Genomic DNA, 42,932 nt, shown 5'->3' on the forward strand with positions numbered 1-42,932 from the left:
AATCGGATGCGCTTTTGGTGAACACCGGGCGCGGCGGGCTGATCGATGAGGCGGCCCTGATCGACACGCTGACCCACAAGCGCATCGCCGGGGCCGCATTGGATGTCTTTACCCAAGAACCGGTGGAGCCGGACAACCCGCTGCTGCGTCTCGATAATGTCCTGCCGCTGCCGCATATCGGTGGCCATAGTGAGGACAACCTCAAACGCATGGTCGGCCATTGGGCGGGCAACATCCGCGCCTTCCACGAAGGGCGCGGCATCGACGAGGCCTGCCTCGTGACCTGAAGGCAACCCCCGGCCTGACCCCTCAGGCCGGGGCGCGGCTTAACCCTCAAGCGGTACGGGCAACAGGATCTTATTGGTCTGGCTCACCAAATACCCCGCCTCGGCGCTTTTCTTGAGATAGGCCTGCCACTCAGGATCCGCCGCCATCTGCGCCCGACGGGCCGCACGGTCGGCAGCGTCCTCATAGGCCCAGATATGCACGAAGGAATTGACGTCCCCCGTCTCGACCTGCGCATAGATCACCGGCTCGCCCAAGATGCGGCGCTGCGCCGGGAAGCCGAATTCGGCATAGAGCGCGAGGTGTTTCTTGATCGTGCCGGGGCGGCAGCAATAGGTGCGGTGGTCGTAGATCATGGGGTGGTCTTTCTGCTTGCTTGGGTCATGCGATACCGGCGTGGTCGGTGATCCGGGCCCGCGCCTGCAAAAGGTGATAGGCCATCGACACGCCTGCGACTTCGCTGTCGCCCGCGCGGATCGCTTCGAGGATTTGCCGATGTTCGCTGATCACCACGTCGATCCGGGCTTGGGAGCCTTGACGGGTCAGTTTTTGCGCCACGTCGATCCCCTGTTCGATCGAACCGCGGGCGCAATCGAGCATCTGCACGAAGACCTCATTGCCCGAGGCCGCCGCGATGGCGCGGTGGAATTGGTAATCGGCGTCAAAGGAAGGATCGCGCGCCTGCATCGATGCCTCCAGCGTCTGTAAGGCTGCCTCGATCCGGGCGATATCCTTGGGGCTGGCGCGCTGTGCGGCCATGCGGGCGGTGGCCTTTTCGATCGTGATCCGCGCCTCCATGGCGCGCATCAGCCCGGCGACGGAACCCGCCGTGGCATATTCGATCAGCTTTTCCGAAGGCCGCCGCCGCACGAAGGTGCCCACGCCGCGCCGCGCTTCGACCAGACCGTCCTCTTGCAGCTTGCGCAGCGCCTCACGCACCACGGGGCGCGACACGCCAAAGGCGGTGGCGATCTGATTCTCCGACGGCAGCTTTTCCCCCTGCACCAGCTTGTTCGACACGATCTGCTCAAGAACCTGCCCGTAGAGCTGGTCAGCCAAAGTCTGGCGCTTCTTGATCTTCAGTTTCGGTGCTGTCACCGGCTACCCTCCCGCCGCGGCGCGGCGCATCATATTGGCCAGCCGCAGCGCCGATGTTGCAGCCCCATAGCCGTTGTCGATGTTCACCACGGTCACCCCCGGCGCGCAGCTGGCAAGTATCGAATCGAGCGCGACCCTCCCGCCGCGGGCGACACCATAGCCCACAGAGGTCGGCACACCAATGACCACCCCCGGCACCAGCCCGGCCACGACCGAGGGCAGCGCCGCGTCCATCCCGGCAAAGACGATCACCACATCCATCTCGCGCAGCAACTCTTCCCGCGCGAGCAGACGCCACAGCCCGGCGACGCCCACGTCCGAAACCTCGGTCGCCGCCATCCCGCCATAGGCCAGCGTGCGCCGCGCCTCGGCCATGGGAGCGTAATCAGAGGTGCCCGCACTGACGAGGGCGATGCGCGGGGTGCTGGCCAAGGGCCCGATCTCTCCCAAAATGGCGGTGCGCGAGGCCATGCAGTAATCGACCCGTTGCGCCGCGTCGGCGGGCAGCGCGGCGAACTGCTCTGCCGTCAGCCGGGTCAGCAACAGCCGCCGTTCCTCTGCTGCCGCGTCTCCGATGATGGCGGCGATCTGCGCCACGGATTTATGCTCACAAAGCACGGCCTCTTCGATGCCGATACGCCCCCGCGGCCCCGGTCAAAGGTCACGTCTGGATGCCCGTCGGGGCCGGTCTTAGTGATGGACAAATGCACTTCCTCTTAAATAGGCCCGCAGATCGACCGCGCGCCCGTCATCCGTGGCCTGCCGAACCTGCGTCAATATCGCTGCACGTTTCTGGGCGGAGAGGCCCTCATAGACAAGCGGATCAAGCTCGACCACCCAACCCCCGCGCAGGCGTCGGCAGCGCAGGGTGATATTGCCCATGACCTCACGCAGCAGGGTCTCTACCCGGTCGATCACCGCCAGATCCGCCGGCTCCACCCGCAGACCGGTCTCGATCCGGCTGGCCAAACAGGGGGCGGCTGGCAGTTCCGCCAGATCCCCCAGCCCGAGCGCGCGGGCCAAGGCGCGCACATCCGACTTGGACATCTGCGCCTCGACGAAAGGGTGCAACACGCCGTGCTCCGCCGCGGCTTGTAGGCCGGGACGGTAGTCCGACAGGTCATCGATATTGGTGCCCGCCGCCACCAGCGGCCCCATCCGCGCCAAGGTGCCATAGAGGTTCGATTTGCAGAAATAACAGCGATTGACCGGGTTCGCGCGATAGGCGGGATCGGCGAACTCCCCCGCGTCGACCAGCTTCAGCGGCAGGTCCCAAGTGGCGGCGAAATCCTTCACCCGCGCGGTTGCCGCCGCCGGAACGGCGGGTGAGACCGCATGGCAAAGCGTCACGCCCGCCGCGCCGCGCACCTTGGCCGCGGCGGCCGAGAGCGTCAGGCTGTCGATCCCCCGCTGAGCGCGATGGTCAGTGAAGGGGGGCGCGCAAGGGCGGCGTGGAGGGCGGCAGGAACGGTCACTCCGCCAATCCGTCCTCAGTCTTGAGCTGTGCCAAAAGCCGCCCGCTTGACATCTGGAGGTGGTCGCGCATCCGCTGGCGGGCGCGTTCCGCGTCACCCTCGGCGATAGAGGCGGCGATGTCGTAATGCTCTTGAATCGCGTCACGGCTTTCTCCACCGCGTTTCAGCGCTTGCAGCCGCCCGGCCAGCATCGTCTCGCGCAGGCTGGCGACAAGGTAGTTGAACAGGCTGAGGTAATAGCTGTTGCCCGTCGCCTCGCAAACCGCGCGGTGAAAATCGAGGTCGGCAGTGACCCCTGCCGCCACTGCCGGGCCGCCGATCTTGTTGCTTTGGTCATAGGCGGCGGCGGCACGCTCAATCTCTGCGCGGGCCTCGGGGGTGGCGCGGGCGGCGGCGATGGCAGCGGCTTCGATCTCAAGCCCCATGCGCAGCTCTAGGATCTGTTCAAGCTTGCGCTGGCTTTCCATATCACGTTCGGGAATCGCAAAGCCCTGACGGGGCCGGTCGCTGGCGACAAAGGCCCCCGGCCCTGACGGCTCGACAACATGCCTTCGGCCTTAAGGCGCGACACCGCCTCGCGGATCACCGTGCGGCTCACGTCGAAATCGCTGGCCAATGTGGTTTCGGAGGGCAGCACATCGCCCACGTTCCACACGCCGTTCACCACGTTGTGGCGCAGCACCTCCGTCACCTGATCGCTCAGCGTGGCACCATCGACGAGGGGCGCGGTCGCCTGAAGATTTGCAGCCATAATAACAACTTCCTTTCGCCGATTGGACCACCTGTATGACAAGCTGTCAATAATCAGAAGGTAGGGTCATTCCCAGCATTACAACCAGAATACAACATTACAAGTAAGATGAAATCCCCGTAAATTTGTATTTTTAATTGACAGGCTAGAGATTCCCCCGCAGTCTGCGGATCACGGCAAGAGGATGTCAGGGGGAGCCCGGAACCCATCCAGTAGCTGCCGACACACAGTCAAAACTCGGGAGGAGTTTCTATGTCACCGTTCTTCAAATCGATCCGCCGCACCACAGCGGCCACCATCCTTTTCGCCGTCGCAGGCGCCGCCGCCCATGCGCAGAGCTTTGTCATGGCGACCGGCCAGCAGGGCGGCTCGTGGTATCCCGTGGGCGGCGCGATCAAGGCGATCGTGGAGCGTGAGAACCCAGATATGGACATCACCGTCACGCCGGGTGCGGGCGTGTCGAATGTGGTCGGCGTGGACGCGGGCCGCTTTGGCATCGCCTTCGCCAACTCGATCTCGACCGTGGACAGCCTGTCGGGCAAAGAGCCGTTCCGCAAGGCCACGACCAATGTCTGCAACCTTGGCATTCTTTATCCGCAGTATTTCCAGATCGTCGCGCTTGAGGATTCGGGCATCAAGACCATCGCCGACATGAAGGGCAAACGCCTGACCACGCAGCAGCTTGGCAACACGGGCGAATTCCTGACACGCGAGCTTTTGTCGACCGCCGACATGACCTTTGATGACCTCGACAGCGTCGCCAACACCTCCTATTCCGACTCCGCCTCGCAGATGAAAGACGGTCAGGCCGATTTCTTCACGCTCGGGTCGTCGCTGCCGACAGGTTCGGTCATGGATCTGGCCTCCTCCCGCAAGATCCGCCTGATCGACGTGGATGAAGAGACCTTCCAGTACTTCAAAGACAAGAACGCCGCCTTCCAGCGCCGCGAAGTCAAGGCAGGCGCTTACCCCGGTTTCGATGAGACCGTGCATGCGATCAGCTACGACACCCATATGGTCGCGCCCTGCGACTATGACGGTGAGATCGTCAAATCCGTGCTCGCCGCGATTGCCGACAACAACGACAGCTTCGCCGCGATCAGCAAATCCATGGCGAACCTGACGGTCGAGGAAATGGCCACCGACATCGGCGTGCCCTTCCACCCCGCCGCGAAAGAGTTCTACGCAGAGCGTGGCGTCTCGGGGATGTAATTTCCCCCTGACGAGAAACGGGTCGGCCGGGGCCAAGCGCTCCGCCCGACCCACATCCCCATAGGCCCTACCGCCCGTGCATCGCATGCGCCGCCGCACAAGGGCCGCTTTCCACTCTAGACGCGAGAACCCCCATGCAACTGTCGATCTTTCTGGACAAGATGCCCCTGATTACCCGCATAGCAAGGCTGATCCTGATCGGCATGGCTGCTTGGCATCTCTATGTCGCCTTCGTCGGCCCGCCCAACCCCTATATCATGCGCGGCGTGCACGTCGCTCTGGCGCTTTTGCTGATCTTCCTGACCGTCAACCGCAAGGGGCTGCGCAACGATGTGCCGCGCTGGTATGACGTGGTGCTCGGGCTGGTTGCCTTGGGCGCGGCGCTCTATCCGTCCTTCAACCTCAACTACATCACGCAGCGCTTTCTCTACGTCGATCCGCTGATGCCGATGGACATTGTGGTGGGGATCACGCTGGTTGTCCTGTTGCTTGAGGCCACGCGCCGGATGCTGGGGCCGATGCTGCCGATCACGGCGCTGCTGTTTCTCGGCTACGGCCTCGCCTTCACCTCGACCCTGCCCTCGGTGATCCTTGAGCAGTTGTTCATGACGCCCGAAGGCATCTTCGGCATCCCGATCGCGGTTTCCGCGACCTATATGGTGCTTTTCATCCTATTCGGCTCTTTGGTCGAGCGGATGGGCGTGGGCCAACTCTTCATGGATTTCGCGGTGGCGCTTACCGGGCGTCAGGTCGGCGGTCCGGCCAAGGTGGCCTGTGTGACCTCGGGCCTCTTCGGGTCGGTGTCCGGCTCTGCCGTGGCCAATGTGATGACGACCGGGACCTTCTCCATCCCGCTGATGAAACGCATGGGGTTCAAACCCGCCTTCTCCGGCGCAGTCGAGGCCGTGGCCTCGACCGGGGGCAGATCATGCCGCCCGTCATGGGGGCTGCGGCCTTTGTCATGGCCGAATACCTCGGCGTGGGATACCTCACGGTCGCGAAATACGCGCTGGCGCCCGCGATCCTGTTCTATGTGGCCCTTTTTGCCGCGGTCCATTTCGAGGCCAAGCGCAAGGGCATCGGTTCGGTCCCGAAAGAGGATCAAGTGCCGCTGAAAACCGTTCTTGTCGAGCGGGGCCACCTGTTCTTGCCACTGGCGATCATCGTGGGCGTGCTGATGCTGGGCTATTCGGCCCCCTATGCGGCGCTTTGCGGTATCGTCTCGGTCGTGCCCGTGGCGGCGCTGCGCAAGACGACACGGCATTACGTCACCGTCGACAACATCCTCGAAGCGCTCGAAGGCGGCGCGCGTAACGTGCTGGCGATTGCCGCGGCCTGTGCCTGTGCGGGCATCGTCGTCGGCGTGATCGACATCACCGGCCTTGGCCTGACCTTCTCGAACTTCGTGATCGAAGCGGCCCAAGACACGCTGGTCATCGCGCTCTTCCTGTCGATGATCGCGGGCATCATCCTTGGCATGGGGATGCCGACCACACCGGCCTATATCGTGCAGGTCGCCCTGCTGGTGCCGGCATTGGTGAAACTGGGCGTCCAAGTCGAAGCGGCGCATCTCTTCGTGTTCTACTTCGCGATCCTGTCGGCCATCACGCCCCCCGTCGCCATGGCGGTCTATGCCGCCAACACCCTGTCCCACGCCAAGATCGTCGAGGCGAGCTGGGCTGCGGTGAAACTCGGGGCCACCGGCTTTATCGTGCCCTTCATGTTCGTCTATGAACCGGCGATCTTGATGCAGGGTTCGGCCACCCAGATCACCTTGGTCCTGTTGCAGGCCACCATTGGCGTCATCCTGCTGGCCGCGGCCCTGCAACGCTACTACTTTGGCCAACTGTCGAATGTGCTGTCGGTGGTGCTTTTCGCGGCGTCGCTCTTGCTGATCTATCCCGATCTGCGGCTCACTGCCTCGGGGCTGGTCATCGCGGGCGTTATCCTGGCCTTCCAAAAGGCCAGGAACCCCAACCCGAAAAGCCAAGCGGCCACACATACTTAAATCTCAGAACGAAACGGAGCCTTCTCCATGCTGCAAAAAACATCCCTCAAGGCGCGGACCGGCGGACAGGTCCTTGTGGATCAGCTTTTGATCCACGGCGCCGACACCGCCTATTGCGTGCCCGGCGAAAGCTACCTTGAGGTGCTGGACGCGCTGCATGACGTGCAGGACCGTTTCAACCTGATCAACGCCCGGCACGAAGCCGGAGCCGCGAATATGGCCGAGACCTATGGCAAGCTCACCGGCAAGCCTGGCATCTGCATGGTCACCCGCGGCCCCGGGGCCTGCCACGCGGCCATCGGCGTGCATATCGCGCAGCAAGACAGCACGCCGATGATCCTGCTCGTGGGCCAGATCGCCCGCGACACCACCGACCGCGAAGCCTTTCAGGAAGTCGACTACCGCGCCATGTTCGGCCCCATCGCCAAATGGGCCGCCCAGATCGACGACCCGGCGCGGGTGCCGGAATATATGGCCCGCGCCTTCCGCGTGGCGACCTCGGGCCGCCCCGGCCCGGTGGTGATCTCCCTGCCCGAAGACATGCTGACCGAGGTGGTTTCCGTCGCCGATGCGCGGCCCTATACGGCCACCCATGCCGGCCTGTCGCCCGATAGCCTCGATATGCTCAAGACCGAGATCGCGCAAGCCGAACGGCCCCTGCTGCTGCTCGGCGGCTCCGGCTGGTCGGATGGAAGTGCGGCGGCCATCACCCGCTTTGCCGAGGCCAACAAGATCCCCGTCACCACCTCTTTCCGGCGACAGGACATCGTGAACAACCTCTCGCCGGTCTATGCAGGCGATTTCGGCACCTCCACCGCGCCCAGTCTTTACGCGCATCAACGCGAGGCGGATTTGCTCATCGTGATCGGCGCGCGTTTGGGCGAGATGACGACCAAGACCTACACCACCATGCAATCACCCAACCCCGAGACCCGTCTGGTGCATCTCTATCCGGAGGCGGATGAGATCGGCCGCGTCTATTCACCGGATTTGGGCATCGCCGCGGCGCCCGTCGCTGTGGCCGCGGCCTTGGACGGCGTCGATCTTGGCCGGGCAGAGGCATGGGGCGATTGGTGCGACAAGCTGCATGCCGATTACCTCACCGATACCGAAGCGCCCAATGGCGGGGACTGGGACCTCGACATGGGGGTGGCCCTTGCGCAACTGCGCGATGAGCTGCCCGACGACGTGGTGGTCACGCTCGACGCGGGCAACCACACCGGCTGGGCGCAGCGGTTCCTGCGCTTTGGCCGTCCGGGCCGGATCGTCGGCTCCACCTGTGGCGCGATGGGCTATTCCGTGCCCGCCGCCGTCGCAGCCTCGATCGCAGACCCTGAACGGCTGACGCTCTCCTTCGTCGGCGATGGCGGCTTTATGATGAGCGGCAACGAACTCGCCACCGCCGCGCAATATGGCGGGCGGCCCATCGTGCTGCTGTTCAACAACGGCATCTACGGCACCATCCGCATGCACCAAGAACGCGACCACCCGGAGCGTATCTCGGGCACCACCTTGCAGAACCAAGACTTCGTAAAGATGGCCGAAGGTCTGGGCGCCCATGCCGAGCGGGTGACCAAAACCGAGGATTTCGCCGCCGCCTTCACCCGCGCCCGCGAGAGTGGCCGTCCCGCCCTGATCGAACTGGTGACCGACCCTGAGCAGATCTCGACCCGCACCACGATCAGCAAGCTGCGCGCGGCGGCCCAGAAAAAAGTCGACGCTGACCAGCGCTGAAGGATGACCCAGATGACGACCCTGACCGCGCCGCCCCGCGCAGATGATACGGACGCGCAAGACCACGCCGCCTTGCTCGATGCGCTGCGCGATGCCATCGGCCCTGCCCATGTGGTGACCGACGCCAAGGATTTCGACGCGCGGCTGATCGAAGACCGCGGGCTGCGGCGCGGCACGGCGCTGGCGCTGATCCGCCCCGGCTCAACCGAAGAGGTCGCCGCCTGCATGCGTCTGTGCCATGCCGCCGAGGTGCCGGTCACGCCGCAGGGCGGCAACACCGGCCTTGCGGGGGCGGCGTGCCCGATGGCGGCATTATCCTCACAACAGACCGGCTGAACCGTATCCGCGCGGTCGATCCGACCAATGCCACGATGACGGTCGAGGCGGGCTGCATCCTTGCCAATATCCAAGCGGCGGCGGATGAGGTCGACGCGCTCTTTCCGCTCTCGCTCGCTTCCGAAGGGTCATGCCAGATCGGCGGCAACCTTTCGACCAACGCAGGCGGCACGGCGGTGCTGCGCTATGGCAATACCCGTGACCTCGTGCTGGGGATAGAAGCGGTGCTGCCCGATGGCCGGGTGCTGAATGACCTGAACGGCCTGCGAAAAAACAACACCGGCTTTGACCTCAAACACCTCTTTATCGGCGCCGAAGGCACGCTTGGCATCATCACGGCGGCGGTGATCAAACTCTTTCCCAAACCCACCGCCCGCGCCACCGCGCTAGTGGCCTGCACCGGCCCCGATCCGGCGCTCGCGCTCTATGCGCGGATGCGCGGCCAGACCGCCGACACGCTTTCGACATTCGAGTATATCGACCGGCTGGGCCTGCAAATGGTGATCGACCACGCGCCCGGCTGTAGCGATCCGATGGCCGAGGTGCATCCCGCCTATTGCCTGATCGAACTCACCGGCAATGGCGCGCAGACAGACCTCGACACCCGGCTGGAAACCGCGCTGGAAGCCGCTTTCGAGGCGGAGGAAATCATCGACGCCGTGATCGGCGCCTCGGAGGCGCAGAAAGACGCGCTTTGGGCGCTGCGAGAGAACCTGTCAGAGGCGCAGAAACCCGAAGGCGCGTCGATCAAACATGACGTTTCGGTCCCGGTGTCCCGCGTGGCGGATTTCATCCGCGAGGCGACCCAAGCCTGTATGGATCACATGCCCGGGCTGCGCCCCTGCCCCTTTGGCCATTTCGGCGACGGCAACCTGCATTTCAATCTGTCACGTCCGGTGGATATGGCGGATGCGGCGTTCCTTGCCGAATACGGGGCGTTCAACCGAATCGTGCATGATATCGTGCACGAAATGGGCGGCTCGTTCTCGGCGGAACATGGCATCGGCACCTTCAAACGCGCCGAGCTGCGCCGGTATAAAGACCCGGTCGCGCTGGAGTTGATGGAGCAGATCAAGGCCACCCTCGACCCGGGCCATTTGATGAACCCGGGCAAGGTGCTTTGACCGCTTAACCGCGCCCCGCGAAGGGCATTTTGGTGGCCATCACGGTGACGAACATGGCGTTGGAGTCAAGCGACAGCTTCGCCATGTAAGACAGCGTTTCGGCCACATCGTTCACATCCATGCGCGGCTCGGACATGCGGCTGCCATTGGGTTGCAGAATGCCCTCCTTCATCCGCTCGGTCATCTCGCTCGCCGCATTGCCGATGTCGATCTGCCCGCAGGCAATGTCATGCGCCCGCCCGTCGAGCGACAGCGCGCGGGTCAACCCGGTGATCGCGTGTTTCGTCGCCGTATAGGGCACCGACAGAGGGCGCGGCACATGAGCGCTGATCGAGCCGTTGTTGATGATTCGCCCGCCCTTGGGGCTCTGCCGTTTCATCAGGGCGAAAGCCGCACGGGCGCAGAGGAATGACCCGGTCAGATTGGTCGCGACGATGTCGTTCCACTCCGCCACGCTGAGCGCGTCTACCTCAACTGCCGAGCCATTGCGCCCGGCATTGTTGAACAGCAGATCCAGCCGCCCAAAGGTCGTCTCCACCCGCTCGAAAAGCGCATCGACCTCCGCCTCGACGCCCACATCGGCGGCCACGGCGATATGCCCCTGCCCGTCGAGCCTCGCGCAGGCTGCGTCGATCTTATCCTGCTGCCGCCCCGTCAGCACGAGAGTGAAACCGTCCTTCGCCAAACGCTGCGCACAGGCAAGGCCCACCCCGCTTCCGGCCCCTGTTATCAGAGCAATCTTTTGATCCATCTTACCATTCCATCCCTGTCATCGCCCTGCGGGCCGTTGTGTGGAATCTAATATATATGATCGCGCAAGAATAGGTTTTTTCGCTATTTTTCCGATTTGGCGCCTCGTTCAACTTGGCTGTCTCACATTCGCGCGAGCGCACTAGACGACCGGTCTATTATTCCTTAGATGCCCCGGTATGACAGAGGCAAAGAAATCAGATCAGACGCGGCAACGCATCTTGGACATAGGGCGCAGCCTCGTGCTGCGGCACGGGTTCTCTGGCGTTGGCCTGTCGCGCATTCTGAGCGAAAGCGGCGTGCCCAAGGGCTCGTTTTACTATTACTTCGCGTCGAAAGAGGCTTTTGGCACCGCGATGCTGGCAGATTACGTCGAGGCCTATCTCGACCGTGTCGATGCGCTGATCGCGGCCCCGGGAACGGCGGGCGGCAAGCTCGACAATTTCTGGGATGCATGGCTCAGCCAATCCAGCGCCCCGGGGATCGCCAGCGCCTGTTTGGTGGTGAAACTCGGATCCGAAGTCGCCGACCTGTCGGAAACGATGCGCGAAACCCTCGATCAGGGTGTCGATGCTTTGGTCGCCCGAATTGCCCAATTGCTGCGCCAAGGCGCAGAGGATGGGACCGTTCGGGTGCTCGAAGACCCCGAGACCACAGCCCGCATGCTCTATGCCAAATGGCTCGGCGCTGCGGTGCTGGCCAAACTGGCACGCAGCGATGCGCCGCTGCGCATGGCGCGCGCTGAAACCTCTGCCCAACTCTCCCCCACCGGGGACCAATTCCCAACCTGAAAGGAAACAGCATGTTCGCTGCCATCCACGACACATTCGGCGAGCCCGCCGAGGTTCTGACCACCCGCGAAACCGACAAGCCCGCGCCCGCCGCAGGCGAAGCGCTGCTGCGCATGGTGCTCTCGCCCATCCACAACCACGACCTTTGGACCGTGCGCGGCAACTATGGCTACAAGCCCGAACTGCCCGGCGCCATCGGCGGCTCCGAAGCGCTTGGCATCGTCGAGGCCGTGGGCGAAGGCGTTGATGAGGCGCTGATCGGCAAACGCGTCACCGCCGCTGGCTTCCACGGCGCATGGGCCGAGTATTTCACCGCCCCTGCCGCGGGCCTGCTGCCCCTGCCTGAGGCGATCTCGGACGAAGCGGGCGCGCAGTTGATTGCCATGCCCTTCAGCGCCCTGTCCCTGTTGGAAACCCTCAAAGTCGGCGAAGGCGATTGGCTGATCCAAACCGCCGCCAATGGCGCGGTCGGCAAGATCATGGTCGGTCTGGCCAAGGCGCGCGGTGTCAAATTGCTGAACCTCGTCCGCCGCGAAGGCGCCGCCGAAGAGATGCGCGACACCGGCGCGGAACATGTCCTCTCCACCGAAGATGCGGATTGGCAGAGCAAAGCGCGTGAGTTGATCGGCAAAGACGGCGCGGTCTCGGCCATCGATTCCGTCGGCGGTGAGTTGGGCGGTCAACTGGTCGAACTACTGGGCAAGGACGGTGAGTTGATCGTCTTCGGCACGGCGACAGGCCAGCCGCTCTCCATGTCCTCGGGCGAATTGATCATGAAGCACATCACCGTCAAAGGCTTCTGGGGCTCGCGCGTCAGCGGCGAGATGGCGGCAGAGACGCGGGGCCGCCTGATTGGCGAATTGGTGCAACTGGCTGCAAAGGGCCAACTGCCCCTCGACACCGGCGGCATCTACCCGCTGGCCGAGGTGACCGAGGCGATGAAAGCCGCGCTGACCACGGGCCGTGGCGGCAAGGTCATGCTGCGCCCGTGATCGGGATTTGACGACAGCGGCGGCCCTCCCTCCCCGGGGTCGCCGCCCCATGCGCGGAATGCCCAAGTTTCGGACAGCACCGCGATTTGCTGCCCATTTTTCAGGCAAGCCCGCCGTGCAGGCGGCTCTGAACCGCCTCGGCGATGACTCTCCCCCGTCTCTATGGTGATTAAAAAATCATCAGACTTTACAGGGCGGAGCGTTCCTCATCCTCATCGACAGCAGCATAAACAGCCCCCAAGCGACCCCGGTGCAGCCGCGCGCCATCGGTGCTGCGATGGTCTCGGCCAAGGCTGCGCGGGGCGGTTCGACAATCGGCGAATTGCGCCAGTCGGGCGCGATGAAGCTGCTCTTCCCCCGCCCCGACCCCGCGCTGTTGCAAGCAATCGTCATCAATTCCGCAGGCGGCATCACCGGCGGCGATAGTTTTGCCCTGACGGCCCGTGCCGAGGCGCAAGCGGCGCTCAGCCTCACCACGCAGGCCGCCGAACGCGCCTATCGCGCGCAACCGGGGCAAGTAGCGGCGCTGCGCAATACCCTCACCGTCGACTCCGGCGCGACGCTGCATTGGCTGCCGCAAGAGACCATTCTCTACGACGGATGCGCCCTGCGGCGGCATCTGACCGTCGATCTGGCGCAAGACGCCTCTCTCCTGCTGGTGGAGCCACTTGTCTTTGGCCGCGCCGCTATGGGTGAAGCGCTGCGTCATGCCTATTTCCGCGACCGGATCGAGGTCAACCGCGCGGGCCAGCCGCTTTTTCACGACGCGATGACGCTCAGCGGCGATGTCACCGCGCATCTGGCGGCCCCGCACATCGCGGCCGGGGCCGGTGCCCTTGCCACGCTGATCTATGTGGCCCCCGATGCCGAAGCGCGGCTGCCCCGGCTCCGCGCCCAATTGCCCGACATCGCCGGGGCCAGCCTGATCGGCCCTGACCTGCTGGTTGCTCGGATCCTCGCCGCAGATAGTTTCGATCTTCGCCAATCGCTCGTCCCGATTTTGGGCACGTTGAGCGGTGACACCCTTCCCCGATCATGGATGACCTGACGTGCAACTGACCCCGCGAGAAAAAGACAAACTGCTGATCTCCATGGCTGCCGAGGTCGCCCGCAAGCGCCTTGCGCGCGGGGTCAAGCTGAACCACCCGGAGGCCATCGCCCTCATCACCGACACCGTGGTCGAAGGCGCGCGGGATGGCCGCAGCGTGGCCGATATGATGCAGGCCGGTGCCCATGTCATCACCCGCGACGACTGTATGGAGGGGGTGGCCGAGATGATCCCCGAGGTGCAGGTCGAAGCCACTTTTCCCGACGGGACCAAATTGGTCACCGTGCACAACCCCATCAGATAGGATATCCCATGCCGCGTTTTGCCCCCCTTCTTGCCCTGCCGCTTATGTCGCTCGCCATGGCGGCCTTCGCCCATAGCGCGCCGCTCCCCCACAGCCACGGCGGAGAGGGCGACGGATCGCTCGCCGTCTACCTGATCGCCGCCGCGGCCTTTGCGCTGTCGGGGGGATCCTCGTCCTGCGGCGTCTGAAGACATCCAAAGCATGATCCCCGGTGAGATCATTCCGGCGGAGGGCCTGTTGACCCTCAATGCCGACAGCACGGCGATCACGCTGATGGTCGCCAATACCGGCGACCGCCCGGTGCAGGTCGGCAGCCACTACCATTTCGCCGAGAGCAACCCGGCGCTTGAGTTCGACCGCGCCGCCGCGCGGGGCCTGCGCCTCGACATCGCGGCGGGGACTGCGGTGCGTTTCGAGCCCGGCCAACGGCGCGAGGTCGCGCTCATCCCGATCGGCGGGGCGCGGCGTGTCTTTGGCTTTAACAGCGCGGTGATGGGAGACCTCTGATGCCTGCACAGATCAAACGCGGTGACTATGCCGCCATGTTCGGCCCCACAGTGGGCGACCGGGTGCGGCTGGCCGATACGGACCTTATCATCGAAGTCGAACGTGACCTGACCACTGGGGAGGGCCGGGCCTATGGCGAAGAGGTCAAGTTCGGCGGCGGCAAGGTGATCCGCGATGGCATGGGCCAGTCGCAGGTCACCCGCGCGGGCGGCGCCGTGGACACGGTCATCACCAATGCGCTGATCGTTGACCATACCGGCATCTACAAGGCCGATGTCGGGCTGAAAGACGGGCGCATCGCCAAGATCGGCAAAGCGGGCAACCCAGACACGCAGCCAGGGGTCGATATCATCATCGGGCCGGGCACCGAGGTGATCGCGGGCGAGGGGCGCATCCTCACTGCCGGGGGCTTTGACAGCCATATCCACTTCATCTGCCCGCAACAGATCGAAGACGCACTGCATTCGGGGCTGACCACCATGCTCGGCGGCGGCACTGGCCCCGCGCATGGCACATTGGCCACCACCTGCACGCCGGGCGGCTGGCATATCGGGCGCATGATGCAGGCCGCCGATGCCTTTCCGATGAACCTCGCCTTTGCAGGGAAAGGCAATGCCTCGCAACCCGCCGCACTGGAAGAGCAGATCAACGCAGGCGCCTGCGCGCTGAAACTGCATGAGGATTGGGGCACCACCCCGGCGGCCATCGACTGCTGCCTTGGCGTTGCCGATGCGATGGACGTGCAGGTGATGATCCACACCGACACGCTGAACGAAAGCGGCTTTGTCGAACATACCGTGAAGGCCATGAAGGGCCGCACGATCCACGCCTTCCACACCGAAGGCGCGGGCGGGGGCCATGCCCCGGACATCATCAAGATTTGCGGCGAAGAGCATGTGCTGCCCTCCTCGACCAACCCCACGCGGCCCTTCACGGTCAACACGTTGGAAGAGCATCTGGATATGCTCATGGTGTGTCACCACCTCGACAAATCGATCCCCGAGGATGTGGCCTTTGCCGAAAGCCGCATCCGGCGGGAGACCATCGCCGCCGAAGACATTCTGCATGACATGGGGGCTTTCTCGATCATCGCCTCCGACAGTCAGGCCATGGGCCGGGTCGGAGAGGTCTTGATCCGCACATGGCAGACCGCTGACAAGATGAAAAAGCAGCGCGGACGGTTGCCCGAAGAGACGGGCGACAACGACAATTATCGCGTCCGCCGCTACATCGCGAAATACACCATTAACCCCGCTATCGCTCATGGCATCTCGACCCATATCGGCAGCATTGGAGAGGGCAAGCGTGCCGATCTGGTGCTGTGGAACCCCGCCTTTTTCGGGGTGAAGCCCGAGATGGTCTTGCTTGGCGGCAGCATCGTCTGCGCGCAGATGGGCGACCCCAACGCCTCGATCCCCACGCCGCAGCCGGTCTATTCGCGGCCCATGTTCGGCGCCTATGGCCGGGCGGTGGAAAACTCCGCCGTGGTCTTTGTCAGCGAAGCGGCAGAGGCCGCGGGAGTGGGCGGTAGCCTCGGCCTTGCCAAACAGACGCTTGCAGTGCGCAACACCCGCGAGATCGGCAAGCGCGATCTGAAGTTGAACGACGCGCTGCCCGAGGTCGAGGTCAACCCCGAGACCTATGAGGTGCGCGCGGATGGTGAATTGCTGACCTGTGAACCTGCCTCCGTGCTGCCCATGGCGCAGCGCTATTTCCTGTTTTGAAGAGACCGAGATGACCCCAATTCTTTGCCAAGAGATGCGTCGCGCCGGAGCGTGGTCCGAGGCCAGTGACCGGGTCGAGCTGACCTATGACGGGCGCTTTCTGCGCCGCAAGGTGCTGACCACGGCGGACGGGCTGGCGTTTCTGGTGGATCTTGCACAGACCACCTCGCTCGACCATGGCGATGCCTTCGTGCTGGCCGACGGGCGTTTGGTCGAAGTTGTGGCCGCCGACGAAGCCCTGCTGGAGGTGACCGGCCCCGACCTGCCGCGCATCGCGTGGCATATCGGCAACCGCCACACCCCCTGTCAAATCGACGCCGACCGGCTGGTGATTCAGCGCGACCATGTGATCGCCAAGATGCTCGGCCAGATCGGTGCCACCACGCGAGAGATCACCGGCCCCTTCCGCCCCGAGGGCGGTGCCTATGGCCATGGGCGCACCCATGGGCATGATCACGGCCATGTTCACCACGCTGTTCACAATCACGACCACCCGCATGACCATGCGCATGGCTGACACCCTACAGGCCGACGCGCTTCTTACCTTGGTGCAGATGCTGTCGCCCTCCTACCCGGTGGGGGCCTTCGCCTATAGCCATGGGTTGGAATGGGCGGTGCAGAACGGGGATGTAACGGGGCAAGACAGCTTGGCCGATTGGCTGCGCGGCGTGCTGCGGCACGGCGCGGGACAGGCGGATGCGCTTTTCCTTGCGGCGGCTTATCACGCGGATGACCCATCGGAGATCGACGCGCAGGCCCGCGCCTTTGCCGCCTCTGCCGAGCGGTTGAAAGAGACCGTGCTACAGGGCGAAGCCTTTGCCCGCGCCAGCGCCGCGATCTGGCAGCAGGAGATGCCGCCGCTTTGCTATCCCGTGGCCGTCGGACGCGCCGCGCGGTTGCAAGGGCTGCCGCTGCGTCAAACGCTTGAGGTGTTCTTGCACGCCTTTACCGCCAACCTCGCCACCGCGGGCATGCGCCTGATCCCCTTGGGGCAGACCGAGGGGCAGATCGTCATCCGCGACCTTGCGCCGATTTGCCTTGAGGTTGCCGCGGCGGCAGAGGAGGGCACGCTCGACGATCTCTCCTCCACCGCCTTTCTCAGCGACATCGCCGCGATGAAACACGAAACCCAATATTCAAGGATTTTCCGCACATGAAACGCAACAATGGCCCTTTGCGCGTCGGCATCGGCGGCCCGGTGGGCGCGGGCAAGACCACTCTGACCGCCGCGCTCAGCCGCGCGCTGCGTGATCGGCTGTCCATCGGCGTGATCACCAATGACATCTACACCCAAGAGGACGCCGAGGCGCTGATGCGCATGCAGGTGCTGCCCCAAGACCGGATCATCGGGGTCGAGACCGGCGGCTGCCCGCATACGGCAATTCGCGAGGATGCCTCGATCAACCTTGCCGCCGTGGCGGAGATGGTGGCGCGGCATCCGGATGTGGAAGTGGTCTTGATCGAAAGCGGCGGCGACAACCTGTCGGCTACCTTCAGCCCCGAATTGGCGGATGTAACGCTCTATGTGATCGACGTGGCGGCGGGCGAGGAGATCCCCCGCAAGGGCGGCCCGGCGATCACCAAATCCGACATTCTGGTCATCAACAAGACCGACCTCGCCCCTCATGTCGGCGCCTCGCTCGAGGTCATGCAGCGCGATAGCGCGCGGATGCGCCCGGACCTGCCGACGGTCTTCTGTGCGTTAAGGTCCGGCGAGGGGATCGACGCGCTGCTGGCGCATCTGGCGCAGGTCGGGGGACTCGACCTCGCCCCCATGAACCCGGTGAGCGCGGCTTAACCGCGATAGACCTCGGCCATCCGGTCGCGGAAGGCGGGCAGAAGGCTACCATCATAGCCCCGATGCGGGACGCCATGCCAAAGCGCGTTGAGGATCGCCTCCTCAACCGCTTCGACCGCCGCGATAAAGAAGGCATCCATCCGGTCTTCGTTCATCCGCTCGACGTTCTGCGTGTCGGCCCCGCCGCGCGTGATGCGGTTGGCGGTTGAGAAGGCCAGCGCGATGTCGCCGCTTTGATGGCCGATGTGGCTGCCCAACCGGCCAAGGGCCGCGGCGCTGCGCCGGGCCATGCGGGTCAACTGCCGCGACCCCATCGGCGCGTCGGTCGCCAGAATGATGATGATCGAGCCCTTGTCGGGGTCATCCCCCGGCCCCGGCGGCGGCAACTGTTGGCCAAAGACCCGCAAAGCACTTTGCTGGCCGAAGTTCGACAAGACCAGCGCGCCAAGGTCGAACCCTGCGCCGCCCGGTAGGGCGACCCGCCGCGAAGCGGAGCCGAGACCACCAGCATAGCCGAAGGTCTTCATCCCGCTACCGGCCCCGACGGTGCCCTGCGCAAACGCTGGCCCGCAAGCGGCAATCGCCGCCTGCGCGTGATCCTCGGTCACCGCCAGCGCCTGAATGTCGTTCACCGTGCCGTCGTTGCATTCCAAAACCAGCGGGTTGACCGTGCAAAGGCCCCGCCCGATCTCGGGGTTTTCTGCAATCGCCCGCCGGATCAGCGCCGTGCTACAGGGGCCGACGCCAAAGGTGTTGGTCAGCAGGATCGGCGTCTCGATCTGGCCCAGTTCGGCCAGTTGCATCAGGCCCGCGCTTTTGCCGAAACCGTTCAACACGGCGACGCCCGCAGGCACCGGATTGCGGAAAAGATCACCTTCATGCGGCAGAACCGCCGTCACCCCGGTGCAAAGCCCCTCCCCGCGTAGGTCTTGGCTGCCCACGCGCACCCCCGCGACATCGCAGATGGTACTTCGTGGCCCCGCGGGCAGGGTCCACCAGTTCTTGCTGTCGATCGTATTGCGCATTTTGCCTTCGAGAGTTTGGATTACGTTGGTGCGTCAATCCGCGCCAAAAAGATCGCGGGTGAAGACCTTGTCGGGGACATCCGCCAGATCGGGGTGACTGCGGTTGGCCACGATCACATCCGCGCGCGCCTTGAACGCCTCCAGATCGCGGGTGACCTCGGAGCCGAAAAAGCGTTCCTCTTGCAGCACCGGCTCGTAAACGATCACCTCGATGCCCTTGGCCTTGAGCCGCTTCATGATCCCTTGGACCGAGCTTTGGCGGAAGTTGTCCGATCCGGCCTTCATCACCAACCGGTAGATGCCCACCCGCTGAGGGCCAAGCGCCAGAATCTGCTCCGAGACGAAATCCTTGCGGGTGCGGTTCGCCTCGACCACGGCGTTTATCAGGTTTTGCGGCACGTCAGAGTAATTGGCCAGCAACTGTTTGGAATCCTTGGGCAAACAGTAACCGCCATACCCAAAAGACGGGTTGTTGTAATGCCCACCGATGCGCGGGTCGAGGCAGACACCGTCGATGATCTGCCGCGTGTCCAACCCATTGGTCAACGCGTAGCTGTCCAACTCATTGAAATAGGCCACCCGCATGGCGAGGAAGGTATTGGCGAAGAGCTTGATCGCTTCCGCCTCGGACGGGCCTGTAAAGAGCATGGGAATGTCGTCGTCGATTGCCCCCTCGGCCAGCAGTTGCGCGAAGCGCCGGGCACGCGGGCTGTCTTCGCCGACGACGATGCGCGAGGGGTGGAGGTTGTCGTAGAGCGCGCGGCCCTCGCGCAGGAATTCCGGGCTGAAGATGACTTGGTCGCTGTTCAACTCGGCGGAGAGGCCCGCGGTATAGCCCACCGGGACGGTGGATTTGATGACGATGGTGGCCGTTCTCGTGACCGCCAAAACATCACGCACCACCGCCTCAACACTGGAGGTGTCGAAGACATTGCTGCGTGGGTCATAGTTGGTCGGCGTGGCGATGAGCACATAATCAGCGTCGCGATATGCCGCCTCCGCGTCGGTCGTGGCCCGGAGGGTGAGGGGCTTTTCCGCGAGATATTGCTCGATCTCCGGATCGACGATTGGCGCACGGCGGGCATTCACCTGCGCCACCCGTTCTGCGTTCAAATCGACCGCTGTTACCTCGTTGTGCTGCGCCAGCAGCACCGCATTCGAAAGCCCGACGTAGCCGATACCGACAACGGCGATCTTGGTCTTGGACATAAGCGTGGGCCTTTCTTGCGCGGCGTGGCGTGGCGTGATGTTAAACTGCGGCTCTCGTTTTGAAAAGGCACCGCCTGACAGGGAGTTAGGGCGGTTTGGCGAAAGTGAAGGCCGCAGCGCGAACCTTCCGCCCGTGCCGTGCGATGGTGCAGGACCGCCGATTGTTGCGCGCGGCCCGAACGGTGGGTTGTCAGGCTGGCAAGACTTCCTTCTCACAGTCTCAGGCGACCCATAACGCGGAGAGCCCCGATGCCCGACACCTCTGAGCGCCTATCCCTGCCCTATTTGATGCCCGCACAGGCGCAAAAACATGTGACCCATAACGAAGCGCTGCAACGGCTCGATCTTCTGGTGCAGCTTGCGGTCGAAGGCTTTGAGGCCAACACGCCGCCCGCCCTGCCGCAGGCGGGGGAGGTTCATGCGCTCGGTGACGCGCCGACAGAGGTTTGGGCAGGTCATCCCGGTGAACTCGCCGCGTGGGTCGGAGAGACCTGGCAGTTCACCGCCCCGCAAGACGGCTGGGTTGCCTTGGATAAATCGACAGGGATTCTGCACCGTTGGGGGGCTGGGGCGTGGACCGAGGTCTCGCCCCCGATCTGGCGAACCTCTCCGGGCTGGGGGTTAATACGGATCATGACAGTGGCAATCGCCTGTCGGTCTCCTCCCCGGCGAGCCTGTTTACCCACGAAGGGGCGGGGCATCAGCTGAAGCTCAACAAGGCCAGCGCCGCCGATACCGCGAGCCTGCTGTTCCAAACCGATTGGTCTGGCCGGGCCGAAATGGGCACGGCGGGGCAGGATGATTTCGCCATCAAGGTCAGCGCCGATGGCAGCAGTTGGACCACCGCACTGGCCTTTGACGCAGCGAGCGGCATCGCCTCAGGCGCGGCGCTGACGCAGGGCGTGGATGATGCGACGGTGGGTCGTTTGCTGCGGGTGGGGGATTTCGGCATCGGCGCTGACGCGGGGCCGTTGGTGACGGACCTCAACGCGCATGATCTTTCGGGCAGTTTTTCAAGCTATGGCGGCGCCCATGCGCAGGCGCCTGCCGGGGCCAACCCGTTCCCGGCGCTGAATGGGGTCTTCGGCCTGCTCTGCGGCAATAGCACCTTGGGCGGGCAGAGCGCCTATCTGTGGCAGATCGCACTGGGCATCGACACGCCGGGTCTGGCCATTCGTGTGCGGGCGACGGGGGCATGGGGCGCGTGGCAGCCTTTGTGGTCTGGCGCGAATACGACCGTGGATGCCAATGGATTCATCAAGGAAGCCAGCCCGATCGTGCGCCTGTTCCGCGATGGCCGTGAAGAGCCTGCGGTGCCTTTGGGTGCAGGGTTCGAACGGATCGGGCCGGGCCATTACCGATTGTCGAATGTGCCGCCGCTCGCCAGCCGCGGCTGGCAGATCGAAGCGCCGCAGGATGCGAATGGCAACCGGCTGGTTCATGTCGCGTGCCGCTATGATGCGGGGACGCTCGATATCCGCACCTGCGAGGTGATCTGGCAGGACGGCTGGGCGGGCGGTGCGCCGCGGGACATTCCTGAAGGCCGTTGGGTCGACCTGCGGTTCGACATGCGCTGAGGGGGAAACGGACCCGGTCCGCAGGATCGAGCCGGGTGGCCGTTAGATGATCCTGCGCAATTGCTCGACCTCATAATTGCCTCCGCAAAGCAGAACGACAGAGGTCTGGCCCGCGTCGCCCTGCGGCCCTGCCAGATAGGCCGCCAGCGCCAAAGCGGCGGCCCCTTCGACCAGCATATTCTCTTCCCAAGCCAATACTTTCAGCGCCTCGGCGATCTGATCCTCGTCGCAATGGATGATCTCGTCGATCACCGCGCTTGCGATCGGTAGGGTCATCGAGTCCGCATCGACCCCGCCCGCCACGCCATCGGCCAGCGTGTCGAGATGTTCCGTTTCGACGATCTTGCCCGCTTTGATCGACGCGGCCAGCGCACAGCTATTCGCAGCGCTTACACCGATGACGCGGGTCCGCGGGGAGAATTCCTTGATCACCGATCCCATGCCCGAGATCAGCCCGCCACCGCCCATCGAGATGAAGACATTGTCGATGCCTTCGATCTGGTCGAGCAGTTCCAGCGCGGCGGTGCCCTGCCCCGCGATCACCTCGGCATCATTGTAAGGTGAGATATAGGTGTAGCCCTCAGCCTCGGCCAAGCTCTGCGCGTGCAGCTCTGAAAGCGAGGCATCGGCCCCATGGATCACGACCCTCGTGCCGTAGCTTTCGATGATCTTGCGTTTCTTGGCGACGACGGTTTCGGGCAGTACGACGATCAACTCATGCCCCGTGGTCTGGGCCGCAAGCGAGCAGGCGATGCCGTGGTTGCCGGAAGATGCGGTGATGACAGGCCGGTCGAGCGGCACGGTGGTCAGTTTCGCGCTGGCGCCGCGCAGCTTGAATGACCCGGTATGCTGGAAGTTCTCGGCTTTGTAGAACAGCCGCGAGCCCTCTGCCATTGGCAAGCGGGAGGCGATCACCGGGGTGCGGTAAACCGCGCCCGCGATTTTGCGATGAACCACGCAGGAACGTGCGGCGCTTTGAGCGATCAGGTCTGAGGCTGACGGCATGACGGGCTCCATCTAGCTTGACTGTGCCGCGCCGTGACGCACGAGGAAGGCCGAGACACGCGCCAATCCGTCGCGCAGGTCCGCCGTCGAATTGGCGAAACCGATGCGCAGCCAGCCCTCCATGTCCATGGCGCTGCCGGGGGTGAAGAGGACGCCCTCTTCCTCCAGCAGTTGCGTGCAGAAATCGCGGGAGGGCAGCGGCAGGTCGTATTTCAGCAGCGCCGTGGTGCCCGCTTGCGGCTTCACCCATGAGATCAGCGGCTCGGCCTCGACCCAATCCGACAGGATCGCGAGGTTCTCGCGGGTGATCCGATGCGCGCGATCGAGGATTTGGGCGCGGTTTTCGAGGGCGACGGCCGCGAAATACTCGTCAATCCGCCCGACGGAAATCGTGTTGTAATCGCGGTGGATCATGATGTCTTCCAGCAGGGTTTTCGGCCCCGCGACCCAGCCCACGCGCAGCCCGGCCAGCGAATAGGCCTTGGACATGCCCGCCGTGCTGATGCCACGCTCGTAAAGATCACAGATCGAGGCGGTATAGCCGTTCCCCGCCTGATCGGTGCCGCGATAGACCTCGTCGCAGAGCACCCATGCGCCGCTGCCGCGCGCGATCTCGGCAATCTCAGCCAGCATCGTGCGATCCATCAGCGCGCCGGTCGGGTTGTTGGGGTTGTTGGTGGCGATCATCCGCGTGTCGGGCCGCATCATCGCGCGCAGCTCATCAAGGTCGGGCAGAAAGCCGTTCTCGGGGCGCAGGTGCAGCAGTTCGATCTCGGCACCGATGCTCTCGGGGATCGAGTAATGCTGCTGGTAGGTCGGCACGATGGCGATGACATGGTCGCCGCGGCTGACCAGCGTCTGGTGCACCAGCGCATTGGCCCGATGGTGCCGTGGGTGGTCAGCACGTTCTCGCGGGCTTGGTTTTCGTAGAGCCCCGCCACCGCGTCGCGCAGACGGTCCGAGCCCTCGATCGCGCCATAGCCCATGCGCATCTCGCGCAATTCGCCCAGCACGGAATTGTCGACGTCCGCCATGTCGATCAACTCACCTAGGGTGATCGAGTCCACACAGGTCTCGGCGAGGTTGTAACGGCAGTGGTTCTCAAATTCGTTCATCCACATTTCGACGCCGAAGGTCTTGATATGCATGGGGTTTCCTTTCGTGTCAGCTCTCGGTCAGCGCGGCGAAGAGCCGGCGGAGGAATGGCGGCGTGGCGGTCGGGGCGAGCCAGCGCATCACGGCTACGATCTCGTGCTCGGGCGCGATCCAGATCGTATGGCCGCCCGCGCCCTGCGCGCTGAAGGCGCTCTCGGGCAGTTTCGGATCGGCCTCCGCGCCGCGGTTCAGCCACCACAGGAAGCCGTATTTGTCGAGCGTCGGCGTTGGCGTCAGGGACCGCTGCATCCAGTCCTCGGGCAGAATTTGTTCGCCGTTCCACGCGCCGTTCTGGCAGATGAACTGGCCAAATTTTGCGTGATCCTCGGCAGAGATGAAGAGGCCCCACCCCAATGCCCGCCGCCGGTGACCGATTGCATTCGGGTGCCATCCAGCTCGACCCATGAGGTCGAATAGCCCTCCCACCGCCAGTCAGCGGAGGCCCCGATCGGGTCCATGATCCGCGCGCGCAGCACCTCCGGCAAGGGCCGGCGGAAGCGCATCATCAGCGCATAGGCCAGCGCGTTGACCCGCACGTCGTTGTACTCATAGTGGCTGCCCGGCGCGCCGACCTGCCGCAACTGTCCCTTGCGGCTGTTGTCCGCACCCGGGCCGATCTGGCGGTAGTGGTCGACCTGATCGTCCTTGCCGAAAATCTCGCCGCGCCATTCGCTGTTCATCTGCAACAGATGCCGCCAGGTGATGCGCCCGTTGTGATCGCCCGAAAAATGCGGCCCCGGCACGCTGTCGCCCACCGGCGCGTCGAGGTCCGCGATCAGCCCGTCTTTCACCGCCAGCCCCGCCAGCACCGACAGATAGCTCTTGGCGATGGAGAATGTCATGTCGGCGCGCGTCGTATCGCCCCACTCAGCCACGCGCTGGCCGCGGTGCAGGATCACCCCGGCAGGGCCGCCGCGCGGTTTAACGGGCCCCACGATCTCGGTCCAGGGGCCGCTCTCGTTCCACTCGCGGTTGCCGACATAGGCGCCATCGGCATGGTACATCGAGCGGGGCCAGTCGGTCTCATGCGCTTGCGCATGGTCGACGACGGCTTGCAGGGCGGGGGTGGCGGCGAATGTCATGGGGCTCCTCGGGGCTTCGGGCGAACATTTCCCAAGGGGGGCGGAATTGTAAACCGGTTAAATGTCTCCACGCCTCAATCGCCGATGTCGGGATAGACCTGAGAGCGTTTGACCACGCCGTAGACAAAACTGGTGTCGATCGAGCCGATGCCGCCGATGGGATGCAGCCGCGCGCGCACGAAACGCTCATAGTCCTCGAGATCGCCCACCACGACGCGCAGCAGGTAGTCCGACAGGCCGCTCATCACGAAACATTCCAGCACTTCCGGGATCGCGCGGATTTGGCTTTCGAAACGCTGCACCGTGCCCTCGTCGTGCCCGTCCAGCGTCACGCGCACCATGACCGTGACCGGCAGCCCGTAGGCCTTGGCATCGACCTCCACGCTGTAGCCCCGGATCGCGCCGCTCTTCTCTAGCGCGCGCAGGCGCCGCAGGCAGGGCGAGGGCGAGAGGCCGACCTCCTCCGCCAGATCGAGGTTGGTCATCCGGCCGTTGCGCTGCAAGGTGCGGATGATGCGGCGGTCGGTGGCGTCCAATCGGGGCGTTTGGGGCATGATATGCCAAATCTCCTGCAATTTGCGCATATATTAGCAACCAAATGCCCCTTGCGCCATCGGATCATGCCGCAAAATCAGACAGGGGCCAGCCATGACCGAGAACCAGAAATCCTTTGCCACCCGCGCCATTCACCACGGCTATGACGCGCAGGACGAACAGGGCGCGCTGAACCCGCCGATTTACATGAGTTCGACCTTTACCTTCGAGACCGCGGAGGCGGGCGGCGACATGTTCGCGGGCGAGCGCGAAGGGCATTTCTACACCCGTATCAGCAACCCCACGTTGGACCATCTGGAAAAACGTATCGCCAACCTCGAAGGCGCCGAGGCTGGCCTCGCCACCGCCTCGGGCATGGGGGCAATCACCTCGACGCTCTGGTCCTTCCTTCAGGCGGGCGACGAGATCATCATCGACAAGACGCTTTATGGCTGCACCTTCGCTTTCATGACCCATGGCCTGCCGCGCTTTGGCGTCAAGGTGACGCTGGTCGACATGACCGAGCCTGCAAACCTCGCCGAGGTGATCAGCGACCAGACCAAGGTGGTCTATTTCGAGACGCCTGCGAACCCGAACAACCGGCTGGTGGACATCGCCGCCATCTCCGACATCGCGCATCGCGTGGGCGCCAAGGTGGTGGTCGACAACACCTATGCCACGCCGGTCATCACCCGGCCCATCGAACATGGCGCCGACATCGTGCTGCATTCGGCGACGAAGTTCCTTTCTGGTCACGGCGACGTGGTGGCGGGCCTCGTGGTGGGCAATGCCGAGGACATGATGCAGGTGCGGCTCGTGGGTCTGAAAGACATGACCGGTGCCGTGATGTCGCCGCTCACCGCCATGCTGCTTTTGCGCGGGATCAAGACGCTGGAACTGCGCATGGAGCGCCACTGCGCCACCGCCGCCAAGGTCGCCGAGGCGCTGGAGCAGCACCCGGCGGTGCTGCATGTCGCCTACCCGGGGCTGGCAAGCTTCCCTCAGGCCGAGCTTGCGCGGCGGCAGATGGGCAACTTCGGCGGCATGATCCCCTTCGAGGTCAAGGGCGGCAAGGCGGGCGGCATCGCTTTCATGAACCGGCTGAACCTCATTCAGCGCGCGGTGAGCCTTGGCGACGCGGAAAGCCTGATCCAGCACCCCGCCAGCATGACCCATTCCACCTATTCGCCCGAGGAACGCGCCGAACACGGTATCGCCGAGGGGCTGGTGCGGCTTTCGGTCGGGTTGGAATCGGCGGAAGACATCATTGATGACCTTTACGCCGCGCTCGGGGCGCATAACATGCGCGCAGCCTGATCCGGCACGAACCGGACCAGTCGCGGGCGGTGTCGAGGAGGGCACCGCCCAAGGGATCCTCAGAATGAAAGACCTGCCATGACCGCTCTCGCCCCTGCCCAGCTGAAGACCATCGAACAACGTCTGCTGTGGCTGTCGCACTGGATGATCCACAACGCGAACCACATTCGGCCCAAGGTGGACGGCATCAAGGTGGGCGGGCATCAGGCGTCTTCGGCCTCGATGGTGTCGATCATGACGGCGCTTTATTTCAGCGCCCTGCGGCCAGAGGACCGCGTGGCGGTGAAGCCCCATGCCTCGCCGATCTTCCACGCGATGCAATACCTGATGGGCAACCAGACCCGCGAGAAGATGGAGAATTTCCGCGGGTTTCAGGGCGTGCAGAGCTACCCCAGCCGCACCAAGGACGTGGACGACGTGGATTTTTCCACCGGGTCGGTCGGGCTTGGGGTGGCGGTGACCTCCTTCGCTTCGCTGGTGCAGGATTACATCACCGCGAAAGACTGGGGCGCGGATGTCGATCTGGGCCGCATGGTCGCCTTGGTGGGCGACGCCGAGTTGGACGAGGGCAACATCTACGAGGCCCTGCAGGAGGGCTGGAAGAACGACCTGCGCAACACCTGGTGGATCATCGACTACAACCGCCAGTCGCTCGACGGGGTGGTGCGCGAGGGGCTGTTCAAACGCATTGAGCAGATTTTCGACGCCTTCGGCTGGGACGTGGTCAAGGTGAAATACGGCGCCCTGCAGCGCGCCGCGTTCGAGGAGCCGGGCGGTGACAAGCTGCGCGACTGGATCGACAATTGCCCCAACCAGCTCTATTCGGCGCTGACCTATCAGGGCGGCGCGGTCTGGCGCGAGCGGTTGATGGAGGCGCTTGGCGATCAGGGTGATGTCACGGCATTGATCGACGCCCGCAGCGATGACGAACTGGCCGAGCTGATGGAGAACCTTGGCGGCAATTGCGTTGAGACCATGGCCGAGACCTTCGCCGCCATCGACCACGACCGCCCGGTCTGTTTTCTCGCCTATACCATCAAGGGCTGGGGCACGCCGATCGCAGGGCACAAGGACAACCACGGCGGTCTGATGACCAAGACCCAGATGGCCGACTGGCAGAAACACATGGGCGTGGCCGAGGGGGAGGAATGGGAGCCTTTCGCCACCGTCGAGGACCCGCAAGCGCTGCAAGCGGCGCTGGATCGCGTGCCCTTCTTCGCCAAGGGCCGCCGCCGCTACAATGATGCCACGCTGCCGGTGCCGCGGATCGAACTGTCGAGCGACCGCGAAATCTCCACGCAGATGGCCTTTGGCAAAATTCTCGACGATCTGTCGAAGGGCGACAGCGATCTCGCCTCCCGCATCGTTACCATGTCGCCGGACGTGACCGGGACCACGAACCTCGGGCCATGGGTGAACCGGCGCAAGCTCTTCGCGCGCAGCGAACAGGCCGACACTTTCATCAACGAGAAGATCCCCTCCACCGCGAAATGGGAATTCACGCCCGAGGGCCAGCACATCGAACTGGGCATCGCCGAGATGAATCTCTTCCTGCTTCTGGGCGCGGCGGGCCTGTCGCATTCGCTCTTTGGCAAGCGGGTCATTCCCATCGGCACGGTCTATGATCCCTTCGTCGCCCGCGGCTTGGATGCGCTGAACTACGCTTGTTATCAGGACGCGCGCTTCATGATCGTGGGCACCCCCTCGGGCGTGACGCTCGCGCCCGAGGGCGGGGCGCATCAATCCATCGGCACGCCGCTCATCGGCATGAGCCAGGATGGCTTGGCGAGCTTTGAGCCTGCCTTCGCCGACGAGTTGGCGGTCATCATGCAGTGGGCCTTCGACTACCTGCAACGCGATGGCGAAGGCGACCCGGACGAGCGCACATGGCTGCGCGACGAGACCGGCGGCTCGGTCTATCTGCGGCTCACCACCAATCCCATCGAACAGCCCGGCAAGCGCGTCGACGAGGACTTCCGCCAAGGCGCCATCGACGGGGCCTATTGGCTGCGCAAGCCGGGGCCGAACTGCGACGTGGTGATCGCCTATCAAGGTGCCGTGGCGCCCGAGGCGATCAAGGCCGCGGGCAGCATCGCCGAGGGCCGCCGCGACGTGGGTGTGCTTGCGGTGACCTCCGCCGACCGGCTGAACGCCGGCTGGACCGCGGCACAGCGCGCCCGGGCGCGCGGCAACCACGCGGCGCAGAGCCATATCGAAACGCTGCTCGGCCAATTGCCGCGCGATTGCAAGCTGGTGACGGTGATTGACGGCCATCCGGCGACACTGTCGTGGCTGGGCGCGGTCGTGGGGCATCAGACGGTGCCGCTTGGGGTCGAGCATTTCGGCCAGACCGGCACCATCGCCGACCTCTACCGGCATTTCGGGATCGACGCGCGCTCGATCGTGGAAAAGGTGCAGGGGCTCACCCCGGGCCGCCAGATGCTGCACCGGGTGGCGGGTTGATGGAAATGACCTATTCCCTTGCCATCCACGGCGGTGCCGGAACCATCCTCAAGGAAAACATGACGCCCGAGAAGGAGGCCGCCTATCACGATGGCCTCGCCCGTGCGCTGGAAGCCGGCGAAGCGGTGCTGCGCGACGGTGGCAGCGCGATGGATGCGGTGGTGGCCGCTGTCTGCGCGCTGGAGGATGAACCGCTGTTCAACGCAGGCCGCGGCGCGGTCTATACTTCCGAGGGCGTGCAGGAGATGGACGCCGCCGTGATGGATGGCGCCGACCGGCGCGCGGGCTCAGTGGCCGGGGTCTTCGGACCGAAGAACCCGGTGAAACTGGCGCGTGCGGTGATGGAGCGGACCGAGCATGTCACCCTCATCGGCCCCAATGCGCTGGAGATCGCGCGGCAGGCGGGCCTCGAGTTCGCCGACCGTGACTATTTCTTCACCCAGTCCCGCTGGGATGCATTGCAGGAAACGCTCGAGATGCGCGCCCGCGGCGAGGTCTCGGACGATCCGGCGCGGCGGCATGGCACCGTCGGGGCCGTGGCGCGCGACGCGGCGGGCAACATCGCCGCCGCCACCTCAACGGGGGGCATGACCGCCAAGGCCCCGGGCCGGGTTGGCGACACGCCGATGATCGGCGCGGGCACCTTCGCCGACAACGCGACCTGCGCGGTCTCTGCCACCGGGCATGGCGAGATTTTCATCCGCTGGAACGCCGCCGGGGAGATCGCCGCGCGGATGCGCCACGCGGGCGAGGATCTGGCCACCGCCGCCGAACATGTGGTGATGCAGGATCTGGCACCCAACGACGGCTCGGGCGGGGTCATCGCAGTGGACGCGGCGGGCAATATCGCCATGCCGTTTAACTCGCAGGGCATGTACCGCGGCATGGTGCGTAAAGGCTGCGCGCCCGAGACCAGTATCTATTGAGCGGTGCGGCCCTTCGGTTGCCTTCCTGCCACGGGAAGGCGACAAATGCCGCCGCGAAGAGCCGCCCGCCATCTAAATCTTGACATTTTGTCCCCTCCCTTTGATTGACGGTCAAACGAACTTGACGGGAGAGGGGACAAGGTGCGTTTTTTAGCAGCAATTGCCAGGGTGATCTGCGCGGTGAACTTGGTCATCGGCAATCTCTTTTCATGGCTCGCACTCGGCATCGTGTTGGTCTGTTTCACCGTGGTTGTGCAGCGCTATGTCTTCGCGATCAGCTTCGTTTGGATGCAAGACCTTTATATCTGGCTAAACGGCGCGATGTTCACGGCCGTGGCCGGTTTTGCGCTGCTGCGCGATGACCATGTGCGCGTCGACATCTTCTACCGCCCCGCCACTATGGCCCGCCGCGCACTGATTGACCTGATCGGCGTCATCGTCTTTCTGCTGCCCTTCTGCTGGATCGTCTACACCTATTCGATCCCCTTCGTGATCCGCGCTTGGGGCTATCAGGAAGGGTCGGCCAATGTGGGCGGCATGCCGGGGCTTTATATTCTCAAAGCCTTCATCATCGGCTTCGCATTTCTACTCGCAATTCAAGGGATTGCATGGATCATCCGCTCCATCCTCGTGCTCAGCGGCAATGCTGAGCTAGTGCCCAAATCCATGCAATACAGCCGGGACCAAATCCCGCAGACCATCCGCAGGGAGCCGTTTGATGGATCCGATTTTCATTGGCGAGATGCTCGCCGCGCTCATGTTCTTTGGCGTGATCGGCTTTTTGTTGCTCGGCTTTCCGGTGGCTTTCACCCTTGCTGGCGTGTCGCTGCTGTTTGGCGCCGTGGGCATGGGCTTCGGCGTGTTCGATCCCTCCAACTTCGGCTCGCTGCCGAACCGCTATATCGGCTTCATGACCAACGAAGTCTTGGTCGCCGTGCCGCTCTTTATCTTCATGGGGGTGATGCTGGAACGCAGCCAGATCGCCGAACAGCTTTTGCTGACCATGGGCAAGCTTTTCGGAAATATGCGCGGCGGTCTGGGGATTTCGGTGGTGCTTGTGGGCGCGATGCTCGCGGCATCCACCGGCGTCGTGGGGGCGACGGTTGTCACCATGGGCCTGATCTCTCTGCCCGCGATGCTGCGGGCGGGCTATGACCCCAAGCTTGCCACCGGGGTGATCTGCGCCAGCGGCACCTTGGGTCAGATCATCCCGCCCTCCACCGTGTTGATCTTCATGGGCGACATGCTTTCGGGCATTAACTCTCAGGTGCAGATGGCCAAGGGCAACTTTGCCCCCACGCCCGTCTCTGTGGGGGATCTCTTCGCTGGGGCGCTGCTGCCGGGGATTTTGCTGGTCTCGCTTTACCTGAGCTACGTTCTGTTCAAAGCCGCGACCGCGCCCGCCTCCTGCCCCGCGACGCCGGTTCCGGCGGATGAGAAAAGCCAACTGGTGCGGGATTTCTTTGTCGCCCTGATGCCGCCGCTCTTGCTGATCCTCGCCGTGCTGGGGTCGATCCTCGGCGGCATCGCCACCCCGACCGAGGCGGCCTCTGTCGGTGCTGTGGGGGCGATGGTGCTTGCGGCCATGCGCTGGCGTCTGTCCTTCCGCATCCTGCGGGAGACGATGATCGCCACGGCCACGATCACCAGCATGGTCTTTATCATTCTGCTGGGGGCTTCGGTCTTTTCCATCGTGTTCCGCATGATGGGCGGCGACAATCTGGTGCATGAGTTCCTCAGCAACCTGCCCGGCGGCCCCTTGGCGGCGGTGGCGGTGGTGATGATCATCATGTTCTTCTTGGGCTTCATCCTCGATACCTTTGAGATCATCTTTATCGTGATCCCGATCACCGCGCCGGTGCTGTTGATGCTGGACATCGATCCGATCTGGCTGGGCGTCTTGGTTGGGGTGAACTTGCAGACATCCTTCCTGACGCCGCCCTTCGGCTTTGCGCTGTTCTATCTGCGCGGGGTGGCCCCGGCGGATCTGCCGACCAGCGCGATTTACAAAGGTATCCTGCCCTTCGTGATGTTGCAGGTGGTGGCGATTGCGATCCTCTTTGCCTTCCCGCAAATCGTGACTTGGTTGCCTAAGGTGATCGCGGGGTGAGATAGCCCCCGACGTTCAAAGGCCCGGCAGCAATGCCGGGCCTTTTTGGTTGAGCGGTAAGGGCATCGCCCTCCCTGGTGGGCGATCGAACCCGTAAATGGGGCTGCGCGGGAGCCCATTTCGCGAACCGATCCGGCTGTCGAAACGCTGCAAAATCGCCCTCCGGGGGAGGGAGGGCGATGCCCGGTGTGCCACCGGGCGGGACAGGTCTGAGACCGTCGTTTCATAGAAAAAGGCCCGGCGTTTCCACCGGGCCCTTCCAATCAGCGCGAAGCTTAGTACTTCAGGAACTTCTGACGCGCCTGCACATAGGGGCTGTCGATGTTCTCGGTCCGGGTACGGACGAGGTTCAGCGCTTCGACAAAGCTCTCGGCGGTCCTCTTGACCAGTGGGTCGTCGCTGTTGCGCAGTTCTTCGACCACTTCGACCGAGGCTTTGGCACCGGCTTCCATGATGTCGTCGGGGAAGTTGCGCACGGTCACGCCATGCTCTTCCTGTAGGGTCTTCAGCGCGCGCGGGTCGTTGGCGTAGAAGTCGGCAGCAACCTGATCGTACTCCGCTTGGCTTACGTCACGGATGATCGCCTGCAGGTTCTCGGGCAGTTCCTGATACTTCTTCTTGTCGACGACAAGCTCGGTCGCCAGACCCGATTCCACGAAGGACGGCATGTAGTAGTTTTTGGCCACCTGATGGAAGCCGAGCGCCAGATCGTTGTAGGGGCCCACGAATTCCGCAGCGTCGAGCGTGCCCGACTGAAGCGCTTGGAAGATTTCGCCCGCGGCCATGTTGGTCACGGTCGCGCCCAGTTTCTCCCACACACGGCCACCAAGGCCCGGGGTCCGGAAGCGCACACCTTTGACATCGTCGAGGCTCTTCAGCTCATCGCGGAACCAGCCGCCGGTCTGCGTGCCGGTGTTGCCCGACAGGAAGCCCTGAACGCCGAACTGGTCATAAATCTCGTCCCAGATCTCCTGACCGCCCATGTAGCGCATCCATGCCGTCAGTTCCGGCGTGGTCATGCCGTAGGGCACGCCGGTGAAGAAGGACAACGCAGGGGATTTGTTCTGCCAGTAGTAGGCGGCACCGTGGCTCATCTCGGCGGTGCCGTCGATCACGGCGTCGAGCGATTGCAGCGGCGGCACCATCTCACCGGCGGAGAAGACCTGAATGGTCAGCTCGCCACCCGAGGCGGCGGTGATCCGGTCGGCCAGACGCTGCGCGCCGACACCCAGACCGGGGAAGTTCTTGGGCCATGTGGTAACCATGCGCCATGTGATGTTGCCCTGCGCAATAGCGGGCGCTGCAAGTGTCGTGGCGGCAGCACCTGCCCCCATTACACCGGCTTTGCGGATAAATGAACGACGATCCATGTTTTTCCTCCCAAACGGATATTTGCTTAGCCTCCCCCGACGTCGACGCGGAGGGCCATGCGCAGCAGATAATCGTCGCTTTTCGAAAATGTCCATGGCTTAGGCAAATTGAAATCTCACCTTCTGGACAATCCCGCCCCAAGCCGCATACGTAGTGCTACTTAAAGCAGCATTATTAATGGTCTTTTGCCTTGTTTTCGGCAGAAAGGCAAATAATGTGCGAGCTGCCAGGGAGGGCTCAGATCTTGATAAAATTCATCGACCAGATGAACGAATTCGTCGGGCGCATCGTGTCGGTCGTCGCCGTCATTTTCGCCGCAATCATCATCTATGACGTCTTCATGCGCTATGCGCTGAATGACCCGACCCGCTGGGCCTTTGACGTCACGAAACAACTTTATGGCTTCTATTTCGTGATGCTGGGCGGCTATGCGCTGCGCCATCAGGCCCATGTGCGGGTCGATCTGATCACCGAAACCCTTGGCCCCAGCCTGCGCCGTTGGGTCGAAGCGGCGGGCTATGTGATCTTTTTCTTCCCCTTCGCGTGGATCTTCACCACCCGCTCTTATGAATTCGCCATGCGCTCCTATGCCCAAGGTGAGACGACATATGGCTCGGTCCAGCTGCCGGTCTATCCGCTGAAAATGGCCATGGCCCTCGCTGCCGGTCTTTTGCTGCTGCAAGGCGTGTCGGAATTTTTGAAACTCGTACTTAACCGTCAGGAACTGCCCCGTGACGCCTGAACTCATTGCACTCACCATGTTTGGCCTGCTTCTGCTGGGCCTCTTCATGGGCCACCCGCTGGCCTTCGTTCTGGGCGGCACCGCCGTTTTGGGCGCTGTCATCGCCGGCAAACCGATGGTGCTGGGCATCGTCATCAACCGAATTTTCGGCGATGTGCTGGACAACTTCACGCTGATCGCGATTCCGCTCTTTATCTTGATGGCAAGGTTCCTGTCCGATTCGGGCGTGACGGATAAGATGTTCGAATCACTGCGGCTTTTGATGTCGAACATTCGCGGCGGTCTGGCGTTGGCAGTGGTTTTCATCTCGATCCTGCTGGCCGCGACCACGGGTATCATCGGCGCCTCGATCACCGTGATGGGCGTGATGGCCCTGCGCCCGATGCTGCAATATGGCTATAGCCCGACCCTGACCACCGGGGTCATCGCCGCCTCGGGCTGTTTGGGCATTCTGATCCCGCCGTCGATCATGCTGATCCTCATGGCCTCTTATTCCCCCCTTTCGGTGGGGGAGCTTTTCGCGGGCGCCATGGTGCCGGGCGTGGTGCTGGGGCTGCTCTATGCGGTCTGGGTTTTCGTCGTCGCTGTGGTCCGGCCCGACATGGCCCCCGCCGTCGAGCCTGATGAGAAAATCTCGAAACCCGCCCTTGTGCGCATGCTGCTGATCGAAGCCGTGCCGCCGCTGGTGCTGATCCTCGGCATTCTGGGCTCCCTGCTCGCGGGCATCGCCACGGCGACTGAAGCTTCCGCCATCGGTGCGGCGCTGGCACTGGTGATCGTTATCATGCGCGGCAAGTTCAGCTGGGCCTCTTTCTACGGCGCGATGTTGGAAACCGGGCGCACCTCGGCGATGATACTGTTTATCGTCGTGGGCGCCACCGCCTTTACCGGCGTGTTCAACATCACCGGTGGCCTGCGCGCCACGCAGGAGATCATCCGCAACCTCGACATGGCGCCTTGGCTCTTGATCGCGATGATGATGTTCATCGTCTTCATCCTCGGGGCCTTCCTCGACTGGACCGGCATCGTGCTGCTGTCCTTCCCGATCTTCCTGCCGATCGTGCAGGAGATGGACGTGAGCCTGTTGTGGTTCGTCGTCCTGATGTCGGTGGTTCTGCAAACGTCCTTTTTGACCCCGCCCTTTGGATATGCGCTCTTCTACCTGCGCGCCATTGCCCGCGTGAGGTCAAGACGTCGCATATCATCGTCGGCGTGCTGCCTTTCATCGGTCTGATCCTGATGATGTGTGTGGCCATCGCCCTGTTCCCACAGCTTGTCACCTGGCTGCCGGAAACGCTCTATACAAAATAATCAACGGAGGAGAGAGATTATGAAATTGAAATCAACCCTTGCCGGTCTGGCACTCTGCGCGGGCGTTGCCACGCAGGCCGCGGCCCAAGACAGCTGGACCATGACCACCACATGGCCCACTTCGCTGGAACTGATCGAGATCGACAAGCATTTCGTCGATCTTGCCAACAAGCTGACCGGCGACGACCTGACAATCGAATTCTTCGAAGGTGGCTCCCTCGTGCCCGCGGGCGAAGTGTTCGGCGCGGTTGAATCCAACACCGTGCAGGCTGGCGCGGACTGGCCCGGTTACTGGGCGGGCCGCAACTCTGCCTTCTCGCCGCTGGCGACCACGGCGAGCCTGTTCAACGCGGTCGACTACGTCAACTGGATCGAGCAATGGGGCGGCAAAGAGCTTTATAACGAGATCTACGGCAAGTTCGGCATGGTCTATCTGCCCTACGGCGTGACCAACAACGAATCCGGCTTCCGCACCAACGAGCAAATCGTCACGCTGGAAGACCTCAAGGGCAAGCGTCTGCGCCTGTCGGGTCTGGAGCAGGGCCGTCTGTTGGAGAAACTGGGCGGGTCGCAGGTCTCTATGGCCGGTGGCGAAATCTATCAATCGCTTGAGCGCGGCGTGATCGATGGCGCGGAATTCTCGACCCCGAACGTCGACTTCTCGGGCGGTTTCCAGCAGGTCACCAAATACTGGGCGACACCGGGCTGGCACCAGTCCGCCTCGATCTTCGGTGTGATGATCAACAAAGGCGCATGGGACGCCCTGTCCGACGAGACCCGCGAAGCGCTTGAGATTGCAGCGCAGGCCAACCTCGTTTGGTCGCTGTCTTTCACCGAGAAGCGCGCGACCGAAGCGTACCAGCAGTTCCTCGACGCGGGCATCGAAATCAACCGCTACGATGACGAGACGCTGACCAAGGTTCAGGAGATGGCCAACGAGACCATCGAAGAGACCGCCTGCGAGAACCCCGATTCCGCAAAGGTTTACCTGAGCCAGCTGGAATATCTGAACGACTACGCGAAATGGCGTGACGCTTCGGCGCCGTTCAACCTTGGCCGCACACCGAATGGTCCGGACATCGAGAAGATCCGCGCCTGCGCGGAGTGATTTGAGAAGTCAGGTTTAAACGGATAGGCCCGCCAAATGGCGGGCCTTTTTTCCGTTTGGGGAAGAAGATCGAGGGCCATCGCCTGCCCGCGGGTCGGCGATCAAACGCTAGATGCTGCCACTTTATCCCTCAGCCATGATGTACCTTCGCGAGGTTGCACCCAGCCTCACCAAATCGCCTACCCGGGGGCGGGCAGGCGATGGCCCGGCGCCTGCGGCTTGATTCTGGGCCAGCGGCAAAATCGGCCCCTACCCCTCGACCCGTTTCAGGAACCGCTGCAACCGCGCATCCTTCGCCGCGCCAAAAATCTCCGACGGCGCTCCGCTCTCAACAATTTTCCCGCCGTCCATAAAGATCACCCGATCCGCGATCTCGCGGGCGAACTGCATCTCATGGGTCACGATCAGCATGGTCTGCTTGCGCTCCGCCACCGCGCGCATCAGGTCGAGCACCTCCCCCACCCATTCCGGATCGAGCGCCGAGGTCGGCTCGTCGAACAACATCAGTTCCGCCCCGAGCGCCATGGCGCGACCGATGCCAACACGCTGTTGCTGCCCACCGGACAACGCCGCCGGAAAACTGTCGGCCTTATCGGCCAAGCCGGTCTCAGCCAGAACCGAGAGCGCGCGTTCTTCGGCCTCGGCCTTGGGCCGTTTCTGCACCGTGACGAGCGCTTCCATGATGTTCTCTTTCGCCGTCTTGTTGGCGAAAAGCGCGTAGTTCTGGAACACCATCGCCGTCCGACGCCGCAGCGCTAAAATATCCGCCTTGCGCGCCTTGGCGGCATCGACGGTCACGTCGCCGATGCGAATGACCCCTCTTGCGGCACGTCGAGGAAATTGAGGCAGCGCAGCAGGGTCGACTTGCCGGTGCCCGAGGGGCCAATCACGACCACCCGCTCGCCCTCGGCAATCTGCAAATCAATGCCGTTCAGAACCGGCGCGCCGCCGAAATCTTTGGTCAGGCCAGTGATATCAATCATCGCACGAACGCCTTATTCAGATAGGTTTCAAGCCGCTTTTGCACTTGGCTTAACGCTTCGACGATGACCCAATAGATCATGGCGACCACGAGATAGGCCTCGAAATAAAGGAAGCTCCCTGCGGCTTCTTTCTGGGCCGCGCCATCATCTCGGTCACGCCGAGGGTAAAGGCGAGCGACGTGCCTTTGATCATGTCGATGAAATAATTCACCAGCGTCGGCGCGGCGATCCGGGCGGCCTGTGGCAGGATGATCCGCCACATCATCTGACCTTGGGTCATGCCGATGGACTGGGCCCCCTCCCATTGGCTGCGGTCCACCCCCATGATCGCGGCGCGGATGCTCTCGGCCATATAGGCTGCAAAATGCAGGGTCAGCCCCATGATGGCGGCAGTCACGCCGCTGATATTGGTCAGGAACGACAGCACCTGCGGCAGACCGAAGTAGAAAAGGAACAGTTGCACCAACAGCGGCGTGCCGCGAAAGAAACTGATGAAAACGATCACGAACCAGTCGAGCACGGGCACTTTCACAACCCGTTCAACCGCCAAAAGCGAGGCGAGGATGAGTGCGAACACCATCCCCGCCACCGCCATGAACAAGGTCAGCGGTACGTAGCCCAATATGACGGGCACCAGCCCCAGCATGTAGTCAAGGTCTAGCGCCCGCATGGGTTACTCCGCTTTGGTGATGTCTGTGCCGAACCACTTGTCCGAGATTTCGGCCAGTGTACCGTCTTCGCGCAGGGATTCCAGCGCAGTGTCGACACGGTCACGCAGCGCGCGGCCTTCGTCATTGTCTTGGAACGGCAGGGCGTTGCGGATCTCAGAGAAGGGCTTGCCCGCCAGTTGCAGCGGCAGGGGGCTTTCCTGAATAAGCTGCGCCGAAGAAACCCGGTCCATCACAAAGGCATCGACCCGGCCAAGCGCGGTATCTTGGGCGATGTTGGACTCATAGGTCTTGATCTCGATCTCATCGGCGAAGGCAAGTTCGTTCAAAAGCTGCTCGAAGTTCGACCCAAGGTTCACCGCCACGGTTTTGCCGCGCAGGTCTTCGACGCCGCCGATCTCTTCGTTGCCCTCTTTGGTCACGACCTGCGCACCGTCAAAGACATAAGGCGCGGTAAAGGCGAATTTTTCCTGACGCTCGGGCGTGATGGTGATCTGGTTGGCGATCGTATCAATGCGGCCTGCGTCCAGCGCGCCGATCAGGCCGGAGAAGGCCATGGTCTCGAACTCGACCTCGAAACCCGCCTCTTCGCCGACGGCGTTCATGACATCGACTTCAAAACCCTGAAGTACGTCCTGCTTCACGAAGGTGAAGGGGAAATAGCCGCCCGACATGCCGACGCGGAGCGTGTCATTGTCTTGGGCAAAGGCTGCGGTGCCGGTGACCGCGGCGAGCGCGGTTGCGGTAACGATCTGTTTCAGCATTGAATTTACTCCTCTAACGCTTGCGCTTCAGATGTCACCGGGCGCCGCCCGCTTCAACACCGTCGCTGAAACAGGAACGTTTGACGGGCAGGATCGGTTCAGATGGAATAACGGGTTTAGGGGAGTGACCCCGGCAGGGACATCCTCCCCACTACAGCGCCCGTGACAGAATGGTATTCTGCGAATCTGAAGAAGATTCCCCACATGCGGAACAGATATGCGCGTTTCGCATAGCTTTAACTCGGTCAAAGCGTCTCGATATCCAACCCTTCGGCAGCCCAAGCGGCGAGCTTGCGGTCGACGGTTTTGCGCGACACGCCCAAGCGGCGCGCGGCCTCGGCTCGGTTGCCGTTCGACAGATCAAGGATGTGCAGCATATGGCGCTGCGTGACCAGTTCGAGATCTTCGATCGCCCGTGGCCCATCGACCGCGCCATGGCCCGCAAAGGCTTCGGGCAGACTGCCGAGGATCACCGAGCGTTCGATCAGATTGCGCAATTCGCGCACATTTCCGGGCCAGTCGTAACGGCGCAGTTTCAGCAAAGTCTCCGCATCCAAACGCAGCGCGGGCATGCCAAGCGCGGTCGAAAACTGCTGCATGAACATCGCCGCCAGTTCGACGATATCCTCAGACCGGTCCTTGAGCGGCGGCATCGCGACCTCGACCACATTCATGCGGTGGTAGAGGTCGGCGCGGAAACGCCCCTCTTCCACCGCCTTGGGCAGGTCGGCGTTGGTGGCAAACAGGAACCGCAGGTTCAGCGGAATCTCCCGCTCTGCCCCGTCGGGCCGGATGCGCTGGTCTTCCAACACCCGCAAAAGCGCCGCCTGTAGCTGCTCCGGCATCTGCGCCACTTCGTCCAGAAACAACGTGCCGCCGTCAGCCAAGAGGAACAGCCCCGGTTGCAGGGTCTCATTCCCCTCCACCGCGCCAAAGAGTTCGGGCACGATCCTGTCCGGCGTGATGGCGGCGCAATTCACCGCGACGAAAGGATTGTCGGCACGGTCGGACATCTGGTGCAACTGCCGCGCGGCCAACTCCTTGCCCGTGCCGCTGGGACCGGTGAACAGCACCGGCGTCGGCACCGGGGCAAGACGGTTGAGCATGCCGCGCACCTTCGACAGCGCCTCGGACTTGCCGAGCATTTGCACCGCCGTGCCACCCTGCAACTCCCGCCTGAGCAGGGTATTGTCACGGCGCAGGTTCTTGCGGTCCAAGGTGCGCGACACCGCGCCGAGGATTTGGTTCGCGCGGAAGGGTTTCAGCACGAAATCACTCACGCCCGCCCGGAGTGCGGCAATGGCGGTTTCAAGATCGGCATAGGCGGTGATCAGGACCGTGTCGGCGTAGAACCCCTTGCGGCGCTGTTCGACGACCCATTCCAGACCGGTCTTGCCGGGCATGACATTATCCAGCACGACCACATCGAAATGTGCCTCGTCCAAGAGCTTGGTGGCCTCCGCAGGAGAAGCCGCTTGGGCCACGCGTTTGACGCGCGCTCCAAGATCTTGGTGAGGAAATGGCGCATCCCCGGTTCATCGTCGATCACAAGGATCGACGCACCTTCGAGCGTGCCGCCGTATTCATCGCCTGCCGCCATGATATGCCTCTTTGGTGTCAGTCCAGCCGGACGTTTTCACCTGAATAGACCTCGGCGGAGGAAAAGCCTATCTCATGCAGCCCGAAATAGGCCACGACGCCGATCACCGCGACGCCCAGAAACCCTGCCAACATGGCTTTCATCGCGCGACTCCTTTGATTTGAACGCCGCCGCCCGTCATTCTGCGGGGGTCCGTTTGTCTTGTTTGACCTCATCGAGCCAGAGCGAGTGGTGCTGTTCGCCCAACGCTCATCGACCTCGCCATTGCCCATGGCGTCAAAGGCGCCTTCCATGCCGAGCGTCCCGATGTAGATATGGCCCAAGATCACCGCCATCATCAGAAAGCCGATGATCGCGTGCCACAGCTGGGCATATTGCATTTCGGCATGCGGCGTCAGATCGCCCTGAAGCGGACCAAAGCCTGCGGCCTCGGCCATGCCGATGTCATTGATGATGTTGAACGTATGCCCGAAAAGCTGGATCTCGAAGGGAAAGAGCAGAGACAGCCCCGAGAGCGAGACCGAGAAGCCCAGCAGGATCACGGCCCAGAAGACGATCTTTTGGCCGAAGTTAAACTTCTTGGCGGGCGGGTGTTTGTCACCGATGAAACCGCCGCCCTGTTTGATCCAGAGCCAATCCGTCTTGTTCGGGATATTGTGCCAAATCCACATGACGAAGACCATGACGAGCGCAATCATGAAGGCCCATGAGACGTTATTGTGGATGAACTTCGACCCGGTCAACAGGGTCGAGTTGAACTCATGCCCCAGCAGAGGGATGACGACCTTGCGGCCAAAAAGCGTGGCCAAGCCCGTCAGCGCGAGCAGGATGAACGAGCCAGCCAGCATCCAATGCGCGAAACGCTCAACGGCTTTGAAGCGGGTGACGGTGCGCCCGACCTTGCCGCCTTCGATACGGATCCGGCCCGCAGAAGGTAAAAGAGCAGCAGCACGGCCAGCGTCCCGGTGAGCAGCCAAGCGCCATAGGTCGCAAGTGGGCCTTCGCGGAATTGCTGCCACCACATCCCGTTGTCTTGGACAAGGACGCGGCCCGTCTTGTTCATCGTACTCACGCGCACGGGCAATTCGTTATAGCGGATACCGCGCCACAGGTCGGGTCGGAGCGTCCGCCGAGCGGGCCAAGGCTTGGCACCGTGGCCGCATCGCCGCCCAGATGTTGCGCCTGAACCCATCGTCGATCTCTGCGCCGTTCTGACGCCGTTCGATATCGGCCAAGTTTGCGCGCCGCCGGTACTGGCGCGGTCGATGGCCGAGGGGGTCGCGTTCTCAGGCAGGCGCAGTCCTGCGCCGTGACGCTGACCGGCAGCGCGGCCAAGGCGAGAATGAAAAGAGCCATCAGGTGGCGCAGCATGGGAAATCCCCGGCTAGACAGATATGGAGAAAAGGGACGGCCCGATCAGGCCGCCCCCGCAAGCCGTTACTGGCCCTTTTGCTCGTAAGCCGTGCCCCAGCCCAAGCGCCGGAGCCGAAGCCGCGCGCGACCACGCGCTCGCGGTAGATGTCCGAGACCATGTCCCCGTCACCGGCCAGCAGCGCCTTGGTCGAGCACATCTCGCGCAGATCGGCAGCTTGCCTTCCGCGATCCGGTTGCGACCGTACTTCTGGAACTCGGCTTGGGAGTGGTTCTCTTCCGGGCCGGCGCAGAAGGTGCATTTGTCCATCTTGCGCGGCTGCCGAAGTTGCGGCCTGCGGGTTGCGGCGCGCCAAAGGGGCAGGCGTAGAAGCAGTAGCCGCAGCCGATGCAGAGGTCTTTGGAGTGCGCACGATGCCGTCGTCGGTCTGGTAGAACAATCCACCGGGCAGACCGCCATGCAGGGCGCGTCCGAGCAGTGGCAGCAGGCGACGAGATCGAGCGTTCGCCCGGCTGGCCGTCCTGAATGGTCACCACGCGGCGGCGGTTGATGCCCCAAGGCACCTCGTGTTCGTTCTTACAAGCCGTGACGCAGGCGTTGCATTCGATGCAGCGCTCGGCATCGCAGAGAAACTTTGCTCTTGCCATTCTCTTGTCTCCTTACGCTGGCATGA

At 63.3% G+C, this 42,932-nt stretch carries 40 protein-coding genes and 8 pseudogenes (1 of these 48 running past the window's edge); 26 read left to right on the plus strand and 22 right to left on the minus strand.

Going from position 1 to position 42,932, the window contains the following annotated elements; translation table 11 throughout:
• Positions 1 to 287 (plus strand): annotated as a pseudogene (locus CUR85_RS17380) (2-hydroxyacid dehydrogenase) (its annotated part extends 592 nt beyond the left edge of the window); the annotation flags it as partial.
• A 39-nt stretch (positions 288 to 326) separates the two neighbouring features.
• Here the strand turns inward: CUR85_RS17380 and CUR85_RS17385 are convergent.
• The 6 genes from CUR85_RS17385 to CUR85_RS17410 all read right to left on the minus strand — a co-directional run bounded on the left by CUR85_RS17385 (position 327) and on the right by CUR85_RS17410 (position 3,609).
• The gene (locus CUR85_RS17385; protein WP_067264867.1) at positions 327 to 641 is read right to left on the minus strand and encodes an NIPSNAP family protein; all 315 of its coding nucleotides are present in this window, start codon (positions 639 to 641) and stop codon (positions 327 to 329) included.
• 25 nt (positions 642 to 666) lie between these two features.
• A complete protein-coding gene (locus CUR85_RS17390; protein ID WP_067264865.1) occupies positions 667 to 1,383 on the minus strand; it encodes a FadR/GntR family transcriptional regulator in 717 nt (238 codons plus the stop codon).
• Positions 1,384 to 1,386: 3 nt separating this feature from the next.
• Positions 1,387 to 1,980, minus strand: a complete 594-nt coding sequence (gene larB, locus CUR85_RS17395; protein ID WP_280322944.1) for a nickel pincer cofactor biosynthesis protein LarB — start codon at positions 1,978 to 1,980, stop codon at positions 1,387 to 1,389.
• A 93-nt stretch (positions 1,981 to 2,073) separates the two neighbouring features.
• A complete protein-coding gene (gene larE / locus CUR85_RS17400; RefSeq protein WP_280322945.1) occupies positions 2,074 to 2,751 on the minus strand; it encodes an ATP-dependent sacrificial sulfur transferase LarE in 678 nt (225 codons plus the stop codon).
• A gap of 103 nt (positions 2,752 to 2,854) precedes the next feature.
• Positions 2,855 to 3,325, minus strand: a complete 471-nt coding sequence (locus CUR85_RS17405) for a FadR/GntR family transcriptional regulator (RefSeq protein ID WP_280322947.1) — start codon at positions 3,323 to 3,325, stop codon at positions 2,855 to 2,857.
• Complete coding sequence (locus CUR85_RS17410) at positions 3,292 to 3,609, minus strand: FadR/GntR family transcriptional regulator (protein ID WP_280322948.1); 318 nt, start codon at positions 3,607 to 3,609, stop codon at positions 3,292 to 3,294. The genes CUR85_RS17405 and CUR85_RS17410 overlap by 34 nt, the downstream gene beginning before the upstream one ends.
• A 252-nt stretch (positions 3,610 to 3,861) precedes the next feature.
• Between CUR85_RS17410 and CUR85_RS17415 the strand changes: the two genes are divergently transcribed.
• The 5 genes and pseudogenes from CUR85_RS17415 to CUR85_RS17435 all read left to right on the plus strand — a co-directional run bounded on the left by CUR85_RS17415 (position 3,862) and on the right by CUR85_RS17435 (position 10,023).
• Positions 3,862 to 4,821, plus strand: coding sequence for a TAXI family TRAP transporter solute-binding subunit (locus CUR85_RS17415; protein ID WP_067263721.1), 960 nt, complete (start codon positions 3,862 to 3,864; stop codon positions 4,819 to 4,821).
• A gap of 518 nt (positions 4,822 to 5,339) precedes the next feature.
• Positions 5,340 to 6,829, plus strand: a pseudogene (locus tag CUR85_RS17420) (TRAP transporter permease).
• A 27-nt stretch (positions 6,830 to 6,856) separates the two neighbouring features.
• Positions 6,857 to 8,563 carry a thiamine pyrophosphate-binding protein gene (locus tag CUR85_RS17425; RefSeq protein ID WP_067263715.1) on the plus strand — a complete coding sequence of 569 codons (1,707 nt, stop codon included), beginning with the start codon at positions 6,857 to 6,859 and terminating at the stop codon, positions 8,561 to 8,563.
• Positions 8,564 to 8,788: 225 nt separating this feature from the next.
• Positions 8,789 to 9,087, plus strand: a pseudogene (locus CUR85_RS17430) (FAD-binding oxidoreductase); the annotation flags it as partial.
• Between the two features lie 201 nt (positions 9,088 to 9,288).
• The gene (locus tag CUR85_RS17435; RefSeq protein ID WP_280322956.1) at positions 9,289 to 10,023 is read left to right on the plus strand and encodes an FAD-binding oxidoreductase; all 735 of its coding nucleotides are present in this window, start codon (positions 9,289 to 9,291) and stop codon (positions 10,021 to 10,023) included.
• Between the two features lie 4 nt (positions 10,024 to 10,027).
• Here the strand turns inward: CUR85_RS17435 and CUR85_RS17440 are convergent, their stop codons facing one another.
• Positions 10,028 to 10,774 (minus strand): SDR family oxidoreductase, encoded by a 747-nt coding sequence (locus tag CUR85_RS17440; RefSeq protein WP_067263711.1) that lies wholly within the window; start codon positions 10,772 to 10,774, stop codon positions 10,028 to 10,030.
• Between the two features lie 220 nt (positions 10,775 to 10,994).
• Between CUR85_RS17440 and CUR85_RS17445 the strand changes: the two genes are divergently transcribed.
• The 10 genes from CUR85_RS17445 to ureG all read left to right on the plus strand — a co-directional run bounded on the left by CUR85_RS17445 (position 10,995) and on the right by ureG (position 17,937).
• Positions 10,995 to 11,564, plus strand: a complete 570-nt coding sequence (locus CUR85_RS17445) for a TetR/AcrR family transcriptional regulator (RefSeq protein WP_343245488.1) — start codon at positions 10,995 to 10,997, stop codon at positions 11,562 to 11,564.
• 11 nt (positions 11,565 to 11,575) lie between these two features.
• Positions 11,576 to 12,556, plus strand: coding sequence for a zinc-binding dehydrogenase (locus CUR85_RS17450; RefSeq protein ID WP_067263705.1), 981 nt, complete (start codon positions 11,576 to 11,578; stop codon positions 12,554 to 12,556).
• 250 nt (positions 12,557 to 12,806) lie between these two features.
• Complete coding sequence (locus CUR85_RS17455) at positions 12,807 to 13,604, plus strand: urease accessory protein UreD (protein WP_394376121.1); 798 nt, start codon at positions 12,807 to 12,809, stop codon at positions 13,602 to 13,604.
• Position 13,605: 1 nt separating this feature from the next.
• Positions 13,606 to 13,908, plus strand: coding sequence for an urease subunit gamma (locus tag CUR85_RS17460; RefSeq protein ID WP_067263701.1), 303 nt, complete (start codon positions 13,606 to 13,608; stop codon positions 13,906 to 13,908).
• A gap of 8 nt (positions 13,909 to 13,916) precedes the next feature.
• Positions 13,917 to 14,096, plus strand: a complete 180-nt coding sequence (locus tag CUR85_RS17465) for a hypothetical protein (protein ID WP_280322949.1) — start codon at positions 13,917 to 13,919, stop codon at positions 14,094 to 14,096.
• A 13-nt stretch (positions 14,097 to 14,109) separates the two neighbouring features.
• On the plus strand, positions 14,110 to 14,415 hold the full coding sequence (locus CUR85_RS17470; RefSeq protein WP_067263695.1) for an urease subunit beta: 306 nt from the start codon (positions 14,110 to 14,112) through the stop codon (positions 14,413 to 14,415).
• Positions 14,415 to 16,139: an urease subunit alpha gene (gene ureC / locus CUR85_RS17475; RefSeq protein WP_067263693.1), complete on the plus strand. Its 1,725-nt coding sequence runs from the start codon at positions 14,415 to 14,417 to the stop codon at positions 16,137 to 16,139. The genes CUR85_RS17470 and ureC overlap by 1 nt, the downstream gene beginning before the upstream one ends.
• Before the next feature lie 10 nt (positions 16,140 to 16,149).
• Complete coding sequence (ureE, locus tag CUR85_RS17480) at positions 16,150 to 16,656, plus strand: urease accessory protein UreE (RefSeq protein ID WP_082852022.1); 507 nt, start codon at positions 16,150 to 16,152, stop codon at positions 16,654 to 16,656.
• Positions 16,649 to 17,296 carry an urease accessory protein UreF gene (locus tag CUR85_RS17485; protein WP_067263737.1) on the plus strand — a complete coding sequence of 216 codons (648 nt, stop codon included), beginning with the start codon at positions 16,649 to 16,651 and terminating at the stop codon, positions 17,294 to 17,296. Before ureE ends, CUR85_RS17485 begins: the two co-directional genes overlap by 8 nt.
• A complete protein-coding gene (gene ureG / locus CUR85_RS17490; protein WP_067263690.1) occupies positions 17,293 to 17,937 on the plus strand; it encodes an urease accessory protein UreG in 645 nt (214 codons plus the stop codon). Before CUR85_RS17485 ends, ureG begins: the two co-directional genes overlap by 4 nt.
• Here ureG and CUR85_RS17495 read toward each other — a convergent pair.
• Positions 17,934 to 18,962: a P1 family peptidase gene (locus CUR85_RS17495; RefSeq protein ID WP_067263688.1), complete on the minus strand. Its 1,029-nt coding sequence runs from the start codon at positions 18,960 to 18,962 to the stop codon at positions 17,934 to 17,936. The genes ureG and CUR85_RS17495 overlap by 4 nt on opposite strands.
• A 33-nt stretch (positions 18,963 to 18,995) precedes the next feature.
• Complete coding sequence (locus tag CUR85_RS17500; RefSeq protein WP_067263685.1) at positions 18,996 to 20,171, minus strand: nucleotide sugar dehydrogenase; 1,176 nt, start codon at positions 20,169 to 20,171, stop codon at positions 18,996 to 18,998.
• A 249-nt stretch (positions 20,172 to 20,420) separates the two neighbouring features.
• On the opposite strand from CUR85_RS17500, the gene CUR85_RS17505 reads away from it, so the two are divergent.
• On the plus strand, positions 20,421 to 20,879 hold the full coding sequence (locus CUR85_RS17505) for a DUF2793 domain-containing protein (RefSeq protein ID WP_280322950.1): 459 nt from the start codon (positions 20,421 to 20,423) through the stop codon (positions 20,877 to 20,879).
• A gap of 71 nt (positions 20,880 to 20,950) precedes the next feature.
• Positions 20,951 to 21,748 (plus strand): pyocin knob domain-containing protein, encoded by a 798-nt coding sequence (locus tag CUR85_RS20670; RefSeq protein ID WP_485129817.1) that lies wholly within the window; start codon positions 20,951 to 20,953, stop codon positions 21,746 to 21,748.
• Between the two features lie 42 nt (positions 21,749 to 21,790).
• Here CUR85_RS20670 and CUR85_RS17510 read toward each other — a convergent pair whose 3' ends face one another.
• The 6 genes from CUR85_RS17510 to CUR85_RS17530 all read right to left on the minus strand — a co-directional run bounded on the left by CUR85_RS17510 (position 21,791) and on the right by CUR85_RS17530 (position 25,544).
• Entirely contained in the window at positions 21,791 to 22,753 is a 963-nt protein-coding gene (locus CUR85_RS17510; protein WP_067263680.1) for a threonine ammonia-lyase, read from the minus strand.
• Positions 22,754 to 22,765: 12 nt separating this feature from the next.
• A complete protein-coding gene (locus CUR85_RS17515; protein ID WP_343245493.1) occupies positions 22,766 to 23,575 on the minus strand; it encodes an aminotransferase class I/II-fold pyridoxal phosphate-dependent enzyme in 810 nt (269 codons plus the stop codon).
• Positions 23,458 to 23,901 (minus strand): PLP-dependent aminotransferase family protein, encoded by a 444-nt coding sequence (locus tag CUR85_RS20395; RefSeq protein ID WP_343245489.1) that lies wholly within the window; start codon positions 23,899 to 23,901, stop codon positions 23,458 to 23,460. The genes CUR85_RS17515 and CUR85_RS20395 overlap by 118 nt, the downstream gene beginning before the upstream one ends.
• Before the next feature lie 16 nt (positions 23,902 to 23,917).
• Positions 23,918 to 24,157 carry a hypothetical protein gene (locus CUR85_RS20400; protein WP_343245490.1) on the minus strand — a complete coding sequence of 80 codons (240 nt, stop codon included), beginning with the start codon at positions 24,155 to 24,157 and terminating at the stop codon, positions 23,918 to 23,920.
• Positions 24,142 to 24,990, minus strand: coding sequence for a serine hydrolase domain-containing protein (locus CUR85_RS20405; RefSeq protein WP_280322951.1), 849 nt, complete (start codon positions 24,988 to 24,990; stop codon positions 24,142 to 24,144). Before CUR85_RS20405 ends, CUR85_RS20400 begins: the two co-directional genes overlap by 16 nt.
• A 74-nt stretch (positions 24,991 to 25,064) precedes the next feature.
• The gene (locus CUR85_RS17530; RefSeq protein WP_067263729.1) at positions 25,065 to 25,544 is read right to left on the minus strand and encodes an Lrp/AsnC family transcriptional regulator; all 480 of its coding nucleotides are present in this window, start codon (positions 25,542 to 25,544) and stop codon (positions 25,065 to 25,067) included.
• Between the two features lie 94 nt (positions 25,545 to 25,638).
• Between CUR85_RS17530 and CUR85_RS17535 the strand changes: the two genes are divergently transcribed.
• The 5 genes and pseudogenes from CUR85_RS17535 (at position 25,639) to CUR85_RS17555 (ending at position 32,340) form a co-directional block, all read left to right on the plus strand.
• Positions 25,639 to 26,841 (plus strand): methionine gamma-lyase, encoded by a 1,203-nt coding sequence (locus CUR85_RS17535; RefSeq protein ID WP_067263672.1) that lies wholly within the window; start codon positions 25,639 to 25,641, stop codon positions 26,839 to 26,841.
• 78 nt (positions 26,842 to 26,919) lie between these two features.
• Positions 26,920 to 29,304, plus strand: a complete 2,385-nt coding sequence (locus tag CUR85_RS17540; protein WP_209273834.1) for a transketolase-like TK C-terminal-containing protein — start codon at positions 26,920 to 26,922, stop codon at positions 29,302 to 29,304.
• A gap of 5 nt (positions 29,305 to 29,309) precedes the next feature.
• Positions 29,310 to 30,230 (plus strand): isoaspartyl peptidase/L-asparaginase family protein, encoded by a 921-nt coding sequence (locus CUR85_RS17545; protein ID WP_082852023.1) that lies wholly within the window; start codon positions 29,310 to 29,312, stop codon positions 30,228 to 30,230.
• Positions 30,231 to 30,482: 252 nt separating this feature from the next.
• Positions 30,483 to 30,794, plus strand: a pseudogene (locus tag CUR85_RS17550) (TRAP transporter small permease subunit); the annotation flags it as partial.
• A 154-nt stretch (positions 30,795 to 30,948) separates the two neighbouring features.
• Positions 30,949 to 32,340, plus strand: coding sequence for a TRAP transporter large permease (locus tag CUR85_RS17555; RefSeq protein ID WP_067263664.1), 1,392 nt, complete (start codon positions 30,949 to 30,951; stop codon positions 32,338 to 32,340).
• A 275-nt stretch (positions 32,341 to 32,615) separates the two neighbouring features.
• On the opposite strand, the gene CUR85_RS17560 is transcribed toward CUR85_RS17555, so the two are convergent.
• Entirely contained in the window at positions 32,616 to 33,710 is a 1,095-nt protein-coding gene (locus CUR85_RS17560; protein WP_067266590.1) for a TRAP transporter substrate-binding protein, read from the minus strand.
• A gap of 242 nt (positions 33,711 to 33,952) precedes the next feature.
• On the opposite strand from CUR85_RS17560, the gene CUR85_RS17565 reads away from it, so the two are divergent.
• The 3 genes and pseudogenes from CUR85_RS17565 to dctP all read left to right on the plus strand — a co-directional run bounded on the left by CUR85_RS17565 (position 33,953) and on the right by dctP (position 36,872).
• The gene (locus tag CUR85_RS17565; protein WP_067266598.1) at positions 33,953 to 34,453 is read left to right on the plus strand and encodes a TRAP transporter small permease subunit; all 501 of its coding nucleotides are present in this window, start codon (positions 33,953 to 33,955) and stop codon (positions 34,451 to 34,453) included.
• Between the two features lie 16 nt (positions 34,454 to 34,469).
• A pseudogene (locus CUR85_RS17570) lies at positions 34,470 to 35,764 on the plus strand (TRAP transporter large permease).
• A gap of 19 nt (positions 35,765 to 35,783) precedes the next feature.
• On the plus strand, positions 35,784 to 36,872 hold the full coding sequence (gene dctP, locus CUR85_RS17575) for a TRAP transporter substrate-binding protein DctP (RefSeq protein ID WP_067266589.1): 1,089 nt from the start codon (positions 35,784 to 35,786) through the stop codon (positions 36,870 to 36,872).
• Positions 36,873 to 37,121: 249 nt separating this feature from the next.
• Here dctP and CUR85_RS17580 read toward each other — a convergent pair.
• The 6 genes and pseudogenes from CUR85_RS17580 to CUR85_RS17605 form a co-directional block, all read right to left on the minus strand.
• Positions 37,122 to 37,855: pseudogene (locus CUR85_RS17580) on the minus strand (amino acid ABC transporter ATP-binding protein).
• Positions 37,852 to 38,525: pseudogene (locus CUR85_RS17585) on the minus strand (amino acid ABC transporter permease). Before CUR85_RS17585 ends, CUR85_RS17580 begins: the two co-directional pseudogenes overlap by 4 nt.
• A 3-nt stretch (positions 38,526 to 38,528) precedes the next feature.
• Positions 38,529 to 39,287, minus strand: a complete 759-nt coding sequence (locus CUR85_RS17590) for an amino acid ABC transporter substrate-binding protein (protein WP_067266585.1) — start codon at positions 39,285 to 39,287, stop codon at positions 38,529 to 38,531.
• 245 nt (positions 39,288 to 39,532) lie between these two features.
• Positions 39,533 to 40,887 (minus strand): annotated as a pseudogene (locus tag CUR85_RS17595) (sigma-54-dependent transcriptional regulator).
• Positions 40,888 to 40,904: 17 nt separating this feature from the next.
• Positions 40,905 to 41,864, minus strand: coding sequence for a formate dehydrogenase subunit gamma (locus CUR85_RS17600; RefSeq protein ID WP_280322953.1), 960 nt, complete (start codon positions 41,862 to 41,864; stop codon positions 40,905 to 40,907).
• A 562-nt stretch (positions 41,865 to 42,426) separates the two neighbouring features.
• On the minus strand, positions 42,427 to 42,906 hold the full coding sequence (locus CUR85_RS17605; protein ID WP_425520175.1) for a 4Fe-4S dicluster domain-containing protein: 480 nt from the start codon (positions 42,904 to 42,906) through the stop codon (positions 42,427 to 42,429).
• Positions 42,907 to 42,932: the final 26 nt, after the last annotated feature.

It is taken from the genome of Sulfitobacter faviae, assembly GCF_029870955.1.
Lineage (GTDB): Bacteria > Pseudomonadota > Alphaproteobacteria > Rhodobacterales > Rhodobacteraceae > Sulfitobacter > Sulfitobacter faviae.

What these genes read in the sequence shown, in the direction of transcription:
- ureE (WP_082852022.1), top strand. Translation starts at nt 16,150, where the DNA reads ATGACCCCAATTCTTTGCCAAGAGATGCGTCGCGCCGGAGCGTGGTCC.
- CUR85_RS17510 (WP_067263680.1), bottom strand. Translation starts at nt 22,753, where the DNA reads ATGCCGTCAGCCTCAGACCTGATCGCTCAAAGCGCCGCACGTTCCTGC.
- CUR85_RS17590 (WP_067266585.1), bottom strand. Translation starts at nt 39,287, where the DNA reads ATGCTGAAACAGATCGTTACCGCAACCGCGCTCGCCGCGGTCACCGGC.
- CUR85_RS17470 (WP_067263695.1), top strand. Translation starts at nt 14,110, where the DNA reads ATGATCCCCGGTGAGATCATTCCGGCGGAGGGCCTGTTGACCCTCAAT.
- CUR85_RS17485 (WP_067263737.1), top strand. Translation starts at nt 16,649, where the DNA reads ATGGCTGACACCCTACAGGCCGACGCGCTTCTTACCTTGGTGCAGATG.
- CUR85_RS17465 (WP_280322949.1), top strand. Translation starts at nt 13,917, where the DNA reads ATGCCGCGTTTTGCCCCCCTTCTTGCCCTGCCGCTTATGTCGCTCGCC.
- CUR85_RS17450 (WP_067263705.1), top strand. Translation starts at nt 11,576, where the DNA reads ATGTTCGCTGCCATCCACGACACATTCGGCGAGCCCGCCGAGGTTCTG.
- CUR85_RS17555 (WP_067263664.1), top strand. Translation starts at nt 30,949, where the DNA reads ATGGATCCGATTTTCATTGGCGAGATGCTCGCCGCGCTCATGTTCTTT.
- CUR85_RS17500 (WP_067263685.1), bottom strand. Translation starts at nt 20,171, where the DNA reads ATGTCCAAGACCAAGATCGCCGTTGTCGGTATCGGCTACGTCGGGCTT.
- CUR85_RS17385 (WP_067264867.1), bottom strand. Translation starts at nt 641, where the DNA reads ATGATCTACGACCACCGCACCTATTGCTGCCGCCCCGGCACGATCAAG.
- ureC (WP_067263693.1), top strand. Translation starts at nt 14,415, where the DNA reads ATGCCTGCACAGATCAAACGCGGTGACTATGCCGCCATGTTCGGCCCC.
- CUR85_RS17410 (WP_280322948.1), bottom strand. Translation starts at nt 3,609, where the DNA reads ATGGCTGCAAATCTTCAGGCGACCGCGCCCCTCGTCGATGGTGCCACG.
- CUR85_RS17440 (WP_067263711.1), bottom strand. Translation starts at nt 10,774, where the DNA reads ATGGATCAAAAGATTGCTCTGATAACAGGGGCCGGAAGCGGGGTGGGC.
- CUR85_RS17415 (WP_067263721.1), top strand. Translation starts at nt 3,862, where the DNA reads ATGTCACCGTTCTTCAAATCGATCCGCCGCACCACAGCGGCCACCATC.
- CUR85_RS17425 (WP_067263715.1), top strand. Translation starts at nt 6,857, where the DNA reads ATGCTGCAAAAAACATCCCTCAAGGCGCGGACCGGCGGACAGGTCCTT.
- ureG (WP_067263690.1), top strand. Translation starts at nt 17,293, where the DNA reads ATGAAACGCAACAATGGCCCTTTGCGCGTCGGCATCGGCGGCCCGGTG.
- CUR85_RS20405 (WP_280322951.1), bottom strand. Translation starts at nt 24,990, where the DNA reads ATGACATTCGCCGCCACCCCCGCCCTGCAAGCCGTCGTCGACCATGCG.
- CUR85_RS20395 (WP_343245489.1), bottom strand. Translation starts at nt 23,901, where the DNA reads ATGCATATCAAGACCTTCGGCGTCGAAATGTGGATGAACGAATTTGAG.
- CUR85_RS17495 (WP_067263688.1), bottom strand. Translation starts at nt 18,962, where the DNA reads ATGCGCAATACGATCGACAGCAAGAACTGGTGGACCCTGCCCGCGGGG.
- CUR85_RS17540 (WP_209273834.1), top strand. Translation starts at nt 26,920, where the DNA reads ATGACCGCTCTCGCCCCTGCCCAGCTGAAGACCATCGAACAACGTCTG.
- CUR85_RS17530 (WP_067263729.1), bottom strand. Translation starts at nt 25,544, where the DNA reads ATGCCCCAAACGCCCCGATTGGACGCCACCGACCGCCGCATCATCCGC.
- CUR85_RS17560 (WP_067266590.1), bottom strand. Translation starts at nt 33,710, where the DNA reads ATGGATCGTCGTTCATTTATCCGCAAAGCCGGTGTAATGGGGGCAGGT.
- dctP (WP_067266589.1), top strand. Translation starts at nt 35,784, where the DNA reads ATGAAATTGAAATCAACCCTTGCCGGTCTGGCACTCTGCGCGGGCGTT.
- CUR85_RS20670 (WP_485129817.1), top strand. Translation starts at nt 20,951, where the DNA reads ATGGGCACGGCGGGGCAGGATGATTTCGCCATCAAGGTCAGCGCCGAT.
- CUR85_RS17545 (WP_082852023.1), top strand. Translation starts at nt 29,310, where the DNA reads ATGACCTATTCCCTTGCCATCCACGGCGGTGCCGGAACCATCCTCAAG.
- CUR85_RS17535 (WP_067263672.1), top strand. Translation starts at nt 25,639, where the DNA reads ATGACCGAGAACCAGAAATCCTTTGCCACCCGCGCCATTCACCACGGC.
- CUR85_RS17405 (WP_280322947.1), bottom strand. Translation starts at nt 3,325, where the DNA reads ATGGAAAGCCAGCGCAAGCTTGAACAGATCCTAGAGCTGCGCATGGGG.
- CUR85_RS20400 (WP_343245490.1), bottom strand. Translation starts at nt 24,157, where the DNA reads ATGCAGCGGTCCCTGACGCCAACGCCGACGCTCGACAAATACGGCTTC.
- CUR85_RS17605 (WP_425520175.1), bottom strand. Translation starts at nt 42,906, where the DNA reads ATGGCAAGAGCAAAGTTTCTCTGCGATGCCGAGCGCTGCATCGAATGC.
- CUR85_RS17505 (WP_280322950.1), top strand. Translation starts at nt 20,421, where the DNA reads ATGCCCGACACCTCTGAGCGCCTATCCCTGCCCTATTTGATGCCCGCA.